The sequence below is a fragment of the Caballeronia sp. GAWG1-1 genome, assembly GCF_023631465.1.
Taxonomy (GTDB): Bacteria; Pseudomonadota; Gammaproteobacteria; order Burkholderiales; family Burkholderiaceae; genus Caballeronia.
Genome location: NZ_JALQDB010000034.1, coordinates 55,285 through 112,955, shown reverse-complemented (window position 1 = coordinate 112,955; position 57,671 = coordinate 55,285). Strand labels below are relative to the sequence as shown.

Genomic DNA, 57,671 nt, shown 5'->3' with positions numbered 1-57,671 from the left:
GCGCATGCAAGGCTTCGAGTACATGTTCGACCAGCTCGACTGCAACCCCGAAGACGTGCTGCACGTGTCGTCGAGCCTGCGCTACGACCTGATGACCGCGCACGACATGGGCGTGAAGCACAAGGCGTTCGTCAAGCGCGGCCACGAGCCGAGCACGCCGTACTACGAGTACTACGAAGTCGACACCATCGGCGATCTCGCCACCGAGCTCGGCCTGTAATCGTCATCCACCGGACCCGCCGATGAAACTCGACTCCTACTGGCTCGATACCGCACCCGCCTTCACGGCGGCGCAGGAAGGCCCGGCCGATGGCCGGGTCGATGTGGCGGTGATCGGCGGCGGCTTCACCGGTCTGTCGGCGGCGCTGGCGCTTGCCAAACGCGGCGCGAGCGTCGCCGTGTTCGATGCGGGGAAAATGGGCGGCGGCGCTTCCGGGCGCAACGGCGGCCAGTGCAACACCGGCGTGGCGCAGGACTATGCGGCGTTGCGCTCGCAACTGGGCGTCGAGCGTGCGCAGGGCTGTTATCGCGCGTATGCGGCCGCCGTCGATACCGTCGAGCGTTTGATTCGCGAGGAAGGTATCGATTGCGATTATGTTTCGACGGGTAAGCTGAAGCTCGCGTCGAAGCCGCATCATCTCGCGCACATCGAACGTACCGCCGAACTCATTCGCCGCGAAGTCGATCCCGATATCGACGTGCTGACTCGCGAACAGGTTCGCGGCGAAGTGCAGTCGGACAGTTTTCATGGCGGCTTGCTGCAACGTCATGGTGGCCAGATGCATATGGGCAAGTTCGCGGCGGGTCTTGCGAACGCCGCCGTGCGGCAAGGCGCGAAGCTTTTCGAACATGCGGAAGTGCGCGGCATCACGAAGGAAGACGGCGGATTTCGAGTCGATACGGCGCGCGGCGCGGTGAGCGCGAAGCAAGTGTTGATCGCGACCGGTCCTTCCAAGCACGGTCCGTTTTCATGGTACAGACGCAGGCTCGCGCCGGTGGGCTCGTTCATCATCGTGACCGCGCCGCTGCCGGCAGAAGAGCTCGCGCGCATCTTGCCCAAGCGCCGCTCCTACACCACGAGCCGCCTCATGCATAACTATTTTCGCGTGACGCCGGATGCGCGTTTGCTGTTCGGCGGACGCGCGCGCTTCACGGCATCCGAAAGACCTTCGGATGCGAAGAGCGGCCGCATCCTGCAGGACAACCTCGCGCAGATGTTCCCGAGTCTCGCGAGCGTGGGCATCGACTATTGCTGGGGCGGTCTCGTCGATATCACCGCGGACCGTCTGCCGCGCGCCGGGCAGCACGATGGCATCTACTTTTCGATGGGCTACAGCGGCCACGGCACGCAGATGTCCACGCACATGGGCCAGGTCATGGCCGACGTGATGAACGGCAAGGCCGACGCCAATCCGTGGCGCGATTTCGACTGGCCCGCCATTCCGGGTCACACGGGCAAGCCGTGGTTCCTGCCGTTGGTCGGTGCGTACTACTCGATCAAAGACGTTTTCTATTGAAGCATCGAAGCATCGAAGCAAATACAGCCAGCCGGAAACAACCGAGCCGGCGATTCATTCAGCCCCAATCTCACGCGGAGAAGTTCATGAGCATCGATCAATCGCCTGATGCAGTCGACCATGCCGGTATCCGGCTCGACGAACTGACGAAAAAAGGCGCGTCGCGCCGTAGCGTGCTGCGCGCGCTGACCGCGGGCGGCTTGCTGTCCGTCACCGGCACGGGCCTGCTCTCCGTGAGCGGCGCCGCGTTCGCGCAGGAAAAGCCGAAGCAGGGCGGACGGATTCGCGTGGCGACGCAATCGTCTTCGTCCGCCGATACGCTCGACCCCGCCAAGGGCGCGCTCGGCACCGACTACGTGCGCGGCTTCATGATCTACAACGGCCTGACCGAACTGGATTCGCATCTCGGCGCGCAGATGTCGCTGGCTGAATCGCTCGAAACGAAAGACGCGACCGTGTGGGTCGTGAAGCTCAGAAGCGGCGTGCAGTTTCACGACGGCAAGTCGCTCGCGCCGCAGGACGTGATCTATTCGCTGATGCGTCACAAGGATGCAGCGGTCGGCTCGAAGGCCAAGACCATTGCCGACCAGTTCAAGGACGTGAAGGCCACCGGCCCGAACGAAGTGACCATCACGCTCGCCGGCGCGAACGCCGACCTGCCCGTGATTCTCGCGGATTCGCACTTCCTCATCATCAAGGACGGCACCACCGACTTCAAGACGGCGATCGGCACGGGTCCGTTCAAGGTCAAGGAATTCACGCCGGGCGTGCGTACGGTCGGCGTGCGCAACGAGAAGTACTGGAAGCCGGGCCTGCCGCATCTGGACGAAGTGGAGCTGATCGGTATCGCCGATGAATCCGCGCGCGTCAACGCGCTTCTGTCCGGCGACGTGCAACTGATCAACGCGGTGAGCGCGCGCTCGACGGACCGCATCAAGGGCACGCAAGGGTTCAACGTGCTGGAAACGAAGACGGGTCAATACACCGACCTGATCGTGCGCGACGACGGCGGCATCACGGGCACGAGCGATTTCCGGCGCGGCATGATGCACTTGATGGATCGCGACCAGATTCGCCAGACCGTGTTTCGCGGCTATGGCGCGATCGGCAACGACCAGCCGATCGATCCGACCAACAAGTACTACATGGCCGGTCTGCCGCAACGCAAGTTCGATCCGGACAAGGCCAAGTTCTACTTCCAGAAGGCGAAGCTCGGCAGCGCGCCGGTGCAACTGTACGCATCGCCGGCGGCTGAGGGTTCGGTCGAAATGGCCGTGCTCTTGCAACAGGTCGCGCCGCAAGCGGGCCTGAATCTGCAAGTGGTGCGCGTGCCCGCCGACGGCTATTGGTCGAATCACTGGATGAAGCATCCGCTCGGCTACGGCAACATCAACGCACGCCCGAGCGCGGATGTGCTCTTCACGCAGTTCTTCAAGTCCGATGCACCGTGGAACGAAGCCAACTGGAAAAACCCGCAGTTCGACCAGATGCTGGTGGCCGCGCGCGGCGAGCCGGACGACGCCAAGCGCAAGAAGATCTACGGCGACATGCAGCAGCTCGTGCACGAGGACGGCGGCATTGGCATTCCGATGTTCCAGAGTTCCCTCGATGCCCACACCGCGAAGCTCAAGGGCCTCGGCTCGATTCCGCTCGCCGGTCTCGGCGGCTTCATGTTCGCGGAAAAGGTCTGGCTCACGGCGTAAAGCACGCTGCGTTTCAAGCGACATCGCGCGCCCTCAACGGACGGCGCGCGAACCTCAAACCGGAGGCGATATCCGATGAAAGTTCATGCGCAACGACTCGTCGCCACGCGCATCGGCCTCGCGTTGCTGACCTTGCTGATCGTCTCGGCGGTGGTGTTCGGCATCACGGGTCTCTTGCCCGGCGATGCCGCACAGCAGGCGCTCGGCCAGGCGGCCACGCCCGAGCAGGTCACGGCGCTGCGTCACGAGTACGGGCTCGATCAGCCCGCGCTGCAACGCTACGTGCAATGGCTCGTGCACGTGGTCTCGGGCAACTTCGGCACGTCGCTGTCGAACAATCTCCCGGTGAGTCAGCTGATCGCCTCGCGTCTGCCGAATTCGCTCGTGCTGGCCGGTTTGACCGCGCTGGTTTCGGTGCCGGTGGCGCTTTTCATCGGCATCGTGTCGGCCATGTTTCGCGGCTCGCTGCTCGACCGCGCGCTCAACGTGCTGACGCTTTCGACCGTGGCCGTGCCCGAGTTTCTCGTCGCGACCATCGCCGTCCTGATCTTCGCGGTGAAGCTGCGCTGGCTGCCAGCGCTCTCGTATCTCTCGGATGTGTCGTCGTTCGGCGCGCTCTTGCGGGTCTACGCGATGCCGGTGATGACGCTCTGCTGCGTGATCGTCGCGCAAATGGCACGCATGACGCGCGCGGCGGTGCTGGATCAGCTCAACGCGTCTTACGTGGAGATGGCGCGTCTAAAGGGCGCATCGCCGATGCGCGTGGTGTTGCGGCACGTCTTACCCAACACCATCGGGCCGATTGCGAACGCGGTGGCGCTGAGTCTCTCGTATCTCTTCGGCGGCGTGGTGATCGTCGAATCGATTTTCAACTATCCCGGTCTTGCAAGCCTCATGGTCGATGCCGTCACCAACCGCGACATGCCGCTCGTGCAGGGCTGCGTCATGGTGTTCTGCGCGGCGTATCTCGCGCTCGTGCTGATTGCCGACCTGGCCCAGATCGTATCCAACCCACGGCTGCGTCAACGATGAATCGTCCCTCGACACCTCACGTGCCACACGCCTCGCAGGTCATGTACGAGCCGGAGCCTGGACTACCAGACGTGGCCGAAGCGCCGGTCGTCGTGCAGAAGCGCGGCCCGCTGCGGCGTCTCGCCGGACGCTTCTCGCTGCTCGGCTTGATCGGTCTTTTCATCGTCGTGTTCTGGCTCGCGGTCGCGTTCCTGGCTCCGCTCGTCGCGCCGTACAAAGGCGGCGCGATGACTTCCATCGACATCTTCGGCAGCTATAGCGCGGCGCACTGGCTCGGCACCGATTATCTCGGCCGCGACATGCTGTCCCGCGTGCTGTACGGCACGCAGTACACGGTGGGCCTCGCGCTTGCGGCGACGCTGCTCGCGAGTTTCATCGGCACGTTCTTCGGTCTGATCGCGGCTGTGTCCGGCCGCTGGGTCGATGAAATCCTGAGCCGCTTCTTCGATGCGCTCATCTCCATTCCGAGCAAGGTGCTCGCGCTGGTGGTGATCGCCGCGTTCGGCTCGTCGATTCCCATGCTGACGATGGTCGCCGCGCTCGCCTACATTCCCGGCGCGTTCCGCATTTCGCGCTCGCTCGCGGTCAACATCATGACGCTCGAATACGTGCAGGTGGCAAGAGCGCGCGGCGAGAAGCTGTTCTATATCGCTCGCGTCGAAGTGCTGCCGAACATGATTCACCCGATGCTCGCCGACTTCGGCCTGCGCTTCGTGTTCATCGTGTTGCTGCTGTCGGGCCTGAGCTTTCTCGGCCTCGGTGTCCAGCCGCCGAACGCGGACTGGGGTTCGCTCGTGCGCGAGAACATCGGCGGTCTGGCGGAAGGCGCGCCGGCCGTGCTCATGCCGGCGGTCGCCATCGCCACGCTGACGGTCGGCGTGAATCTGCTCATCGACAGCCTGCGCCGCCACGGTGCGCGCGGCAACGGAGGCGCGCAATGACCACCAACATGATCGAAGTGAAAGGCCTGCGCGTGGTCGCGGGCGCGGCGCCGGACCCGGTCGTCGAGATCGTGAAAGGCGTGGACTTCGTCGTGAAGAAGGGCGAAGTGCTCGCGCTGATCGGCGAGTCGGGCTCGGGCAAGACGACGATTGCGCTGGCGCTGCTCGGGCATGCGCGCACCGGCTGCGCGATTGCGGGCGGTTCCGTCAAGATCGGCGACACCGAAGTGCTCGAGCTGAGTGAAAAGGGCCGTCGCGCGCTGCGTTCGCGCACGGTGGCTTATGTGGCGCAAAGCGCGTCGGCGGGATTCAATCCGGCACGCACGATCATGGATCAGGTGACCGAGCCCGCGTTGCTGCACAAACTCATGTCCGCCGCGGCGGCGCGCGAGAAGGCGGTCGCGTTGTTCCGCGCGCTCGCGTTGCCGAATCCGGAAAGCATTGGCGACCGGTATCCGCATCAGGTCTCGGGCGGGCAGTTGCAGCGGTTGATGGCCGCGATGGCGCTGATCACCGATCCCGCCGTGGTCGTGTTCGACGAACCGACCACCGCGCTCGATGTGACCACGCAGATCGAAGTCCTCGCCGCATTCAAGCGCGTGGTGCGCGAACTCGGCACGACGGCGGTGTACGTATCGCACGACCTCGCCGTGGTGGCGCAGATGGCGGACCGCATCGTCGTGCTGAACGGCGGACGCGTGCGCGAGAACGGCGCGACCGCGCAAGTGCTCGACGCTCCCGCCGACGATTACACGCGCCAGTTGCTCGGCGCGGTGCGCCGCCCCGATGCGCTGCTCGCCGAACTCTCGCCGCTCACCAGTCAGGGCGAAAAGCCGTTGCTGGAAATTCGCCGCCTGAGCGCGGGTTATGGCCGTGTCGATGCGAACGGCGTGCCCGCCGTGCGCGTGCTCGACGACGTGAGCCTGAAGATCGCGCGTGGCAGCACGCTCGGTGTGATCGGCGAATCGGGATCGGGCAAGACGACGCTTGCACGCGTGGTCGCGGGTCTGGTGGACCGGGCGCGCGGCGACGTGCTGCTCGACGGCAAGCCGCTGCCGGCCAAGCTCTCCGAACGTACGCTCGAACAATACCGGCGCGTGCAGATCGTGTTCCAGAACGCCGATACCGCGCTCAACCCGAGCCGTACCATCGCCGATATTCTCGCGCGGCCGATGAACTTCTATCACGGCCTGCGCGGTGCGGCGGCACGGAAGCGCATGCTGGAACTGCTCGATCTGGTGAAACTGCCCGCAGCGATTGCGAAGCGCCAGCCGGGCGGTTTGTCGGGCGGACAGAAGCAGCGCGTGAATCTGGCGCGCGCGCTCGCCGCCGACCCCGCGCTCATTCTCTGCGACGAAGTCACGTCCGCGCTCGATACGGTGGTCGGCGCGGCCATTCTCGATTTGCTCGCGGAATTGCGCCGCGAACTCGGCGTCTCGCTCATGTTCATCAGCCACGACATCTCGACGGTGCGGGCCATCTGCGACGAAGTCATCGTGCTGTATGCGGGCCAGTGTGTCGAAGCGGGCCAGCGCGAGTCGCTTTCGCATCCGCCGTATCACCCGTACACGGGTCTGCTCGTCGATTCGGTGCCTGCGCTGCAACCGGGCTGGCTCGACGAGCGGCGCGCATCGACGCTGACTGCCTTGCCCGTGCTCGGCTCGGATAGCGGCGTGGATGCGTTGTGCAGCTTCCGTGCGCGTTGCACGGTGCGCATCGACGGCAAGTGCAACGTGACACCGCCATCGGTCAAGACCTTGCCTTCGGGCGCCGCCATTCTGTGCCACCGCTCGGCCGACGACCTCACGCGCATGCAGACACAAGACAACGCGGTGGCTGCATGAACGCACGTTTCGTGAGAGTGGCGGAGACGGGGCGCAAAACGGTGACCATCGTTATCGACGGCAGCATCGCACAGGCCAAGGAAGGCGACACGCTGATGGTCGCGCTGCTGACGGCGCAAGACACCTTGCGCGATTCCGAGTTCGGCGATGGCCGCCGCGCCGGTTTCTGCCTGATGGGCGCGTGCCAGGATTGCTGGGTTTGGACCGCGAGCGGCGAACGCCTGCGCGCCTGCACGACGCCGGTTGAAGAAGGCATGTCGATCGTCACACGCATCGGTCAGACGAAGGAGGGTGTATGGCCGCGCGCGAGCGTTTGAAGGTCGTGGTCATCGGCGGCGGACCGGCGGGCGTGCGCGCAGCCGAAGCGCTCGTGCGCGCGGGCTTGCGTCCGACCGTGGTCGATGAAGGACGGCGCGACGGCGGGCAGATTTATCGGCGGCAGCCCGAGGGGTTTTCGCGCTCGTATGAAACGCTTTATGGCAGCGAAGCCGCCCGCGCTCAGTCGCTGCATCGCACGTTCGACGGCTTGCGCGCGCAGATCGACTATCTGCCCGAGACGCTCGTGTGGAACATCGAACCGAACGTGGTGCATATCGTCAGCGGCACGCGCTATCGCAAGCTCGACTTCGACGCGCTCATCGTGTGCAGCGGCGCCACCGACCGCCTCATGCCGGTGCCGGGCTGGCATCACGCAGGCACGTATAGCCTCGGCGGCGCGCAGGTCGCGCTGAAGTCGCAAGGCTGTGCAATCGGCGCGCGCACGGTGCTGATGGGCACGGGACCGCTGCTCTATCTCGTCGCCGCGCAATATGTCAAAGCAGGCGCGACGGTCGGTGCGGTGCTGGACACCTCGACGCTTGCACAACGCATTCGCGCGTTGCCGCAACTGCTCGCCATGCCATCGACGCTCGTCAAGGGCATCGGCTTGATGCGCGTATTGCGTCGCGCGGGCGTGGCGGTGCATCGCGGCATCACGCCGGTTGGCATCGGCGGGACGGCCGAACATGGCGTCACCGGCGTGCGCGTTGAAACGGCGAACGGCGCGCAACTCGATATTGCCTGCGATGCCGTCGCGCTCGGCTATCACCTCCGTCCCGAAACGCAGCTCGCCGATCTCGCGGGCTGCGAGTTCGTCTTCGATCAGGCCGCCCGGCAATGGCTTGCTCGCATCGACGGCGATGGCCGCAGCAGCGTGCCCGGCGTCTATCTCGCGGGTGACGGCGCACGCGTGCGAGGCGCGGACGCCGCCGAGCGCTCCGGACAACTCGCGGCGCTCGCCGCCTTGCACGATGCGGGGTTCGCGCCCGACAACGCGCGCGTCACGCAATTACGCGCCGAACTCGCGCGCTTCACGCGATTCGCCGCCGGCCTGCGGGCCGCTTTCCCGTGGCCCGCGCGCTTCGCTGCCGCGCTTCCGGACGAGGCGATCGTCTGCCGCTGTGAAGCCATCACAGCGGGCGAATTGCGTCGCGTGGTACGCGAAATGGGCGCGCGGGAAGCGAATCGCGCGAAGGCGTTTTCCCGCGTCGGCATGGGCCGCTGTCAGGGCCGATATTGCGCGCACGCGGGCGCGGAAGTCATCGCCGCCGAGGCGCGCGTGCCGCTCGAAGCGGTCGGACGTCTGCGCGGACAAGCGCCTGTCAAGCCGCTGCCGATGGCCGTGACGCCGCAGGACGAAGTGCATCGAGGAATCGAAAAGGAGTTGAGCGAATGAACGAGCGCGCCGATGTGATCGTGATCGGCGGCGGTATCGTCGGCACGACGACCGCATTCTTTTTGCGCCGCCGTAAGCGTTCCGTGATCGTGCTCGAACGCGGTCTCACCGGGCAGCAGGCAAGCGGCGTGAACTTCGGCGGCGTGCGTCGCCAGGGCCGCGCGCTTTCGCAACTGGCCATGTCCAATCGCGCCTTGCAGACCTGGAAACGCTCGCGGGAACTGCTCGGCGAAGATGTCGAATTCCTGCCTTCGGGCCATACGCGCGTCTGCTATCACGCGCACGACGCCGCGTATTTTCAGCGCTATGCCGATGAAGCGCGCGCCCACGGCCTCGATCTCGAAGTGCTCGAAGGCCGGGCGATGTTCGAGCGCTTCCCCTTCCTCGGCCGCGAAGTCCTTGCCGCATCCGTTTCGCCGCTCGATGGCCACGCCAATCCGCGACTCGCCGCGCCTGCGTTCGGGCGCGCGGCGGCGCGGCTCGGAGCGCGCATCGTCGAGAACACGGAAGTGGTGCGTATCGAGAAAGAAGCGGGCGGCTTTCGCGTGGAAAGCGCGGCGGGCGACATCTATCGCGCCGAACAAGTGCTGGTATGCGCGGGCGCGTGGGCCAATACTTTGTCGACGCAACTCGGCGAGCCTGTGCCGCTCGTCGCGCGCGGCCCGCAAATGGCCGTGACCGAACCCGTGCCGTATGTCTTCCAGCATTCGATGGGCGTCTACACGACGGTCAAGGCCGAGAGCGTGTACTTCCGCCAGATTCCGCGCGGCAATCTCGTGCTCGGCGGCGGCCCGCCCGGTCCCGCCGATATCGCCACGCGCCGCGCGGGTGTGCTGCCGGAAAACACCGTCGCGCAGATGGCGCAGTTTCGCCGCATGGTGCCGGCGCTCGGACCCTTGCATGTGATACGCGTCTGGAGCGGCGTCGAAAGCTATCTGCCGGATTCGGAACCGGTGATCGGCCCGAGCACGAAAGCCGATGGCCTCTTCTATGCGTTCGGTTTCAGCGGCTCGGGGTTTCAGATCGGGCCGGGCGTGGGCGAAACGCTCGCGGAACTGCTCGATACCGGCGCCACACCCATTCCTCTCGATTCGTTCTCCATTCAACGATTCCAGCGCGGCGCATCGGCACACGCGGAATCGGCCACGTCAGAGACTTCTTCATGAACCACGAGAGCCACGCGAACATCAAGCCCGCCGTGCTCGGCAACGCGCTCGCCTATATCGAAGCGAATTTCGACAAGACCGTGAGTCTTGCGCAGCTCGCCGATGTCTCGGCGTTGTCGGTGTCGCGCTTTGCGACCGTGTTTCGCGAGCAGATCGGGCTTTCGCCCTACAAGTATCTGTGCCGCGTGCGGGTGCGGCGTGCGCAGAGTCTGTTGCTCGCGGGCATGCCGGGATCGGTGGTGGCGACGGAAGTCGGCTTTTTCGATCAAAGCCATCTCGCGCGGCATTTCAAGCGCTTGTGCGGCATGACGCCGAGTACGTTCATCGAGCACGCACGCGACCATGCGGACACGCGTTCAGCCAAGCTCGATGCCGGTTGCCTTAAGGGCGTCGCGAAGACCGAGCCGCGGATACTTGCTCTCGACAACGCGCATGTCGCCTAGCGTCTCCGCGATGAGCCAGTCGCGCACGTCGGCGACGATAGGCCGCAACGGCCGGTTCGGCGGCGTGACGAGGCAGCAGCGCCGGCTCGTCACGATGAGTTCCTGTTCCGCCGGCACGAGCGCGCCTTGCGCGAGCCAGTGAGACGCCACGTTGAGCCAGCCGAGCGCCATGCCTTGCCCGAGCAACGCGGCCTGCACGACGATGGCGTAGTCGTTGAAACTGAGCATGCCGGCGACATGCCGCTCTTGGTCGGCGAACGCATGAAAGCGCTCATGCCAGCCGCGTTCGCCGTCGTCCATGACGATCACCGTATCGCCATGCGCGCGGCCCGCTTCGGTACACGCGGTTTCGTGGTATCGCTCGTTCGATACCGGCAGCAGCGCTTCGGGCATGACCAGCACGGCGTTCTCGTCGATCTCTTCATCGTGAAGGAAGCGCATGCCGAGATCGACATCGACGAGCGGCCCGCCAATGCGCCCCGAGATCAGTTGAAAGCGCAGGTCCACCGAAGGAAACGCCTGATTGAGCCGGCTCATGCGCGGCATCAGCCAGTGCGTGGTGAAGGCGGTGGAAACCGACAGCGTGACCGACTCCACGCCGGTGGCGCGTGCCTCGATTTCGCGGATGGCGCTTTCTATGCCATTGAAGCCTTCCGATATCTTGCGATACAGAATGCGCCCGCTTTCCGTCAGTTCGATGCCGCCGCGCACGCGCTCGAAAAGCCGCACGCCGATATGGTCTTCCATGCGCGCGAGCATGCGGCTGACCGCCGGCTGACTCACGTAAAGTTCTTGCGCGGCACGCGTGAAATTACCGCAGCGCGCGGCCGCTTCGAAGACGAAGAGCGCGTTGGCGCTGGGCAGTTTCTTGCGAAGGTTTGGCATGACCTGATGTTATGCCCGATCCAACAATTTTGGAATTGCCGTCAAAAACATCGCGCCGTATATTTTTCTTAATCCTCAAGCCCGAAGACACGAGACGACACTCATGGATGCACGAGCGAAAACCGGCGTATCGATCAGGTCGGCAACCAAGCGCTACGGCGCGCTGGCCGCACTCGACGATGTTTCTCTCGACATCGCGCCGGGCGAATTCGTCTCGTTGCTCGGCCCGTCGGGTTCGGGCAAGACCACGCTGCTAGGCATTCTCGGCGGCTTCGTGCAGCCAACGTCCGGAAGCGTCTGGGTCGGCGAGCGCGACATTACATTTGCGCCGCCGCACAAGCGCGATATCGGCATCGTGTTCCAGAACTACGCGCTCTTTCCGCATATGACGGTGGGCGAGAACGTCGCGTTCTCGCTGCGTGCGCGACGCGAGCCGAAATCCACCTGGCCGAAGAAGGTCGCCGATGCCCTGGCGATGGTCGAACTCGCGGGCTACGAGAATCGCGGCATCGACCAGTTGTCGGGCGGGCAGAAGCAACGCGTGGCGCTCGCCCGCGCGATGGTCTTCGAGCCGCAACTGATCCTGATGGACGAGCCGCTCTCCGCGCTCGACAAGCAATTGCGCGAGACCATGCAGATCGAGCTGCGGCGGCTGCATCGGCGGCTTGGCGCGACCATTGTCAACGTGACGCACGATCAGCGCGAGGCGCTCACCATGAGCGACCGCGTGGCCGTGCTCAAAGACGGCAAGCTCGTGCAGATCGACACGCCCGAGCGTCTCTACGACCGTCCTTGCGATGCGTTCGTCGCGAGCTTCATCGGCGAGGCGACCTTGCTCGACGTGAGCCGCGCGGGCGACGACGCCGTGCGTCTCGGCAACACGGTCTTGCGCACGGCGCACCCGTTGCCGCGTGGTGAGAAGCTCTTGCTCGCGGTGCAGACGGAGAAGCTTTTCATCGCGCATGGCGACGCGCAAGCAAACGCCAACCGCTTTTCCTGTCGCGTGACCGAAGTGCTTTATCAGGGCGAAAGTCTGCGCGTGTTCGCGGTGCTCGCAGACGGCACGGCCATCAGCCTGAGACAGCCCGGCAGCTTCGAGGCGCGCCGCCGCATTCCCCAGCCGGGCGCCGAGATGATCGTGGCGCTCGATCCCGCGGACACCATCGTCGTGCCCGCATGAACGGTTTTTCATCGCCTGTGCACGGGCGATTCGACTGGCACATGTTGCCAACTCATACGCAACCCGCAAAAGGATGATGCAATGAATCTCACCGATTTCAAGGTCCTGACGTTCGATGTCGTCGGCACGCTGATCAACTTCGAAAAAGGCGTGCTCGATTCCGTGCGGCGTCTGGGCGGCCCGAAGGCAAAGGACCTGACCGATGACCAGATCTTCACGCCGTACATGGATGGCCGCGCGAAGTATCCGGGGCGTTCGAGCCATGAGATGGCCAACGTCTATCTGCATCTGGCGAAGGAACTCGGTTTGCCCGACGACGCGCAATCGGCTGCCGCGTTCCAGCGCGACGTGCTCGAATGGCCCGCCTTCGAAGATTCCGTTGCCGCATTGAAGCGCCTGCGCAAGCACTTCCGGCTCGTCGCGATGACCAACGCGGACCGCGTCGCGCTGTCGGCGTATGCGCATACGCTCGGCAATCCGTTCGACGATACCGTCTGCTGCGACGAAACCGGTGTCGCCAAGCCCGACCCGCAATTCTTCGCTTACAACCGTGGACGTCAGGCTGCGTTCGGCTACAAGTTCGACGAGATTCTGCATACGGCGCAGAGCCAGTATCACGACATCGGCGTCGCGACGAAGCTCGGTTATGCGACGTGCTGGATTGAACGCCGTCAAGGTCAGAAAGGCTTCGGCGCCACGCCCGTGCCGGAGAACGTGACGACGCCGACGTTCAAGTTCGCGACCCTCGGCGCGCTCGCCGATGCGGTCGAGGCCGAACTGCGCGCCGCCGCCTGATCATGCGCGCCCCGACGACGCCGCGTCCCGCGCCCGACTCGCTCTGGCGGGCGATGGCCGGCCCTGCTGCCGCCACGGCGCCCTTGGCTCGCGACCTCGATGTGGAAGTCGCGATCATCGGTGCGGGCTATTCGGGGCTGACGGCCGCCCATGCCTTGCAAAAGCGCGGCGTGGAGTGCGCCGTGCTCGATGCGAATCCGGTCGGATGGGGCGCAAGCGGTCGCAACGGCGGCGTGGTGTCGTCGAAATTCAGGCTGTCGTTTCCGTCGATTGCGAGCGCGCATGGCGTCGCTATGGCCAAGCGCATGCATCGGCTCGCGCACGAGGGCGTGCGCGCGGTGGAAGCGCTCATCGACGAATTCGGTTTGCAGGCCGCGCAATTCGAGCACACGGGCAGTCTGCGTTGCGCTCATACCGAGCGCGCTTTCGCCTCGATACGGGCGGAAGCCGAGTGGGTTCGCACGACACTCGGCGACACGACCATGAGCGTGCAGTCGCGCGCCGAAGTGGAACACGAGACGGGTTCGCGTGGTTTCGTGGGCGGCGTGTTGAGCGCGGACGCGGGCACCATCTTGCCGCTGGAATACGTGCGCGGGCTTGCCGACGGTCTGACTGCGCGCGGCGTGCCGATCTTCGAATCGACACCGGTGATCGACATGACGCGCGCGGACGATCGTCGCGTGATTCTGCGCGCGCCTGGCGGCACGGTGCGCGCGAAACAGGTGATCGTCGCGACCAACGCTTATTCGAATCTTTCCGATGCCACCGCCGCCTATCATCGCGAACTCGTGCCGTTTCGCAGCGCGATGATCGCGACCGCGAAACTCCCCGCCGACCTCGACGCGCAGTTGATGATCAATCGCCGCAGCTACGCCGAAACGCGCCGCATGATGAAGTGGTTTCGCAAGGTGGATGGCCGCATGCTCTTCGGCGGACGCGATGCCTTCGGCAAGGAAGGCGAGCCAACCGGCTTCGATGCGTTGCAACGCGCGATGATCGCGCTGTTCCCGCAACTCAACGGCGTGCCGGTCGAGTACCGCTGGTCGGGTTATGTCGGCATGACCTTCAACGCGCTGCCGCATGTCGGCCGTAGCGACGACGCCACCACGTTCTGCCTCGGCTACAACGGCGCGGGGATTTCCATGGCGAGCCTCGTCGGTCAACATGCAGCGGCGCTCGCCCTCGGCGACAAGCCCGATCTCGCGCTGCTCGCGCAAGACGGCCTGCGGCCGGTGCCTTTTCATGCGCTGCGCGCGCCGGGCGTGAGGCTCGTCGCCGCGTGGTATCAGTTTCTCGACGCCGTGGGTGCATGATGACGATAGCCAAACGGATACTAGAGGATGCAACCCCGATGCATGCCGCCGCAACCGACCCCTCGGTGCGCCATCAAAGACGCGAAGACCGCGCCATGCTGCTGCTCATGGCTCCCGCGTTGTTCGTGGTGATCGTGCTGCTGGTGGTGCCGCTCGCGTGGCTGTCGTGGCAGTCCATTTATCACGAAGGCGCGTTCACGCTCGTGAACTATCGGCGCGTTTTCACGGGCGCTTATCTCGACACCTTTCTGCTGACGTTCAAGCTGTCCATCATCGTGACGGGCGTGACGCTTTTGCTGGGATATCCGGTCGCTTATTTCGCGGCATCGGTTTCGCCGCGATGGAGCGCGCTGATACTCGGCATGGTCATTCTGCCGTTCTGGACCAGCGTGCTCGTGCGCACTTACGCATGGCTCGTGCTGTTGCAGCGCACGGGCCTCATCAACAAGGCGCTGCTCGGCATGGGGCTGATCGAGCGGCCCTTGCAGCTTTCGTATAACCAGTTCGGCACGATCATCGCGATGGTGCATATCCTCTTGCCTTTCATGGTGCTGCCGCTCTATTCGGCGATGCAGAAGATTCCGCCGAACCTGTCGCAAGCGGGCGCGAGTCTCGGCGGTTCGCCCTTGCATGTGTTCATGCGCGTGTTCCTGCCGCTCTCGATGGGCGGCGTGGTCGCGGGCGTGACACTCGTCTTCGTGTTGTGCCTGGGCTTCTACATCACGCCGGAACTCATGGGCGGCGGCAAGTCGATGATGGTCTCCATGATCGTCAGCCGTAATGTGGAGATCTACAACAGTTGGGGCGCGGCGAGTTCGGTGAGCGTGGTGCTGTTGCTGTGTGTCTTTGCAATCTTCTGGCTCGCGAGCCGCGTGATTCCGCTCGAAAAAACGCTGAGGGCGAAATGAAGAGACTGTCGCTCGGCCGGATCATACTCGGCGCATCGGTGCTGCTGATCCTCGTGTTCCTGATGGTGCCGGTGGTGATCGTCGTGCCGCTGTCGTTTTCGGATGCGCGCTTTCTGACCTTTCCGCCGCCCGCGTATTCGTTGCGCTGGTATCACGCGTTCTTCGACAACCCCGCGTGGATCGACGCAGCCAAGACGACGTTCGCCGCATCGACATGCGCGGCATTGATAGCGACGCCGCTCGGTATTGCGGCGGCTTATGGCATTCAGTACGGCTCGCACTGGTCGATGCGCTATCTGCGCACGCTCCTCATGTTGCCGATGATGGTACCGATCATCATCGTCGCGGTGGGCGTGTTCTTCGTGTTCACGCAAGCGGGATACGTGAATACGCTGGGCGGGCTCATCATCGCGGACACCATGCTGGGTCTGCCTTATGTGCTCATCTCGGTCGGCGCGGATCTGCGCAGCTTCGACCGCACGCAGGAAATGGTCGCGCGCAGTCTCGGCATGAACCGCTTTCGCAGTTTCATGGCGGTGACGCTGCCGCAGATTCGCGCGAGCGTGATCTCGGGCGCGGTGTTCGTCTTCATTCAGGCGCTCGATGAAACCGTCGTCGCGCTGTTCATTTCGGGCGGCAGCACCCAGACGCTCACGCGCCGCATGTTCGTCACCTTGCGCGACGAGATCGATCCGACCATCGCGGCCATCAGCACCATGCTCACGGCGATTACGTTGTGCCTCGTGATGATCGTCGTCGTGAGCCGGCGCTCGGCGGTGGCGCGCACTTAACGCTTATAGAAACGGATCAACGCATGTCACACTCATTGAAGTTCTACATCGATGGCGCGTGGGTCGAACCGGCCGGCACGCGACGTCTGCCCGTGATCGATCCCTGCACGGAAGAAGCGTTTGCAGAGATCGCACTCGGCGATGCGCGCGATGTCGATCGCGCGGTTGCAGCCGCGCGGCGTGCATTCGAAACGTACTCGCGGACACCGGTGTCAGAGCGCGTTGCGTTGCTCGAACGCATACTCGAAGCGTACCTTGCGCGTTACGACGAGATGGCCGAAGTCATCACGCGTGAAATCGGCGCGCCTTCCAAGTTATCGCATGCGTGGCAGGCGTCGCTCGGCAAGCGGCATATCGAAGAGACCTTGCGCACGGTCGCGCGCTTTCAGTGGCAACGCAGGAAGGGCACGACGCTCATTAACCACGAACCGGTCGGCGTCGCTGCGCTCATCACGCCGTGGAACTGGCCGATCAACCAGATCGTCTGCAAGGTCGCGCCCGCGCTCGCTGCGGGTTGCACGGTGGTGCTCAAGCCAAGCGAAGTATCGCCGCTGAATGCGCTCTTGTTTGCCGAGATTCTCGATGCGGCAGGCGTGCCGCCGGGCGTGTTCAATCTCATCAATGGCGACGGTCCGACCGTGGGCGCGGCGCTGTCTTCGCATCCAGATGTGGACATGGTGTCGTTCACTGGCTCGACGCGCGCGGGAGTCGAGATTGCGAAGCTGGCCGCGCCGACCGTGAAGCGCGTGCATCAGGAACTGGGCGGCAAGTCGGCGAACATCCTGCTTGACGATGTCGATCTGGAAGCGGCCGTGACGGCGGGCGTGAACTCGTGCTTCGGCAATAGCGGTCAGTCGTGCAATGCGCCCACGCGCATGCTCGTGCCTGCATCGCGTCATGCAGAGGCCGTGGAGATCGCGCGGCGTGCGGCTTCGAAGCAGCGCGTCGGCCCCGCCGATGCGGACGGCACGACGATGGGCCCGGTCGTCAGCGACGTGCAGTTCACGCGCGTGCAGCGGTTGATTGGCATCGGCATCGAAGAAGGCGCGGAGTTGGTGGCGGGCGGTTTGGGGCGTCCGGACGGGTTGGAACGTGGTTACTACGTGAAGCCGACGGTGTTCGCTGGTGTCGATCCGTCGATGACGATTGCGCGCGAGGAAATCTTCGGACCGGTGCTTGCGATCATGCCGTATCGCGATGACGAAGAAGCAATTGCGATTGCCAACGATACGCCGTTCGGGCTTGCGGCTTACGTGCAGTCCGGGGATAAGGAGCGGGCGCGGAAGGTGGCGCTACGCATGCGCGCGGGTAGCGTTTATGTGAACTATCCGGCGTGGGATGCGGGGTCGCCATTTGGCGGATATAAGCAGTCGGGGAATGGGCGCGAGTATGGGGAGTGGGGATTGGAGGCGTTTTTGGAGGTCAAGGGGATTGTGGGGTTTGGGGAGTAGTCAAGCGCACGCGCCTCGATTCGTAGCGCGCGTGACGCGACCGCCAATCTCACGCCCTACGATATCCGCTTCGACCCATACCCATCCACCACTCCGACCTCGCTCGCAAAGCGAATGGCGTTCGACTCCGCCCGCAGCATATCCGCGACGCGCTCGGCCATCATGATCGTCGGCACATTCGTATTGGCACAGGGTATCGAAGGCATCAGCGAGGCGTCGCATACATAAAGACCATCGACGCCATACACCGCGCCGCGCGCGTCAGTCACGGCGAGCGGATCGTTTTCAGCGCCCATGCGGCATGTGCCCGACGGATGCCACGTTCCGCCAACCGATCGTGTCACGAACCGCGTGAGCGCTTCGTCATCGTTCATCAAGTCGGCGATACTCACGCCCTGCGTCACCACGCGTCGGATCAGCCATCCACGCAACGGTCCCGCAACATCCAGCAGCGCACTCAACGCGCCGCGCTGCAACGCGTTCCACATTCCCGGCACGGCGACCGCTGCGACGCGCGGCGAATAGCTCGACGGAAACACGATGTCGCGATGCGCATCCATCGACGCCGCGTTAAGTGTTTGCGCGCCGAAGCGCAAGGCAAGCTTGAGCCGTTCGAGGTCGCGCGTATCGGAAAGCATGGCGAAATCGACCTTCGGTTCATCGAGTGGATTCGCCGATGCCAACGTCACCCGCCCGCGCGAATACGACTTGTTGACCCAAAAGAAGATCGTGCCGAGCCGATAACCCACCGAATGCCAGCCGGAACGCGAAAGAATCGCGCCGTGCATGTCGCCGGGCACGGTGTCATCGAGATGCGATGAGAAGCGCACGATCGCCTGCTCGTGATGCTCATCGGGATAAGGCGTGCGCGCCGAACGCGGCAAAAACGCGGACACCGCAATCGACGGATGCTCCATCAGATTGCCGCCCACGCCCGGCCGGTCCGCGCATACTTCGATGCCGAGCGCAGCCAACGCTTGCGCCGGCCCGATGCCGCTGCGCATGAGCAACGCGGGACTGTGTATCGCGCCCGCCGAGACGATCACGCGCCGCGCGTGCACATCTTCGTGCGTGCCATCCGGCCGCAGGATGCGCGCACCGATCGCGCGTTTGCCATCGAACAAAATGCGATCGACGACGAGACCCGTGCGGATCGATAGATTCACGCGCTTGCGAGTGGCATCGTCGAGATAACAGATGGACGTCGGAATACGTTCGCCCGCCGCGCTTACCGAGAGCGAGCCGATAAACGCGCCGTCTTGCCAGGGCCCGTTCTGATCGTCATGTAATGGATGGCCGCTCTTGCTAAGCGTATCCAGCACGGCGCGCACGAACGGCGAGATGCGCGCCCACTTCGGTCGCTGAATGCGCAGCGGTCCGTCCGAGCCGTGATAGGGGCCGGCGAAGTCGCAATCGGTTTCGAGCTTGCGGAAGTAGGGCAGGCAGTTCTGCCAGTTCCAGCCATCGGCCCCGAGCGTGTTCCACTCGTCGTAATCGGCGGGCGCGCCGCGATTGGCCATCAGCGCGTTGATCGCGGAACCGCCGCCGAGAATGCGCGCTTGCTCATAACGTCGAACGGGCGCGAGCGCGCTCATGCGGGCCTTCAACTGCCGCCAGATGTTGTTCGTATCGAGATAAGCGCGCCCCGGATAGCGGCTGCGAACCGCGTCCGGCATGGTGCTCGCGGAGATGTCGCGGCCCGCCTCGACGAGGCATATGTGCCTGCCTGCGTCCTCCGACAGGCGCGCGGCCAGCACGCAGCCCGCCGAGCCGCCGCCGAGAATCAGATAATCGATCATGCCGGAACGCGCGCGCTGCACGTTCACTGCATGAACTTGAGCCACCGCGCCTTGGCCTGAATGCCCGGGTCCGATGCCCACCATTCTTCCTGCATCAGCGCTTGTTTCGCGGCATTTGCCGGTGAACTCGGCAGCTCGGACGCGCGCTTCTCGCTGATCTTGCCGGTCTTGAACGCGGCCGGATTGCCCGGACCGTAATCGATATACGTCGGCAGGTTCGCCTGCAATTCCGGCGAAAGCGCGGTATTGAGGAAGCGCACCGCATCGTTGAGGTTCGGCGCGTTCTTCAGGATGCACAACTGCGTGTTCTGCAGGATGCCGTCGTTGAAAGTGAAGTCCACGTCCGGATCGTCCTTGCGCACGGCGCTCGCGCGGCCATTCCAGATCATCGTCATGTCGACTTCTCCGTCGTGCAGCAACTGCGCCGACTGGCCGCCCGAGGTCCACCATACCGTGATGTTCGGCTTGATCTCTTCGAGCTTCCTGAACGCGCGATCGACATCGAGCGGATAGAGCTTGTCGCGCGCCACGCCGTCCGCGAGCAAAGCGGCTTCGAGCACGGTCTGCGGGTCGTTGCGCAAGGCGCGCGTGCCGGGGAAACCTTTCACGTCCCAGAAGTCCTTCCAGCTTTGCGGCACCTTCTTGAGCGTTTTCTTGTTGTAGCCGATGACGGTCGAATAAAACTCGTACGCCGCCGAATAGGGCGTGCGGTATTGCTCGGGCATCGCGGCCGCGTTGGGGATCTTCGAGAAGTCGAGCTTTTCGAGCAAGCCTTCGCGCCCGCCGCGCAGACAGTTCGACGTCGGGGTATCGATCACGTCCCAGATCGGCTTGCCGGTAGCGGCTTGCGCTTTGACTTGCGGCCATGCATCCGGAATGCTGTCCTGCTTGATCGTGATGCCGAGTTCTTTTGCAGCGGGATCGAGAATCGCCTTGGTCTGCGCTTCCTGATAAGCGCCGCCTTGCGACACGAAAGTGATGCTGCCCGCGGCAAAAGCCGGTGCCGCGCCGCCCAGGGCCATGCCAAGCGCGAAAGTCATGGCAAGCGGGCGAAGCGTGAGACGGGAACAACTGAACCTTGCAATATTGATCACGGCGTTTCCTCGACAAGGTTGAAGCGAAGGACGTCTTGCAGGTCGCGCCGTCACTGCGGATGAGCATGTCATCGCGCAAGAACGACGCGGGTCTGAGCAAAAATATATTGGGTCAAATTCGCTGGAGCAACGCCGCAATTGTTGGAGGCTCCATGACCCTAGGTTATGCCCTGCAATTCAAGAAACGCTTCACTGGAAAATCACGTAGACCTTGCGCATGGTCTCCTCGACTTCCCATGTTCCTTCGGTGTTCGCCGCGAAAAACAGCGTGTCGCCGCCCGTGAAGTGCACGGTGTCTTCGCCATCGGGCGTGAAGCGTCCGCTTCCGGCAAGAAAGTGCATGACTTCCGCTTCCTTGACCGAGCGACGATACGTGCCCGGCGTGCATTCGAACACGCCGGTGTCGATGTTCTCGCTGCCCGGAATCACGCGCTGTACGCCCGAAACCCTGATTTGCGGTGTGCCCGGAAGGCCTGCCGTGCCCCAGTCTTCCAGGCCTTGTAGCCCGATGCTCTGCTTGATCTGTTGAACTTTCATATGGTCGTGTCTTGTCGATCGAATGTTATTGCGATGCAGCGATACGCTGTTCTATCTTCCCAAGCCTCACCACCGTCACGCCCGCGCGCAATTGGCGCAGCGAAGGCATGACGAGCATGCAATCGGCATAGGGCGTGCGGACCGCTTCGCCTTCGGACCAGCCGATCACGCTACCGGCTTCCGGAAAGACTTCGAGTCCGGTGTAGGCATCGGCGAAACGGAAGTCGAGGCTCTTTGCCACGACAGGTTCCGTCACGCGCACGATCAGCATCTCCGGCGGTGACGGCTTGATCCATCCAATGGGAAGATCGGCCTCATCGAGCACGTCGGCAAGGCGGAGAAAGCGCGCCGTGACGTCGCGCGCCACGTCCACCGCGCTTGCTTCCCAGTGCTGTCCGCATTCGATCAGTAGCGCGTTCTTCTCGCTGGCCGGATCGCCAAAGCCTTTGTAATCGCGCATGCGGCGGCCTTCCGGATGGCCTTCGTCGCAGATCACGGTCGCGGGCGTGCCGAGTTGCGCCGACAGCGCAATGCCTTTATCGAGCGGTCCCGCGACGATCAGCGGCGCGCTCTTCTCGTGCATCGAATGCAGGTCGAGCAGCAGATCCACCGTGTCGATGACCGGACGCATCGCGCGGGCGCGGCGCAGTTCGCTCGAATCGCGCGAGGTGTCGTCGAGCGTCTGCGCGGTCCACACGCGGTTGAAGTCCTGATCGACGAAGCGCGAGGCATCCGGCTTCGCGGCATCGAAGCGTCGATAGGCATCGACATTCGCAAACGCGAGCGTGAGCTTGCCGCGCCGCGGGCGCACTTTCGCGCGCAGGAGTTCATCGACTGCAATCGCGCCGCACACTTCGTTGCCGTGCGTGAGCGCGTTGATCATCACGTGAGGACCGGCCACGCCCGAATCGAAGGTATGCACATAAGGGATGCCGGTGTTGCCGGCCTCATGCGCGCCGATGTCCGGAAACGTGACCTGAATGGGATAAGCCGTCGCGTTCATTCGAGACCGCCCTGACAGAGATATTTGATCGACAGATAGTCGTCGAGGCCGTACTTCGAGCCTTCGCGGCCGTAGCCCGATTCCTTCACGCCGCCGAAAGGCGCGGCTTCGCTCGCGAGCGCGCCTTCGTTGATGCCGACGATGCCCGCTTCGAGCGCACGCGCCACGCGGTCGATGCGCTTCACGTCCTGGCTGTAGAAGTACGATGCGAGGCCGAAGGGCGTGTCGTTGGCGGCGCGAATGCCTTCGGCTTCGTCGTCGAAACGAAAGAGCGGCACGACAGGACCGAAGGTTTCCTCGCAGCTCAGTTGCATGTCGGGCGTGGCATCGGCGAGCACGGTCGGCGCGTAGTAGTTCGCCCCGAGTTCCGTGAGCCGCTTGCCGCCCGCGAGCACGCGTGCGCCGCGCGCGACGGCGTCCTCGACATGGCGGGCGATCTTGTCGACCGCGCGCGAGTTGATCATCGGGCCGATCTGCGCTTTCGGGTCGGTCGCGGGCGCAACCTTCAATGCAGCGACGCGGTTACTGAGCAAGTCCGCGAAGCGCTCGTACACGCCGGACTGCACGAACACGCGATTCGGGCACACGCAGGTCTGTCCGCCGTTACGGAATTTCGAGGCCATCAGGCCGGTCACCGCCGCGTCGAGATCGGCGTCATCGAACACGATGAAAGGCGCATTGCCGCCGAGTTCGAGCGAGAGCTTTTTCAGCGTATCCGCCGACTCGCGCGCGAGATACTTGCCGACAGGAGTCGAACCCGTGAAGGTGATTTTGCGTACGCGGCTGTCCTGAAGCCAGTCGGCGACCGCGGGCACCGCGCTCTCCCGCGACGAACTGATGAGATTCAACGCGCCCGCCGGCACGCCCGCCTCGTGCGCGAGCATGACGAGCGCAAGCGCGGTCAGCGGCGTGTCTTCGGCTGGCTTGCCGACGACCGTGCAGCCCGCCGCGAGCGCGGGCGCGATCTTGCGCGCGATCATCGCGAGCGGAAAGTTCCACGGCGTGATGGCCGCGACGATTCCCACCGGCTCCTTCACCGCGCTCATGCGCTTGCCGCGCTGCTGTTGCGGAATGATGTCGCCGTAAATGCGCGTGGCTTCGTCGGCGAACCACGCCACATAAGACGCGCCGTACAGCACTTCGCCGCGACCTTCGGCAAGCGGCTTGCCTTGTTCGAGCGAGATGAGCTCGCCGAGCGCGTCGGCATTCTCGACGATCAGCGTGTGCCAGCGGTGCAGCACCGCCGCGCGATCCTTCGGCAGCGTGTCACGCCAAGCGGGAAACGCGCGCGCGGCGGCATCGGTGGCGGCGCGGGCATCGGCGGCGCCGCTGTCGGCTACTTCGACGATGACTTCGCCCGTCGCCGGGTTCGTCACGGCAAAGCGCTTGCCGTCGGCGGCCGCCACCCATTTGCCATCGATGAAATTATCGGCGCGGATCAGATCGCTCAATGTATGGCTCATGGCGGCTCCTTTAAAGCAGACGTTGCGCGACGGCTTGCCCGACTTGCGTCGTGTTTGCCTTGCCGCCCAGGTCGCCGGTGTGCGGGCCTTCCTTGAGCGTTGCCTCGATGGCGGCGAGGATCGCGTCGTGGGCCTCGCGCTCCTTGCCCGTGCCGTTGCCGAGGAAGTCGAGCATCATTGCGGCCGACCAGATCATGGCGATCGGGTTCGCAACGCCCTTGCCCGCGATATCGGGCGCCGAACCATGCACCGGCTCGAACAGCGACGGGAAGTTGCGCTCTGGATTCATGTTGGCCGAAGGCGCGATGCCGATGGTTCCGGTGCACGCCGGCCCGAGGTCCGAAAGAATGTCGCCGAAGAGATTGGTGGCAACGACCACATCGAAGCGATCCGGGCTCAAGACGAAGCGCGCGCACAGAATGTCGATATGCTGCTTGTCCCACTTGACGTCCGGATACTGCTCCGCGATCTCCGCGGCACGCGCATCCCACCACGGCATGCTGATCGAGATACCGTTGCTCTTGGTCGCCACCGTGATGGTCTTTTCGCGGCGTTGCGCGAGATCGAACGCGAACTTCAGCACGCGCTCCGCGCCCTTGCGCGTGAAGATGGAGGTCTGCGAGACGAACTCGCGTTCCGTGCCCTCGAACATCACGCCGCCGACCGACGAATACTCGCCTTCGGTGTTTTCACGCACGATCATGAAGTCGATATCGCCCGCCTTGCGATTCGCGAGCGGCGAGGGCACGCCTTCGAAAAGACGCGCGGGACGCAGGTTGATGTACTGGTCGAACTCGCGGCGAAACTTGAGCAGCGAACCCCACAGCGAAATATGATCGGGCACGGTCTGCGGCCAGCCCACCGCGCCGAACAGAATGGCGTCCGTGTCCTGCAATTGCGCCTTCCAGTCGTCGGGCATCATCTGGCCGTGCGCCGCGTAGTAATCACAGCTCGCCCATTCGATATGTTTGTATTCGAGCGCAATGTCAAAGCGCTTGCTCACGGCATCGAGCACGCGAATGGCTTCGGGCATCACTTCCTTGCCGATGCCATCGCCGGGAATAACCGCAATACGATATTTGCTGGACATGAGGATCTCCGCTTTCGTTTAGTCAGGAACCACGCGCGCGAGGGTCGTGCGCCGACCCGCCCGCGGCGCGAGCGTTCGAAGCTTCAATACAGGAAACAAGGATAACAACGCGCGTGAATGCGCGTTGCGGTGGTCAGTGCTGGCTTGGCGAGAAGAGCGTTTCGAGCGGGTAATGCGTTTTCGCGAACGCCGTCTTGATGATGACGTAGCTGAAGTACTTCTCGATGCCGATATCCCGCTCCAGCAGCCCTTCGACGATGTTTTGATAATGGCTCACGCTGCGCGTGACGAACTTCAGCAGATAGTCGTAGCCGCCGCTCGCCAGATGACATTCGACGATCTCGTCCACGTCTTTCACCGCATTCACGAACTTGATGAAGTCTTCGCGCCGGTGATCCGCCAGCGTGACTTCGGTGAAGACCACCTGAATGTCGCCGAGCTTCTCCAATTGAATCTGCGCGCCGTAGCCCACGATATAGCCCGCCTTTTCCAGACGCTTCACGCGAATCAGGCAAGGGCTTGGCGATAAGCCGACTGCATCGGCGAGTTCGACATTGGTGATGCGTCCGCGCTTTTGCAATTGCGAGAGGATGCGCAGGTCGATTCGGTCCAGCTTGCAGTCGGTGCTCATCGTGGGAGGCGGGGCGGGACATGTCGGAGAAGTCGGTCGATGGTATCACGCAGCCACGCGACGATTAAATCCCGTTGCACCGCCTGCCGCGCCGCCCAGCGCCGCGCGCACTTCCGCTTGTGCGAGGACGTCGTCGAGTGTCTTCGTGAGACGCTCGAACATCATGTCGAAATTGGCTTCCGTGTAGCACAACGCCGGTGCAAAGCCGAGGATGTTGTCGCCGAACGCGCGGAACACGAGGCCGTTGGCGTACGCGGCAGCGGCGATGCGGTCCGGCAGTTTGAGCGAGGCGTCGAAGCCGCGCTTGGTCTCTTTGTCGGCGACGAGTTCGAGCGCGCCGAGCAGACCGCGATGCCGCGAATGTCCGACGAGCGGATGCGCAAGCAGCGAATCGAGCCCTTCGGCAAAGCGCGGCGCCCGCGCCTGGCCGTTTGCGAGCAGTCCGCCTTCGTGATAAAGCCGCATGACTTCGAGACCGATCGCCGCGCTCACCGGATGCGCCGAATAAGTGTGACCGTGACCCACGGCCACGCCATTGTTCGTACCCGACGCGATGCCTTGATAGACGGCATCGGACATGAGGACGGCGCCCATCGGCGCGTAACCTGCCGTCAGGCCCTTGGCGACCGTCATCAAGTCCGGTTCCACGCCTTCGCCTTCGCACGCGAAGAGCGGGCCGGTGCGCCCGAAGCCGGTGATGACTTCATCGGCGACGAAGAGGATGTCCAGTTGGCGGCATGCTTCGCGCATGGCCTTGAGCCAGCCGACAGGCGGCACGATCACGCCGCCCGAGCCTTGAATGGGCTCGCAGAAGAATGCGGCGACGTTCTCCGCGCCGAGCGCTTCCACCTCGGCCCGCAGCGCCGCCACCGACGCGGTGATGAGCGCGTTGTCGTCCGCGTAGTCGTTGCGATACGCGTACGGCGAGGGAATGTGATGCTGCGTCGCGAGCGGCAGATCGAAGTTGCGATGGAACGCGGGCAGCGCGGTCAGCCCCGCACCAACCGACGACGATCCGTGATAGCCGCGTTCCAGCGCGATGAAGTGCTTCTTCGCCGGACGGCCGGTCGCGTTGTAGTAGTGCGTGATGAAGCGCAGCGCGGAATCGACCGCATCCGAGCCGCCGAGCGTGAAGTACACATGCGTAAGCGATGCCGGCGCGAGATCGACCAGCTTTTCGGCCAGTTCGATAGCCGGTTCGGAGCCGAAGTGGAAGTAGCCGGTCGCGTAAGGCAGACGCGCCATCTGTTTCGAGGCCGCCTCGACGATGCTCGCATGACCATAGCCCGTGTTCACGCACCAGAGGCCGGAGAACGCGTCGAGCAGTTCCTTGCCTTCGATATCGCGCAAGAAGACGCCGTCCGCCGAATCGAGCACGGTGACGCCGCGCGCTTCATGGGCGCGGTAGCTTGCGACTGGGTGAATCAGATGTTTGCGGTCGGATTCGACCAGGGCTTGCTTGGATTGATTCGACATGAGCGGGCTCTTCTCGGAAGTAAGCTGGACCGTTCCATACTATCGGGGGAGCGCCGTCGGGCGCATCGCCAAATAAATGGCGGAAAAGCAAATATGCGGCGTTTTGCGGGGCGTGCGCAGCATTTTGTGCTGAGGCGCCTCAGTAGCCCCGGCTGCGGTCTATCTGACCGATCATCGGCTGGCCTTCGCGATGCCGGCGCAAATTGTCGAGCACAACGTCCACCGCTGTTTCCGGCCGCGTCGCGCTCGCGATATGCGGCGTCAGACGCACGCGCGGATGCGTCCAAAACGGATGCGTGTCGGGCAAAGGCTCGGGATCGGTGACATCGAGAATGGCGGCGTGCAGATGGCCGCTATCGAGCGCATCGAGCAAATCGTCCTGATTCACTTGCGGACCGCGCCCGACGTTGATGAACGACGCGCCTGGCGGCAGCGCGGCGAACACGCGCTTATTCAGCAGGCCGCGCGTGGAATCGGTGAGCGGCAAGAGGCACACGAGCACATCGGTGCGGGCGAGGAAGGCATCGAGCGACTCGACACCCGCATGACATTCGATGCCTTCCAGTTCATGCGCCGAGCGGCTCCAGCCCGCGCACGCAAAGCCGAAACGGTGCAACTGTTTCAGCACGGCCGTGCCGAGCATGCCGAGGCCCAGCACGCCGACACGCCGCGTGGATGCCGCGCGCACCGGCATTGCACGCCATACGCGTTCGCGTTGCTGCGCCGCGTAGTCGAAGAGATCGCGATGCACGGTGAGCACCGCCTGCGTCACGTATTCGACCATGCCCTCGACGATGCCCGGCTCGACCATCCGCACCACGGCGATGCTGGACGGCACGGCGGACAGATCGAACTGGTCGATGCCCGCGCCCACCGAGAAGATCACTTCGAGATTCGGCAGCGCGCGCGTGAGGTCAGCGGGCGGTTGCCATGCGGCCAGATAGCGGATGGACGCGGCATCGCCGATATCCGGCCACAGGCGAAACGGTGTCTCGGGCGCCTTGCTGGCGAAAAGCTGCGCCCACTGTCTGCCGCGCTCGGGGTCGGCCTTATAGAGAAGAGCCATCGTATTCAACCTACTGCCTGATTGACGATGCCGAACTGGCCCACCGACGCGTCCGGCCGCGGCGCACCATTGCGCGCCATCTTGACGACCGCATCGACCTGCCTGAGACCGAGTTCTTCGAGCCACGGCGTGAGGCCGCTGTCGCCCGGCGTATCCATGCGGGTAAAGGCGCCTACGTTGGCGGCAAGCCAATGTGCAACCAGCGCCTGCGCGCGCTGCAACCGTTCCTGACCTTCGCCCGTGGCGATGACCGGACCGATGGCGTGGCCGCGCCCGAATGGCCGCATCAGCGCGAAGCCGACGATCTCGCCGGCGGATTCCAGCGCGACGCCTTGCGCCACGCCGAGCAGTTGCTGCAGAATCGCGCCGCGATCCACACCGGCCGCGCGCGATGCCAGTTCGGCGAGACGCGGCGTATCGGCGGATTCGAGCGGACGCAGGCTTTCACCGGCCTGCAGCAAAATGGCGGGTGCGCGAAAATCGGCCGATTGATGTTGATGCAAGGTGCCGATTGGCTCGAAACCGAGCTTGTCGTAGAGCGGCTGTCCGGCGGGCGTCGCGTGCAGGAGGGTGACGCGGGAGCCGAGCGCATCGAGCAGCAGTTCCATCAGCTTTCGCCCGATGCCGTGCCCTTGCCGGTCGGGCGCGACGATGACCATGCCGAGCGAGCCGGCATCCTCGCCGAACTTCCAGTAGAGGGCTGTGCCGACCACGCGCTCGCCTTCCTGCGCGATGAAGCCGGCGCCAGCGTCGAGAACGAAGCGCCAGTCGTCGGCGCGGTGCGGCCATTTCACTTCGACCGACAGCGCATGCGCGGCGTCGATGTCGCGGGCTTCGAAGGGTCGGTACAGAATGGTTGAGCGTATTTCGGCAACGGACACGGCGCACTCCAGGGACGGGGACGCATGCTACTTTGACAGCCGCGAACGACCCGGGCTAGGACGATCCTGCTGCGCCGCGAGCGCGGCTTCGCGCGATGGCAGGCGCCGCGCCGTGCACGGAAAATGACGGATCTCGCGGCGAACGTAGTAACGTTACGCCAGTCGATGTTTTATCAGGCAAATACAGTGTTGAGGGGCACATGTCAGAGTCAAGCACCATTACGGATCAACAGGTCGCATCGATCGCGCAACGGTTGAGCGGAGAAGGCCGCGAGTTGTCGCCATTGACCGTCTGGAACGAAATCCGCAGCGGCTCCATCATCGAGGTGGCAAACGCGTTGCAGCGCTGGAAAGCGGCACAGGAGCCGCAAGCCGCGCCCACACCCGTCGACGACGAAGCGAGCTTGCCGCAAGGCGTCGCCGAGACGCTTCTGAACGCGGCGCATCAGCTTTGGGCGGGCGCGCATCAGCAGGCCGGGCAACGCTTCCAACCGCAATTGCGCACGCTGGATCAACGGCTTACGGCCACGCTCGCGGAACGCGACGAAGCGCTCGCCGGTTTCCAGCAGGCCGACGAGGAAGCCGGCCGCGAACGCCAGCAGCGCAACAATCTGGCGCAGGCGTTACAGGCTTCGGAACAGACGGTCGAACATCTGCGCAGTGCGCTTGCCGATGTGAGCGCCCGCGCCGAGACCGCCGAACGGCGCGTCGAGGAACTGACGCAGCGGGAATCGATGGAGCAGGGCAGGCTTGCAGCGGCGATCGCCTCCTTCGAGGAAGCGCAGCGTTCGCAGGAAGCTTTGGCCGCGTCGATCTCGGATAAGGATGACGAGCTCGCCCGAATTGCACGGGAGCGGGACGAAGCGCGCCATGCGCATGAGGCGCTCATGGCATCCGTCGCGGCGAAGGACGACGAGATTGCGCGAATCGTCCGCGAACGGGACGACGCGTTGAACGCGGCGACAGTCGGCAAGCACGAGGAGATCGCGCGCATCGTCCAGGAGCACAACGATGCCTTGCACGCGGCCGTCTCGCAAAAGGACGAGGAGATCGCGCGCTTCGTGAGCGAGCGCGACGACGTGCGGCAGGCGCATGAAGCCCTGAGCGCACATGTCGCGAGCAAGGACGACGAGATTGCCAGCCTCGTTCGACAACGCGACGAGGCGCGTCAAAGAGCCGAGGCGCTGCAGCATGAAAGCCAGGCGAAATCCGATGAAGCGCAACGCTACGCGCATGAAGCGGGCGTTACCGCCGAACGCGTGGCGGCGGTCGAGCAGCAAGCGAACGAGCGTTTTGCGCGTATCGCGGAACTCGAAGTCGAACTCGACGCGGCACGCGGTGCGCTAAACGAGTTGCAACAGGCTCACGCGGCCAAGCACGATGAAGCCACGGCGCAGTCCGGCGAGCTTCAGCGTGTCGCACGAGAACTCGAAGCGGCGCGTTCGCAGATCAGCGCGTTGAACGAGCAAAAGGACGCGGCAAGCGCCGACGCCGCCCAGCGCGCGCAAGATGCCGCCGCTGCCCGCGAGCGCGCGGAGAATGCCGAACAGCAGGCGGCATTGCTGCAGGAGCGTTTGGCCGAACAGGAACAACGCGAAGCCGATGCAAGAAGCACTCACGCCTCGCAGCGCATGGAACTCGAGGCACGCGGCGTCGCGGTGGAAGGCGAGATCGCCGCTTTGCAACGGCAGATCACGACACAGGCCAAGGATCATACGAAGGCCTACGACAAGCTGCGCACGCAGGCCGAAGAATGGGTCAGTTATGCCAAGGACCTGAAGCAGCGGCTCGACGGCGCAAACGAGAAACTGCTCTTCATCGATGCACGCAGCACCGGCGAAGTCGCGCTCATGCGCCGGCTTGCGCTGGAACTCGAACGGCTCAAGCCGGACCATGAACTCGTGTTGCGTGAAGCGCAGCAAAGGGTGATCGGCGACAAGATGGTCCAGCAGCTTGCGCAGAAGGGTTATCGTTATGACCCGGCTACTTCGGCGATTTCGAAGATCGAAGAGTAGGCGTTAATCAAGCGGGACTCGGTGAGAACGTCAAGCGGGCCATCGTCGATGGCCCGCTTCGTCTAAGTGCGGTAGCCCACCATCGTCGGCGGGGAAATCAGCGAACATGCGCATGCATCAAGCATCGTTCGCCTGATTCATTTCTCTTCCACGACGAAAAGCCGCTTCATGACATTCGACCATGGGGTGTTCACGGTCTCGCTTGACTTCGAATTGCTCTGGGGCGTGCGCGAGACGCGCACCATCGAGAGCTATGGCGCGAACCTGCGCGGCGTGCGCGAGGCCATTCCGCGCATGCTCGATGTCTTTGCCGCAAACGGCATTCACGCGACATGGGCCACGGTAGGCTTTCTTTTTCATCGCAATGCGGATGAACTTCGCGCGGCTTTACCGCCGCCTTCCCTGCGGCCGAATTACGTGCGCGCAGGCATTTCCCCTTATGAATATATCGATGCAGGCCAGGCGCTCGATCCGCTTTATCACTTCGCGCCCGAACTCGTCGAACGCATTGCGGAGCAGCCTGGTCAGGCTATCGGCACGCACACCTATTCGCATTACTACTGTCTAGAACAAGGTCAGGGCTTGCGCGAATTCGAAGCGGATATCGAATGCGCCACGGAGGTTGCCAGGCGCGCAGGCTTGCGGTTGAAGAGCATCGTATTTCCGCGCAACCAGTGCAATGAAGACTACCTTGCGGCGCTCGCGCGGCATGGCATCGTGTGTTATCGCGGAACACAAGGCGGTCACGCTTATGCGGCCTCCGACAAGGCAGGGCAAGGCTATCTGCGCCGCGCAACGCGTTTGCTCGATGCTTATATGAACGTGTCCGGACACAATACCCATGCGCTCGAATCATGCTTCGAAAGCGCGCCTTTCAATTTTCCGGCAAGCAGTTTTCTGAGGCCTTATTCAAGCAAATGGGCAATGCTCGATGGCTTGCGCCTTGGACGAATAAAAAATGCCATGACCGATGCGGCGCTCAACAAGCGCCTTTATCACCTCTGGTGGCATCCGCATAACTTCGGCCGCAATACCGCGCAGAACATCGCGTTTCTTGAGCGCATTGCCGAGCACTATGTTCTGCTGCGCGAACGCCACGGCTTCGCTTCGCTCAACATGGAGGAGCTTAGCGAGCTGGCGGCCACGCGATTGGTCGATCAAACAAGCTTGCCTGCCGCCGAGCCTGCGTGATCAACGGCGGGTTTCGGAGGCGGTCGGAGCAATCGACGAATGCGCGGTGAGAAAACGCGGCGTCCTGAAACGCACGATGCTTGCATAGAACCATACGTAGACCGCGATGAACATCGCGCCGGTGACGAAAAGCGCAAGCGGCCGGTCCCAGAACACCGTTGCGGGCGCGACGCCCACCGCGCACAACACCCACAGATAAGGCGATGTGCGGCCATTGCGGCGCGCGCGCTGACGCACATCGCTATAGTCCGATCCTTTGAGTGCAATGCGCTTGTAGATGAGCGTGTGAAGGTGCACGCCATCTGGTTCGCTCACAGGTCGGCCGCGCACGAACTTGCGGCGATAGATCGAGAACACGGTTTCGAAGAGCGGATAGATGGCGACGACCGCCGCATACCACGCCGACACGGAAGGATGCCGCGCGATCAGCAGCACGAGCAATTCGGCCATGACGAAGCCGATAAAGTATGCACCGCCATCGCCCAGGAAAATGTGGGCGCCTGGATAATTCCATACGACGAAGCCAAGGATGGTGCCGATCATGGTCAACGCGACGCTCATGACCAGCCAGTCGCCGACTTGATGCGCGACGAAACCTATCGAAGCGAAGATCAGGATGGACGAGACCGATGCGAGGCCATTCATGCCGTCAATGAGATTGATTGCGTTCGTGAGCCCCGACACGGTCAGCACGGTGAGGCCGACCGCAAGCGGCATGAGTTGAAGCCCGTGATCGACCACCGGCAGATCCACGCGAACCAATACCGCATGCAACGCATAGACGCCACCGATCGACCCTGCCATGGCCGCGAGCAGACGCGCACGCGGGCTTACATGCTTGGTCAGGTCTTCGAGACAGCCGGCCAGGAACGGTAAAGCGGCGCACGCCAACAACAGCATCGACTCGCCTCGTGGATTCGCACCGAATAGGCCGCCCATCATGAACGTGATTGCCGTTCCGCCGACGATGGCCGCACCGCCCACGCGTGGCACGGGGACCGCATGATTCTTCTGCACTCCATTGAGGTCGGTGTCGAGTAAATGCGATCCCGCATGACTCGCATAACGCACGATCCAAAGAGTCAGACAAAACGAAGTCAGGCAACCGAGAGCGAGGTTTAGCATTGTCTTATGCTCGTCTTAAACGCGGACGGTCGTTAATTTCAGTGAGGACGAACTATCGTTCGGCGAGACCGAAGCATGCAGATAGTCCAGGAAGTAAGCGGCGCAACATCGACGAAACTGAAAAACGAACAGCAACGGAATGAGATGACAAGGCGGTACATCGCGCTTACGGCTAACGGCTATTTCATCAAGCCATTTGCTTTTTGCCGTATTTACTGATTAATTAGGGAAACCCCCATCATTAAATGCCTTTCGGAGTCCAAATATCATCTCGCGGAGTGCAGCGAAGTGAGCATCTTTTTTTGAAGATGAAATGTGGGCTAGACCGCGTATCGATTCAAATTTGCTAGCGCTTCGAAGACGACTTTTGTGCTCTAAGCATTGTTGAACATTATCGAGTCAAGCCTGTGGCAAAGCGTTAGCGAAATGCTGACACTGATCGTTGATACGAGCGAAGCAGCTTGGCTTTCAATTGGACTAGCAACGAATGAAATAGCGGTGGGCGTGACCCGCGTGCAAGGTCGTCGAAGATCTCTCGTCCGATGAAAACCTTTGGATTCGAGCGCTTCATTGGCCACTGCTGGACGCGCGTCAGGCGTGACAATAGACCTAAAGGTCTTCAGAGTCGAAGAAGTAAGTCGCGATGCGGGTCCATCCCGTGAATGCTTTGTTCAACGCGTTAAATCATTACGATATGCTCGATAGAAGAACTGCATTAAAGGTTTTTGCATCGTGCGCATTGGTGCAAACCCTTGCGCCGCATCGCGCGCATGCGCAAACAAATGATTCGACTGAGCTTATACGGGCAAGCATGTTCGGTGTGATAGGCGACGGTAAAAGCAATGACCGCGCGCGTCTTCAGGCCGCGATAGACAGTACCGTCGGCAAGACCTTGTTGATAGAAGGTCGGTGTCGAATGGATACGCAAGGTCTGGATCTGCACAGCAGTACGCATCTGCGTTTTGCGGATGGCGCATCGATCAAGCTGTTGCCTCACGACACGCCTTCTTATCAGATGATCCGTATCTGGGATGCGGATAACGTGCTGCTGGAAAATGCGACGCTGGATGGCAGCAAGGAGCTCAACGCAGCGCCGCCCGAAACACACGACGGTGGCTACGGTATGGGCATTTCCATCGCGGGGAGCACGAATGTCACGATAAACTCGGCCACGACGATCGGCTGTTGGGGCGATGGCCTTTATATCGCCAATAGTTATGAACGGGCGACGCGACGATCCCGCAATATCGTCGTCCGCGATCATCATGCGCGTGCGTGCCGGCGTCAGGGTGTGTCGCTCATCAGTGGAATGAACGTGCTGATCGAACGTGGTGTGTGGGAAGACATCGGTGGAACAGCGCCTTCGGCAGGCATCGATATCGAACCGAACTCCAATCGCGACGTGCTCGAAGACATTCGCATTGTCGATCCGCTTACGCGCCGATGCAGTATCGGCATTCTCGTTTATCTCGCGGAATTGCCCGGCCCCAAGCCTAAGACCGTAAGCATAGAAATAAGCGGCCAGCGCGATGAATCTTCTTCCGACAATGCCTTTAGCGTGTCCGGTCTCGACACTAAAGGATGGACGGTGAAAGGTAGCGTGACGAATGTCTCGCCGGTATGGGTGAATTCGCGGCTAGCCTCAGTCGAAAGCGTCGACTACGATAAGCGCGGGCCGGCTATCGTCGTGTCCGGGTTACGCCTCATCCGTTAAGCCACATGCTGTGCGACAACGTACAGACGGGTCGCATGTACTCACGACACCCTCAGCGGGTTGTCGCCAATATCATCAGAATCGCGCTAGCAAGGGAATTCCTAGATGAGAGCAAGAGCAATGGAAGCGCGAAGCGTTTCTCCTTCCCGTCCTCGCGCGCGTGCTCATTCCTATCTGGCGACGCCGAATGGCTTGCTGTTCATCATTCTCGCGCTCGTCGTCCTGTATGTGATGGCGACGGGCGTACGCAATGTGCCGACGTTGCTCGATCAGGACAATTACCTCGAATACTTTCGCAAAACCACGTGGGACTGGTTCCTCAATACTTACGAGGAACGCAAATCAACGGTTAGTTTCGTCATCAGCACGATCACCGAGGAATTCGGTTGGCGCGCTTGGGTCGTCGCTTTGAACGCATTGGGCTTTACACCCGATGCCGGTGTGCGACTTACGGTGGTGCTGCTCAACGCGCTGATCTTCATTGCGCTTCTGGAAGTACGCCGGCCATTGCTGGGTCTCGTGCTCTGGTGTGTCGTGCCGATGGCGCTCGCCACTGTCGGACTATTTCAGATTCGCCAGGGGATGGCGTTCTCTATCGCCATGCTCGTGTCCTTGCGCTATCAAAGACCCGTAACGGGATGGCTGCTCGCAAGTTTTATTCACACCACGTTCGCGGTGCCCGCGCTCCTGCTTATCGCAATGCGTCCATGGGGCAATCGCAGATGGCTCGCGTTGGGAAGCGCTTCGGCGGTGGCGGTCGTGCTGGTTTCGTCGGCGGGCTTTCTCTTCAAGAACTTTGGCGGCCGTCGTATTGACGAATATGCGGGCTACCAGAACGATTTCACCATCAAACTGGTGATTCTCCTCGTGGTTTATATGACGGCGGCACTTGTCATGCTTTATACGGAATGGAAAACGAAGCAGGCGGGCAAGGCTCAGGCATGGCGCGACATCTGTTTCATGGACGTCGCGCTCGTGCTTTATCTGGTGCTTGCCTTCCTGCTGTTTCCCTTCGGCAAAGGGCGCGTATGGTATTGCGTGCCCTTGCTGCTGCCGTTTCTCGTCGGGCAGACGCGCTTCAAGAATCGCTTCGTATGCTGGTGGATCGTGGGAATATTGCTGGTGCTGACTGCGGAAATCATCAAGAGCTATTACGAGGGCGTGTACGCGTATTTCCTCGGCTTATGACCGCGCATGGCAAGCAATGGCGCGGTCATTCGCCTGCATGATTCACGTTTTATCGAGCGTTGCCTTGCGCAAGCGTCGCGCGCCAGTGCGGATTGCCATCTTCTCGCCTCTTAGTACGGTGCGCAGGGCGCCGTAATCCGCGCGCATGCGTTCAATTTCATAGCGCGTTACAAGGCGTCCCCCGAAGCCCGATAGAAAGTCGAGAATGGTAGCGGTGGAAATGCCGTCGAAATCGAAAATGAGTTTGCGTTCTCGCGCCACGCGCGCGCCTTCCCAAATCAGAAGACTTATTGCGCCGCCGTGTGCATCCGCCGCGCGCGATGACAGCAGGTAGTACACGGCACGCGTATCCCACACGAGTGCGGTCTCGGCGACGAGTTGGCCGTTCTCGTCGAATGCACCAAGCATCACACCTGCATTGCGCTCGATGACTTCGCCGAGCACGCGGCGCATGATCTGCGAGCCGTACACGTTATTGCGTTTGCGCACGGCGAGGTTGGCGTCGTAGAAATCCGTGAAGGCGTCGGGGCTGTTTATTTCGCGCACGGTAAGCCGTTCGGTGGCGCGACGCAGCCAATTGCGTGTATTGCGCCGCAGCGCCGACCATGCCTCGGCTTCGCTTCGATCAGCCGGCAACTCGAGCGTATAGCCTATGGAGACATCGAAGCCATGCAGCGAAAATGCAATAGCTTCGGCTTGCGACATACGCGTGTCCATCAATTGATGAAAATGCGCACACGCCGGAATCTTCGAGACGAGCTGATTCGTGATGTCCATTCGATAACACCATTCGCGCTCGCCACTACCTAAACGTTGCGGTTTGATGACAGGGCCAAGCGTGCGCGTCAAAGGCGGCAGCACGGATATGCGCCAGATGCCTTTACGCTCGAACATATAAGGCATTTCCCCAATGACGACATCGCCCTGCTTTACTTCAGCAATGCCCCATTTACCGTCGGTCGCCGCTTCAAGCCACCAGGGCTCATGAAAGATGGAGCGCTCCACGATGCCTTCTGCTTTAGTGGTGCTCGAATCGTTCTTGACGTTTTCCCTGATTTTCTTTTTAACCGGTTTTGAGCTTGGCTCGATAGGTGAAGAGCTTACTGAATAGCATTCGTTATCCATTGTCCCTCACAACTCGGTTCATGAAAGCCGTTCGCTTTGTGTGTATGCCGCTTTGATCATCCCGTTCGCCGCCAAAGATGGACGATTGCACCGGGCCGCCTCGCAGATGAAGCGCCGTGTTGCAGGCCGCTTGTCGCGGACCGGTGACAGCATGAGGATGTGCGTTCTATCGAGACGAAGTCGCGCCGTCTCCTGCGCGACCCTGTATAGGAACTTACTGGAGCGTAAAGACCAATCGCATGCACCACTGTACGCCATCGCACGTTGGGCAGTTTGCTATTCGATGCAAGATCTTGACTCGAAGGAGAGCCAAGCTTGTGCTTAAGTGCGCGCTATGAGGGCACGCTTGTGCGGTTGCAGATCCATGATCAAGCGGACCTCGAATAACGATGCCGGAGCTGCCCGATGGATACGGCCAAATATGTGATCGATCTGATTAAAAGTCCTGACGAATTCGAAGCGCTGCATAACGAATGGGATGAACTGTGGACGCTCGCCGACGGGCGGCATCATGAATCGTTTGCGGTCTGCTCATTGGTTTGGCGTCATGTCGCCAAACCTGCGGGACGGTCACTTTGCATCATTACTGCGCGGCGCGAGGAACGTATCGTCGCCATTTGGCCGCTCGTGCGTTCGCGCAATCGTCTCTGGAACGTGCTTCGGCCACTTAGCTCTGAATCGGCAGACTATACGACCGTGCTGACCGATCCCGCGTATGCATCGCCGGATTTGTCGCAATCGATCTGGCAGGCAGCGCGTGACCTAGGGAAGGGCGATATTGTTTTGCTTCCGTATGTCGATTGCAAAAGCGAGTTGTATCGGCTCGCTGCGGAGCATCCGGGGATCATGCTCGCCAAGGAACATCCCTACGCCGTGGCTAAACTTTCGGAAGTGAATTGTTGGGATGAATTCGTCATTGGCTTGGGCAAGCTTTCGGGCAAGCGACCGGGCCAGTTGCGTGAACGACTCGAGCGCGAAGGCAAGTTCGAGGTGTGTATTCTCGGCCCGCACGACCGTGAAGAGAACGCGCGCATGGTCGACTGGATGCTGGCGAGAAAGCGCGAGTGGGGCGAACGCGTCGACAAGAAGGGCAGTTGGCTGTGGGAGGAAACCTTCCGCAATTATCTAATCGAGCTGCTGAATCATTGTCATCCCCTCGCATGTGCAAAGCTCATGGTCCTGAAACTCGATGGCGAGATTCTCGCCGTGAACATGATCGGTCTCGGCGCAAAGAGCATGATCGGTCTGATTGCGAGTTTCGATAAGCGCTTTGGGAAATTCGCACCCGGCGCGGTTTCAACCGAGGCATGGGTTCGGTGGGCAATCGAGCAGCGTCTGGATTTCGACCTCGGCATCGGCGCAGAAACGTTCAAGCCGTACTGGAGCCGGGGCAATACCGCAATGGTTTGCAGTCTGCAACTTGCGCAAACGAACTGGGGACGCGTGGCATTCGCCATTTCTGGCGCACAACGAATGCTTAAGAAAGCGAGCGTTAATGTCTGGCGTTCGAACGTTCGGCCAGAAAAATCCTTGGGCAAAGAACAGGCGTAGAAAGGCCTAGAAGCGAATCTGTTCACAATTCAGCGCGGCTTGAGAATGACCGATCAAGCTTGTTTAATTCCGTGCGCTCAGCGTTGCGGGAAACAAGCTAAACACGAAAATCAGAGATTTTGCTGAAAGATCTCCAATCAGCTGATTAGAAGAATTCAGGGAAAATTTCCTTCATTAATCTGATAAATAGCCGTTGTTCCACTGCGACAGAATTCGTTTTTCGCAATAAATTCGAGAATTGCTTATTCATCTGATTATATGCGCAATAGAAAAGCGCATTTCCCGCCTGACGTGCGATCGCGCGTTGCGTGAGCCAGAAAATTCGGCCCTGTCCCCGTTATACAGTTACAGATAGTTACGATTCGTCTCTATTCGTCATACAACGATCTGTATCATACGATCCGTAGTCGGTATTTAATGCCTTATTAGAAGCGAAATTAACTTCGTTAAAGGTAATTAATACCGTTCCGACGAGTGCGCGAGTTTGCTGGTCCTTCCGAGGCCATCCGAGTCGTGAAAATCCAATCCGAAAGCTGACACGGCGAATCTGTTCGTCAGACGCCCATTGATAACTTCGAGCTCATGTCCTTGACCAAAAAAACTCCTGTTACTCCAATGCAATTTGCTGATCAGATCGATCAAATCTTCACGCGTCGCAAGTTTCTCACTGCGGTGATGGCCAGCACCGGATCGCTCGCACTTTCCGCATGCGGTGGCGGCGGTGAAGGAGATGTCGCTGATTCCGTCTCCAAGCGCCGCCGCCGTGCGTCCGGCACCAGTTCCGCCTCAAGCACCCAAGCTGCTTCGACACCGGCGGTCGCTTCGTCGACGCAGGCCGCGACCACATCCGGCACGGTCACCGACACGTCCTTCGGCGTGAAGGGCGATGGCACTACCAACGACCGCGTCGCGCTTCAGAAAGCGATCGACGGTTCAGTCGGCAAGATTCTGCTGATCACCGGCAAGAGCCGTATCGATGCGGCCGGCCTCGACCTGCGCACGAACTCACACCTGCGTTTCGCAAGCGGCGCGTCGATCAAGCTGCTCGCGCACAACGTCGCCAGCTATCAGATCCTGCGCGTCTGGGATGCCCAGAACGTGCAGATTGAAAACGCCTCGCTCGACGGCAGCAAGGAACTCAACTCCGCGACCAACGATCCGAACGACGGCGGCCAGGGTATGGGCATCTCCATCGCGGGTTCGACCAACGTGACGATCACCTCGCCGACCACGATCAACTGCTGGGGCGACGGCATCTACATCGGCAACTCGTATCGCAGCCTGACGACGCCGAGCAACACGGTCAACATTACGAAGCACCACGCGACCGGTTGCCGCCGTCAGGGCGCAACGATCACGAGTGGCGCGAATATCACGTTCGATACGCCGACCTGGGAAAACATCGGCGGCACGTTGCCTTCGGCGGGCCTCGACATCGAACCCAACAACAACAACGCCGTGCTGCAGAACATCAAGATCATCAGCCCAACGACGAACAGCTGCCGCTATGGCATTCTGATTTATCTGGGCGCCTTGCCAGGTTCGGTGAACAAGGTAGTCTCGATCGATATCTCGAACCATCGCGACAACAACGCCAATCACGTCGCGTATGAAGTCGGTGGCCTCGCGCTAAACGGCCATTCGGTCACGGGTCATATCACGAGTGCGTCGCCGGTCTATATGCATTCAGCGCTCGGCTTTAGCAAGACCGATTGGGACAACGCCGGTCCGACGGTCGAAGTCACCAACATGGTCTACACGCGTTGAGCGTTTAGCGAGGCAACATGTCGAAAAGAGGGCGCGCGTTCAGCGCGCGCCCGGTGTCGGTGCTTGGCGCACCGATTTTTCTTTGCGCGGCGCTTTACCATGCCAGGCTTTTTAGACGGAGATGCCGAAAACGATTGGCATGGATGGTGCTCTAAGAAAGTATCGGGCGTCACGAAACGCCATCTCCGAAAACGCAGGAAAAGTCTGGAGATTCAATGGATCTCGCCATCATCATTGGCACGATCGCCTTCTTCGCTGTCGTCGCGCTTGCGTTGCTCGCGCTTGCCGACGTACTGCTGCCCTCGCGCCGCCGCCGGCGCGAGGAGCGAGGGCGCACGAGCATCTGGTCACGTTCGCATAAGGCGGGCGAGCTGAAGACTAAAGGCGCGGGCCATTCCGGGCCGGGTTCGGGACATCCGAAATGACGAAGCGTGTGCAAAATCTTCCGGTGCGCGGTTATTGACCGGAACCAATGTGTCGTTCATTCGCCGACACCTGTGCGACTGGCGCCGACGCTTCATCCACTGAGCCTCTTCGTTCGCTGATTCGCAAGTAGATGTCTTCATAGCGACGCCAGCTGGCTTCGATCGAAAAAACCCTGTCGATTCGCTCTCTTGCCGCCACGCCGAGCGCCGCGCGCCGCGTCCGCGGCAGCATCAACATGTCGACGAGCGCCTGCGCCAGTGCATCGGCATTTCGAGGCGGCACGACGGTTCCCGTTTCCCCGATGAGCCACGCGGTATCGCCGACGTCGGTCGCCACGCATGGCGTCTCGCATGCCATGGCTTCGCCGATGACGGTCGGCAATCCCTCGCTGCGTGACGAAAGACAGAAGACATCGAGCCCCGCCAATAGCGCTTCAGGATGCTTAAGCGGTCCAAGCAAGCGGCACGCATGTGCCACGCCTTCACTGCGAATGAGTTCGACGAGCTCGCGGTTGTCATCGTCGAGTCCATTGCCTGCCATCACGAAGCGGCACTGCGGCAACGCTTGCCGCACACGCCGCACTGCCGCGATGAAGTTGGGATAGTCCTTGACGGCGTGATACCGGCCCATGATGCCGACGACCGGCGCATCCGCAGCGAAGCCGTGGTTTTCGCGTAATGCCATGTGAGACGCTGGCGCGGGCTTGAAGACATCGAGTTCGAAGCCGTTTGGAACCGCGATCATCTTCTTCGCGCAGTAACCGCCTTCGACATGCGCGCGCCGTGCAGCTTCGCCGCAGCAGATGATCGCATCAGGCACGTGGTTTGACAGCAGCGCGCATGCTCGCGTCACCCAGCGCGTCATGCGGCTGCTACCGCTCGAACGAAGGTCCGTGTGATGAATGCCCCAGGCGAGCGGCAGCCGTTTCTTGCGCCATGCTCTCACGGCCGTGACCGCGAGTCCGCCCATCAGATCGCCGTGATAAAGCCAGGTCTGAACGACATCGGGTTCGAGTTCGTCGATCCAGCGCACGAGCTGCACTAACTTGCGCGGCTCCGGCAGACTCTTGCTCATGCCGAGTATGCGCACTTCGGCGCCCGCCTCACGAATGCGCGCCGCCAGCGTGTCTTCGGACGACAGCGAGATGACCACATGCTCGACGCCTTCGCCGCGCGATGCGCGAATCAGTCGATATAGCATCATCTCCGCGCCGTCCGCGGGCAATGCGGTGATGACATGAACGATCTTCAAGGCGTGATCTCGACGGATGCGGTCGCACTCGCCGTCGATGTCGCGGGCGCGAGCGCGCGATACACCGCAAGGGTCCTGTCGATGACGATCGCTTCATCGAATTCGCGCAGCGCCTTCTCGCGTGCGGCGAGTCCGAGCTTGCGCGCGAGCGGACGATCGTCGTCGAGCAGGCGGATGGCGTCGGCCAGCGCCGTTGCATTACGCACCGGCACCACGAGCCCGTCTTCGCCGTTGCGGCTCACCACTTCGCGGCAGCCGGGTGCATCGGTCGTGATGAGCGGCAATGCGCACGCGGCCGCTTCGATAAGGGACTTTGGCAAGCCTTCGCGATAACTCGGCAGCGCCATGACATCCGTTTCTGCAAACAGACCCGGCATGTCGCTGACATGACCGCGCCATTCGACGAGGCCTTCCTTCACCCAGCCTTCTATCGTCGACTGTTCGATCGAAGCGGGATTGCCCGCGTCCGGCGTCCCCGCAAGAATGAAGCGGATGGTGCGTCCCTCGCGCTTGAGCACGCGCGCGGCCTCGATGAATTCGGCAATGCCCTTGTCCCACAGCATGCGTGCCGCAAGCAGCACGCGCAGCGGCGCGTGCGAAAGAGGCGCATCGGCGGGAGGCGCCGTGAAGCGCGCGCAATTCACGCCGGAGCCTTTGATGAGGTGGATGGCTTGTTCATTGGCAAGACGGGCGCTCTTGAACATCGCTACATCATCCGGATTTTGCAGGATCAGCGCACAGTTCTCGCCGTCAAGAGCCAGACGCAGGACCTGGCGCACCACGGGCCGTAAAAAGCGCGCTTTCATGTCGCGGCTCGTGAAAACGTAACCCAGCCCCGCCACCGAATTCACGCGAGCGGGCACGCCTGCTAGCCTCGCGGCAAGCGACCCATAGACCGCGCTCTTGATCGTGAAGCCATGCACGAGCGAAGCGTGTTCCGCGCGAAAGAAACGCGCGAGCCAGAGCACGAGATTGAGTTCGCGCAATGGATTGAGACTGCGCCGGACCATTGGCACCGCATGCCAGCGAAAGCCGAGTTCGATCAGGCGCGGTCCATATTCGCCGGGCGGCGAAAGCAATATGACTTCATGCCCAAGATCGCGAAGTCGATTGGCAAGCGAAAGACGAAAGTTGTAGAGATACCAGTCGGTATTCGCAAAGAGAATGACCTTGTTCATCGCCTGCCTCTCAGGATCTAGTTCAACGTGCCGGGGCTCGATGCTTCTGCATGACGCAGGCCAGTATCCGTACCGGTCGATGTTTTCGTTTCGCTGATACCCACGCGCGCGAAGAGTTCGTCCCACGCACGCAGGATGGTGCTGACGGCATAGCGCGCGCGTACCGATTGCGCGCCCTTGACGGAGAGCGCTTTGCGCAAACCTTCGTCGGCAAGCATGCGGCGCAATGCGTGCGCGAGCGCAATGGGATCGCCAGGTGGCACGAGCAAGGCGTCTTCGCCATCGCGCGTGATATCGCGTGGACCGCTCGGGCAGTCGACTGCCACTGCCGGCACGCCGAGCGCCATGCTCTCGGCCAGCGCAAGTCCAAAGCCTTCGAAGCGCGAGGACATGACGAAGGCCTGCGAGCGCAACACTTCGGTCCACGGCTTGTCGGTGACGCCAGGCATGAAGATGCGTCCGCTCATGCCGCGCTGCTGGATTCGCGACTGCAACGCCATGCGTTCCGCTCCTTCGCCCCAGATCCACACATCCCAGAGTGGAAATTCATGGGCGATGGCCGCGAACGAATCGATCAATAAGCCGTAGTTTTTTTGCGGATGCAGCCGTCCGAGCGAAACGAGCCGCATGCGTTCATCGGGGCTTGCCGTTGGCGCGGGCTGGTGGAACAGTTCGTCGGGCAGCGGGTTCGGCATGACCGCCGTGTGCTTGATGCCGGGCACCATCGCGTTGAACGGCGCAACGACGTTGTCGGTCAGTACCGTGACGGCGCGCGCATGCGGATAAGCGAGGCGCGTGGCGAACTTCCAGAACGGCGTGCGGCCATCGACGGAAGGATCGTTGTGTTCGCATGCAATGACCGGAACGCGCAGACCCGCGCAAGCGAGAATGCTCGCCACGTTCACGTTGGTGAGGAAGCTGATCACCACGTCCGGATCGGTCTCGCGTATCAGCTTGCGCAACGCCCGGTGCCGTTGCATGTAGCCAAAAACCTTATTGCGCGTGGGCGTGATCCTATCCGCAAGCTGGATTAAGCGCACCTTGTCGGACAGCGCATAGAAGCACGCGCGCTTGCGGCTATACGTGGCGACGAGCGTGACCTTGTCGCCGCGCTCGCTCCATGCATTCACGAGTGTGGCGGCCACGCGCTCGGCGCCGCCGCTGCCCATCGAGCTCACCAACAGCATGATGTTCATGCAGCCAATCCTCCGGTCGGTCGCAGCGGCGGGATGCGTCGCGTGAAGAGCATCGAGAGGCAAAAGACGGATGCCTGCATCACGCCGGTCGCGACGACCACGCCCGGCATGCCGATCCAGCGCGTGAGCAATGTGTTGGCTGCGACTTTGACGATAAACCCCAGTGCGGTAATGATGGCCATCTCCTTGTAACGTCCCTCGACCGACAACAGGTTCATCATCACGAGCGAGGCGAAGTAGAACGGCAACTGCACGAGCGAAAAGCGCATGAGTTCCGCGACCAGTTCCGTGTTCTGCGCGGTAAACGCGCCACGCTGAAAGAGCACACCGACCATCCACGGCGCAAGCGGGTATGCAATCGCCGCGCAGACGGTTCCCGCGCCGAGCATCAGAAGCGACCATTGGAACGCGGTATGACGCGCGCGCTTGTGATCGTCGCGGCCGAGAATGTCGGACAGCACCGGCAAGGTGCCCTGCGCAATGGCAAGCGCGCCCATGCTGATGATCAGACCGAACACGCGGTTCGCATAGCCGAGGGTCGCGACCGCGCCATCGCCCAGATGGGCGACGAAGTATTGATCGATCGCGGGTGTGCAGCACACCACCAGTTGACCGAGCATGAAGACGCGTACCGCGTGATAGACGGGCGGCCATTTGCGCGAGCGGAACGTGAAACTCAAGCGCGCATAGTTGTTATCGACCTTGCCGCCGAGCGGCCTCAGCACCAGAACCAGCGCGACATATCCGAGCAACGTGCCGTACATGAGCGGCTGCATTGCGCTATTGCCGGTAAAGAACAGCACGAGCAGAAGCGTCATCACGGCAGGCAGGCCGTCGAGCAAGGTCGCGATATGACGCTCGCTCGATTGCAGACGCGTCGAGTAGGCCGTGACCATCATGATGAGGACGCCGATGGGCGCCATCACCATCATCATGTGATGCGCCATGTCCTGCGTCTCGACGGCGAGATTGCCCGCCATGAGCCGCAGAACGTATGGCCAGATCAGATACGGGATCGCGGTGAAACCGAGTCCCACCACGGCCGACCATGTAACGAGTTCGCTCAGAAATTGCGCTTCTTCGCTCGCGGATTGCTTGCGCAGATCGACGAATGCAGGCACCAGAACGATGGCGAAGATGGCGGAGCACGCCGACGGCAGCCACGAAACCAGCATGAGGGTGATCTGATAGGCATCGACCACGTTGCTGATGCCGTAGCGATATGCGATCACCATCTCCTTGAACGCGCCCGCGGAGCGCCCGATCAGCACGAACGCCGCCACTCTCGACATACCCCGCGCAGCGCGAAGATGGTCGGGATGAAGCTGCAGCAAGCGGTCTCTCAACGCGGCGAATTGTGATATCAACGCGGCGGCCTCACTTTCCGCTGGCCATGGCCGAGAGCGCGTCGACGCGGTTCGGCTCGTGGCCAGCACGTTCTGCCAGAAAGCGGATGTACCACGGCATCGCGCGCGCGAGTCCTTCCGCAAACGGCACCTTGCCGTCATAACCGAGCAGACGTTCGGCCTTGCCGACATCGGCTTGCGAATGACGGACATCGCCCGCTCGAAAAGGTCCAAACTGCGCATCGCGCTCATAAGCGATGCCGTGCGCGGCGAGCAGACGCTTGAGTTCCGCGAAGAGTTGTCCGAGCGTCGTGCGATCGCCCACGGCGACGTTGTAGACCTGACCGCGGGCCGCGGCATCCGCCTTGGCCGCGAGCAGGTTCATCTGCACGACGTTATCGACGAAACAGAAATCGCGGCTCGTTTCACCGTCGCCGTTGATGGTCACGATCTCGTCGTTGATGAGCGCGGCCGTCCACTTCGGAATCACGGCGGCATAAGCGCCATCCGGGTCTTGACGCTTGCCGAAGACGTTGAAGTAGCGCAGGCCCGTCGCATTGAAGCCGTAAGCGCGCGCGAACACCGACGCATAGAGCTCGTTCGCATACTTCGTGACCGCGTAAGGCGAGAGCGGCTGGCCGATGCGATCTTCCACCTTCGGCAAGCCGGGATGATCGCCATATGTCGAACTCGATGCCGCATACGTGAAGCTCTGCACTTGCGCATCGCGCGCGGCGCATAGCACGTTCAGGAAGCCGCTCAAATTCGTTTCGTGCGTGGCGATGGGGTCGGCCACCGAGCGCGGCACCGAACCGAGCGCCGCTTCGTGCAGCACGTGATCCACGCCTTGCATGGCCGCCTGGCAATCGAGCAGATTGCGGATGTCGCCTTCGATGAAGCGAAAGCGCCGCCACTGCCTTTCATCGACGCTCTCGCGCACTTCTTCGAGATTGCGTTCGTGCCCGGTCGCGAAGTTATCGAGTCCGACCACGCGCTGATCGAGCGCGAGCAACGCTTCGAGCAAGTTGGAGCCGATGAAGCCGGCCACGCCCGTGATGAGCCATGTCTCCGGACGTGCGCGCAATTGTTCGCGCACGCTTTCGTATCGATCGTTCATTGTCATTTTATGCCTGCACTACAGGCGCAAGTCGCTTGCGTCGGCGGGAAGAACGTATTTCAGATCGTAGACGACGTGTTGCTCCTTGCCGTACGCATGCAGCGCGGCCGCGCCCATTTCCGTGAATTGCCGGTGCGATACCGCCACGACGATTGCGTCGTACACGCCCTTGGCAGGCTCTTCCACGGGCTGGATGCCGTATTCGTGGAACGCGTCTTCGCGCGAGATCCACGGGTCGTAGACATCGACATTCGTGCCGTATTGCGTGAGTTCAGTGACGATGTCCACCACACGCGAGTTGCGCATGTCCGGACAGTTCTCCTTGAACGCGAGCCCCATGACGAGCACGCGCGCGCCGGGAATATAGATGCGCGCACGCGTCATCGCCTTGACGAGTTGCGAGACCGCATACGTGCCCATGCTGTCGTTCAGGCGCCGTCCGGCGAGAATGATTTCCGGGTTGTAGCCGATCGACTGCGCCATGTGCGTCAGGTAGTACGGGTCCACGCCGATGCAGTGACCGCCCACGAGTCCGGGCCTGAAGTTCAGGAAGTTCCATTTCGTGCCGGCGGCGAGCAGCACGGCTTCGGTGTCGATACCCATCTTGTTGAAGATGATCGACAACTCGTTGACGAGCGCGATGTTCACGTCGCGCTGTGTGTTCTCGATTGCCTTTGCCGCTTCTGCCACGCGAATGCTCGCGGCCTTGTGCGTGCCGGCGGTGATGATCTGTCTGTAGAGTTCATCCACGGCTTCGGCCACTTCGGGGGTGGACCCGGAAGTCACTTTCTTGATGTCCGGCAAGCGATGCAGCTTGTCGCCCGGGTTGATCCGCTCGGGGCTGTAGCCCGCGAAGAAATCGACATTGAAGCGCAAGCCCGACACGCGTTCGAGCTCGGGCACGCACTCCTCCTCGGTCACGCCCGGATATACGGTCGATTCATAGATCACCACGTCGCCCGGTTTGAGCGCGCCGCCTATCGTTTCGCTTGCGCGCAGCAGCATGCCGAGGTCGGGGCGCTTGTGCCGGTCGATCGGCGTCGGCACCGTGGCGATGAACACGGTGCAATCCTTGAGCGCTTCGGGATCGTCGGTGAATGCAAGCGATTGCGCCGCATGCAGCTCGTCGTCGCCGACCTCCAGCGTGGCGTCGTGTCCTTCGCGCAACGAGTCGATGCGATGACGGTTCACGTCGAAGCCGACTACCGCGTGATGCTTGCTGAACTCCACCGCGAGGGGCAGGCCGACATAGCCCAGCCCGATGACGGCGATCTTCTGGTCCGTGAGCGAACGCATTGAGGTGTCTCCAGTCTCGAAGCAACGCAAGGTTGTGATTGGGTTACCGCATATCCGTTAAAGCCGGATGTCCTCTCGCTTCAGTCGGGCGCCGACTCGTAGTTATGCGCGACATAAGCGCTGCTGCCGTAGCGCCCCGCGAGCGCGGTATTGGCGGTATGCAATGCGACGCTGTTGAGCAGCACGCCCGTCACGCGTGCGCCGGTTTGATTGAGGCGCTTGATCGATTCCTTGATTTCACCGACGCGCGTCTGCCCGTAAGACGAAACCAGAAAGATGCTGCCTGCGGCCGGCGCAATGGCGCCCGCATCGGATACGGCGAGCACGGCCGGCGCGTCGACCAGCACGATGTCGTAGGCCTTCGATGCCTCGTCGATCACTTCGCGATACTTCGCTCGCAGAAGCAGCTCGGCCGGCGTCGACGGATAAGGACCGCCTTGCAGCACATCGAGGTTCGGAAACACCTGGCGATTCACGGTGGCCTCGAGCGTGCGGTTGCCCGCCAGCATGTCGGCGAGACCCGGTCCCGGATCGAGCCCGAACTGCTTGTGCAGATAACCCTTGCGCAAGTCGGCGTCGATCAGGAGCACGCGCGTGCCGCCCGAAGCCAGCACGGTGGCAAGATTCGCCGAAAGGAACGACTTGCCCACGCCCGGCAGCGGCCCGGCGATCATCACGACGTTGTTGCGCGCGCCGACCAGCGTGAATTGCAACGCGGAGCGCAGGATGCGCAGCGCCTCCACGGTCGGATCCTTCGGGAACTGCGCGGCGAGCACGGCCTGACGCGGCGCGGAACCACCGATGGCGGTCGTCAGCGCAGCTTGCCGCGCGCTCTTCGGAATGGTTGCGAATACGGAAAGGCCCGTCTCGATCTCGATCTCCTGCGTGTCCGTGACGCCACGGAAGACGCGATCCAGAAGCATCGCGAGCCCGATGCCGAAGAAGAGACCGAGCACGAGCGCGATGGCGAGCGCCAGTAGCTTGACTGGCTTGACCGGTTGTTCGGGCACGTCGGCGATATCGATCAGTTGCACCGATGCCGCCTTGCCCGCCTTGATGAGCATCATCTCTTCGATGTTGTTGCGCAGCGCCGTATAGAGATCGGTATTCACGCGCACGTTACGCAAGAGGCGCAGTGCGCCTTGCTCGGCCATCGGCATCGAGCGGGTGCGGTCGTTGAGTTTTTCGAGGAATTGCTGAGTCGCGGCGATCTGCCGGTCCACCGCGACCACACGCGGATGCGAAGGCGAGAAGGTCGTGGCGAGATCGTCGCGGGTATGGCGCAAGGCCAGCAGTTGCCCGTTGGCGTCGGCTGTCTGCTTGAGCAGCAGACGGTTGGCTTCGTCCGAATCGAGCAGCGAGTTGGCGTCGCGGTACGTGTTGTACGCGTTCTCCGCTTCTTCCATCTGTTGCTTGAGCACGGGCAACTGGCGCTGCAGATAAGTGAGCGAGTTCTCCGCGATCACCGCCTTGCGGTCGCCGTTGAGACGCACATACTGCCGCCCGATCTCGTTGATGGTCGCGGCCACTTGCACGGGATCGGCGCTTTCCAGCGTCGCCTTCAGCACGCTCGACTTGTTGCCTTGTTCGCTGATCTTGAGCTGGTTCTGAATCGCGTCGATGGTCAATTGACGCGAGTAATGATTGACGTTGAAGCCGGCGCCAGGATTGCCCTTGAGCGAAGAGACGAAAAGCCTGACCGGCCCCTTGGCGGTTTGCGCTTCCAGAATCTCGCCCACCTTGCCCGTCACGGGCGCGCCGAGCGCCGGGTGGCCGAGCGTGTATTCGCCATCGCTGCCGGCCGTGAGCAGGAAGTTCTGGCCTTCGAGCGAGCGCGGCACGTCGAAGTCCGTGACGCTGATGGATTCGTCGCCCCAGGTGTAATGGCCGAAGCCGAAGAGGCCCGGCTCGGATAGCGAGCCGTCGTGATGAACCAGACGGCTGCCGATGAAGGGCAGGCGCAACGGCCGCGCGCTGATATAGAGCTTGAGTGCGTCGACGGCGCGCGAGACGACGAGCTTCGAACCCAGCACCTGAATTTCGCCTTCAGCGGAAGAGCGGTCATCGAGTGTCGGCAACATATTGCTCAAAGGGTCGCCAGCGCGTGAATTGGAAACGTCCTTGTTGTCATCCACCTTGATGAGAATGGCGGATTGGAAAATCGGTGGACTTAGATAGGCATACGCGGCGCCAATCAATAGCGCGAGACAAACCACCGTGCTAATAAGAATGCGGTGGTTAATAATCGTATCAATCAGCGCTGCGAAAGGAATTTCGTCATCGGATTCAACGCCGGCTTCTTCAGACGATTTATCACTCGCAATCATGTGAGCAGATCCCGAATCTTATGGTTAATTCAAACGAGGCTTGAAGACGACATGCTGATAAAGGCCTGCCGAGCCGTCTCGCGAAGGTGCCGCCGATCGATATGGACCGTGAGAGAGGCGAGGATTGTGCGTGTCGCAACCGTATCAGCGGGTAGGTTGCCGGTATGCGCGGAAGCCCACATATCCAATCGTGGTGCATGCCAGCCTTCAAAAATTCATGAGGATTTCTGAAGGCGATTATCTGGCTTGGTGTTTCCCGGTGAATGGCTTGTGACAAGCCGGAGAAAATCAGTATTGGGATTTACGCGTACAAGCCTGATTGCGTGATTATCTTCAGGCGAATTTATAAGGCTTTGATAAGCGTAATGACTTGTACAGATTTAATACGCTATACAAACCCGCGCTAATTTGTTTTGATTAGGGAAAACCAGTGTCGGGAATAGCGGACTGAAAGTCGATGCGCTCGGGCATCGACCTGGTTCCAGTCGATGCCCAAGGAGCACGATTACTTACCCCCGCCCCCCACCGCCACTTCTTCCTCGCGTTCCCATCCGCCGCCAAGCGCAAGAAACAGCGTGACCTGATCCTGCGCGACCTGCGCTTCGGCCGCCGCCACTTGCGCGGCGACGCTCGTCAAGGTGCGCGTGGCGTCGAGATCCGAGAGAAAGGATTCGCGTCCCGCCGAATACAGCCGATGCGTTTCATCGGCCGATTCGACCGCCGACTTGTACGCGGTGCGCAGCGCGTCGGCGCGCGTGGTGTCGGACGCGTAGTTCGCGAGCGCGCTTTGCGTTTCGCGCAGCGCGTTGAGCACGACGCCGTCGAAATGCGCGAGCGCGCCGCCGGATGCCGCCTCGGCCTGGCGCACGCGCGCACGCTGACCGTTGATCGGAAAGTTCCAGTTGATGAGCGGACCGAAAGCCCAGCGGTTGGTCGAGGCGCCGAGCAAATCTTCGGCAACGCCCACCGACCCGACCGATGCCCCGAAACTCACCGAAGGATAAAGCGCCGCCGTCGCCACGCCGATACGCGCCGTCGATGCCGCCAGTTGCCGCTCCGCCTGCCGCACGTCGGGTCGGCGTCTGAGCAGCGCCGCGCCGTCGCCGACCGGAATCGGCTGCCGCACATGCGGCGCCTTCTTGCAGGCGAGCGTGGCACGCGGCAATTGCGCGGCAGGACGCGCGAGCAGCATGGCGAGCCGATACTGCGCCACGCGGCGACGCGCCACATAACGCGGGATGTCGGCGGCGAGCGTGTCGGACTGCGTCTGTCCGCGCGTGACTTCGGACTGATTGCCACGGCCTGCATCGCGCAGACGCTGCGAAAGCGTCACACGCTGCTTCTGCAAGGACAGCGATCGTTGCGCGATGCCGAGCTCTTCGGCGGCCGCGCACGAATCGACATACGCGCGCACGACATCGGCGACCACGGTGATGCGCGCGAGATCGAGGGCGGCTTCGATGGCTTCGTCATCGGCATTGGCGGCTTCGACACCGCGCTTGAGCTTGCCGAAGAGATCGAATTCATAGGAGACGCTCAGGTCGAGCACGCCTTCATTGACGACCGGAAGCTTTTCGGTCAGCAGATACTGCTCCGCCGATTCCTGCGCGCGCTGAAACCCCACCGACGACTTGGACGAGAAGCCGCCTTGCTGATTGGCGAATTCCACTTCGGCGCGCGAACGCACGAGATTCGCCGCCGCCACGCGCAGATCGGAATTCGAAAGCAGCGCCTCGTTGACGAGCTCGTCGAGCGCGGGATCGTCGTAGAGACGCCACCACTTCGCGGGCACCGTGCCTTGCGTGACGGGCGCTCGATCGGCTCCATCGATGGCGGCATTCGCGTAGTCCCGGTTGACGACCGCGCCGTCGGGCAGCTTGTAATTCGGCCCGACGGACATGCAGCCGGCAAGCGCGAGCGTGGAAGCAAGAAGCGTGAGGCCGCAGCGCTTGAGCAGCTTGGGACGCTTGGGTCGCTTAGGCATCGAGATGACGCGGTGTTTCATTGCGAAGCACCCGAAGCACCCGAAGCACCCGAAGCCGCATGCGCCGCCACCGGCGATGCAGGCGCGGTGGCCTGAGCGGGCACGGTGTTCGAAGCGGGCCGCGCGCCGACCGTCGGGCCGATGCCGCGTACCGAAACCGTCGCCGTGCGTCCCGCGATCATGCGGAAATCGGCGGGAATCTCATCGAGCGTCACGCGCACGGGGATGCGCTGCGCGAGCCGCACCCAGCTAAACGCAGGGTTCACGTTCGGCAGAAGACTCGAGCTTTGCTGACGATCGCGATCCTCGATTGCCGCCACGATGCTCTGCACATGACCGCGCAGAAGATTCGGCTCGCCCATCACCTTGATATCCACCGGTTGGCCGATGTCGATGCCATGCAGCTTGGTCTCTTCGAAGTAACCATCGACGCGGAAGGAGTTCATATCGACCACGGACAGCACGGCGCGGCCCGAGGCGACGTATTCGCCGACTTTCGGCGCGCGGTCGTTGAGATAACCGTCGACCGGGCTCAGCACTTCGGTGCGCTGCAGATTGAGCCGCGCGGTATCGATGGCGACGTCGGCATCCGCGAGCGCGGCAGCGGCCTGTTCGACGCGCGAATGCGTTTCTTCCACGACCTCGCGCGCAACGAGATTGCCGAGCGAGCGATTGCGCACGTCCTCGCGCTTCGCCTGATCGAGCGTGGCGCGGCGTTGTTGCGCGGCGGCTTGCGCGTTGCGCAGTGCGAGCGTGTAGCGCGCCTGATCGATCACGAAGAGCACGTCGCCGCGTTTGACTTGCTGGTTGTCGACGACCTTGACATCGGTGATGAGACCGGCCACGTCCGGCGCGACCTGAATGACGTCGGCGCGAACGTGGCCATCGCGCGTCCAGGGCGCGAACATGTAGTAATCGACCAGCTTCCACAGGACCGCGCCTGCAATTGCGACGACGATGAGCGTGAGCAGAATCTGCCCGACGGAGAACCAGGTTTTTTTCACGGGATGAGCCGATGCGAAACGACGACGACAAGCCCCAGCACCAAGACGTAGATGCCGAGATCGAAAACGGAGCGATGCCACACGAAACGATAGAAGCCCACGCGTGCGAGCACCGTGCGAATCACGAGGTTCACCAGATAAGCGATGAACATGAGCACGAGCACGGCGGGCACGAAGACGCCGAGAATATCGATTTCGCCGATCATGCGAGTCGATCCGAAGAGAGCGTTCGAGACGGCATCACGCGGGTTCCTGACGTTCGTTGGCGGGTTTATCGACAGCGGGCGGATGCAGCGAAAGCCGGATGCCGACGAGCGCATGCAGCGTATCGCGCAACGAACGCTCGCCGCGCGACGCGACGGGCGCGGCTTCTTCCGCGACGCTGTTGGCCGCCACGACTTGCCGCGCGGCGGCGTCGATGGTCTGAATGAGCGTGCCCGGCACCGGCTGACGCGCGCGCCGTTCGAGGCAATGCTGGAAATACTGGCGAACGCCGGCGAGCACATCGTCGATGGACGATTGCACTTCCACCGACATCTTGCGGCGCGCGCGGCGCAGATCGAGCGCGTTGAGCGCCACGCGAAAATCGCGGAAACTTTCGATGGACGGATGCCGGTGCGCATCCGTTGCGGCGAGACGCGGCAGCACCTGCATCAGCCGGTCGAGCATGCGCGAGTAGAAGTTGCGCTGGTCGTGAAAGGCTTCGGGCAAGGTGCTCCTGACGATATCGCGCCACGCCGAGCGCGTGAGCCGCGCGACGGCCAGTTCCGCGCCGAAGGGCCGCGTCACGCGCGTCCAGACGAAGGCGAACAGAAGCCCCGCGACGCCCGCCAGATTGCTGTTGAGAAACACGAAGAAGTCCGCTTCGTAGGCGCTTTGGATGCTGATGAAGGTCGCCGTGTTGACGGCCACGAGCATGGTGACGAGATTGAAGCGCGGCCGCGGAATCAGCGTGCCGATGATCAGGAACGGTATCGCGAAGATCAACACGAGCATGGCGAAGTCGTGCACGTGCGGCAGCACCGCGAACACATAGAGACCGGCCAGCACCACGCTCATGCAGGTGGCGAGAAAAAATGCGAACACTTGGGGCGCGGGTTCGTCGAGCGCGGCGAAGAAGCAGCAGGCGACAGCGGCGAGCGTCACGGCGCCGGCTCCGTCGTTCCAGCCTGATTCGATCCACAAGCCGCACGCGACGATGATCGCGCTGACCGCCACGCCCGTCGAGAACAGCATCATGCCGCGATCGAAGAAGCGCGCGGTGCCGCCAAGACGCCAGTGACGAAAGCGCGGTTGCCATTCGTGAGTGTCGTTCAGGATGGCGAGGCGCAAACTGCGGATGTCCTGCCATACGTCGATGACTTGCGTGAGCCGCCAGAGCGCGCTGGAGAGCAATGCGCCGTTCTCGCTCGCAAGTCCTTCGGCGGATGGCCGCATGGCTTCGGCGCGGGCACGCAGCGCATCCGGCGTGCGCGCGAAGGCTTCGACGGCGGTCGGCTCGGCGGAATCGGGCATGGGCGCGGCGACCCACGCAGCCACGTCTTGCAGCAGCGCCTGCAACTCCGGCGTGCCCGCGCCACGTTTATCGATCAGTTCGATGAGCGGGTCGGCCATCGACGAGATCAGCGGCAAGAAAATCTGCATGCGTCCTTGCAAGGCGCGCGCGCGGCTCACGATATCCGGCCGCGTATGGTCGTAAGTCAACTGGCTCAACAGCACTTCGAGGCCGTTCACCGTAGCGGCGAGCCGTTGCCGCGCCGCCGAGATGGCCGCCCCCGCGAGCCGCCCGGAGAGCGATTCGCTCGCGTAGAACGCGGCGTCGCGAAACCACGCGTCGGTGCGCTCGACGAGCGTCGGCGCGAGCCGGCTCGGAAACACCACGGAGCCGACGATGCTCGCCACCACGATGCCGAGCAGAATCTCTTCGGTGCGCGAGATCGCGAGATCGAACACGGTGGCCGGGTTCAACACGGAAGGCAGCGCGATCAGCGGCAGCGTATAGCCCGCGAGCAGGAACACGTAGCTGCGCGCGGTGCGGTCGAACATGGAGAGAAAGAGCAGGGAGCCCGTCCATAGCGCGACGATCACGCTGAACAGAAACGGCGACTCGACGAACGGCGGCACGATCAGCACCGCGCCCGCCGCGCCGATAGCCGTGCCGAGCGCGCGATACAAAGCTTTCGAGCGCGTCGCGCCGACGAACGGGTTCGAGACGATATAGACCGTGGCCATTGCCCAGTACGGGCGCGGCAGTTCGAGCGCGAGGCCGATATAAAGCGCGATCATCGCGGCGGCGAAGGTCTTACCGGAGAAGAGCCACTCGCGCGCGGACGGGAAGTTCATGGCGTGCGCGCTCCGCTCTTGCCGTCATCGCGTGCGGGCACGGTGTCGAGCGTGGCGCTGAACGCGTTGAGCACGCGCAGCGTCGTTTCGAGGTCCTCGCGGCTCACGCCCTTGAGCAGCCGCGCGCGCAGCGACATCAGGCGCTCTTCCATGCGCGCGGTGACGGCGCGGCCTTCGTCGGTGAGTGTGATGGTCTTGGCGCGCTTGTCTTCGGGGTCTTCGTCGCGCCGCACGAGTCCGGCCGCGCATAGCTGGTCGAGCAGACGCACGAGCGACGGTCCCTCGATACCGACATGCTCCGCGAGCGTCACTTGCCGCACGCTCTCACCGAGCCGGTTGGCCGTGAGCAGCGGCACCGCGCACGCTTCAGAGACGCCATAGGACGCGAGCACGCCATGACTCGTACGCCGCCAGCGCCGCGCGGCAAGTACGAGTGTGCTGCTGACGGAGCGGCGCAGAAGGTCGAGATGGCTCATGGGGCGCGATTATATCGGCAGTTTTATTCGTTAGCGTCCTATCGATCAAAAATATCGCGGCAAGCTCGTGTTATCTTTTTTGTCTCTTCATCGCGCGGGAAACGTCATGCCGATCGCCTATCTCCGGGGCCTGACTTCGCCCAGCCGCACGCAGTCGGCCAACCGCCGCCTCGGCTGCGCGCTAGCCTTCGTGGCGGGCGCGGCCAATGCGGGCGGCTTTCTCGCCGTGGGCCAATACACCTCGCACATGTCGGGGCTGGTGTCGTCGATCGCGGATAATTTCGTGCTCGGGCAAGCGGCGCTCGTGTTCTCGGCGATGAGCGCGGTGCTCGCGTTCGTCGCGGGAGCCGCGACTTCCGCGTTGCTCATCAACTGGGGACGCCAGCGCGCGGCGCATAGCGTGTTCGCGGTTCCGCTCGTCCTCGAAGCCTGCCTGTTGCTGGTGTTCGGCGTGCTCGGCGCGAATCTGGAGGCGCATCGTTTCTGGGACGTGCCGATGACCGTCATGCTGCTGTGCTTCGTGATGGGCCTGCAGAACGCGATGATCACCAAGATATCGAAAGCCGAGATTCGCACGACGCATGTGACGGGGCTCGTCACGGATATCGGCATAGAGCTGGGCAAGAGTCTGTATTGGAACCGGCGCGTCGGGCGCGACGACGAGCGCTATGTGTGCGCCAATCATGCGCGGCTCGCGCTCTTGAGTTCGCTTTTCGCGATGTTCATCGCGGGCGGCTTCGCAGGCGCGGTAGGCTTCGCGCATCTCGGGTTCATCGCGACCGTACCGCTTGCGGCCTTGCTGCTGCTCTTTGCGGCGGTGCCGGTGATGGACGATTTATCCGCTGGCCTGAGACGGGCGCGGAAGTAGTCACACTAAAACGGAGACGTTGCATGATCAGGATCGGGACGTTGAGCCTTTTGGCAACGGCCATTTTTTCCATCGGCGCGAGCCAAGCGGCGAATGCGGCTGCGGCAAGCGACAAGGCCATCAGGCAGACGGTCGATCGCACCATCGAGCCCTTGATGGCGCGCAATGGCATTGCGGGCATGGCGGTGGGGATCGTACTCGATGGCAAGACGCATATCTATAACTATGGCGTGGCGTCGAAGGAAGGCGCGAGGCCCGTCACGCGCGATACCTTGTTCGAACTGGGATCGGTGAGCAAGACGTTCACGGCGACGCTCGCTTCCTATGCCGAAGTGACCGGCCATCTTTCTCTCGACGATCACGTGAGCCGCTTCGTGCCGTCGCTGCGCGGCAGCCGTTTCGGCGACGACGTGACGCTCGTCGAACTCGGCACGCACACGCCGGGCGGCTTGCCGCTGCA

Annotated in this window: 50 protein-coding genes (2 of these 50 only partly in view); 25 read left to right on the top strand and 25 right to left on the bottom strand. The window is 62.4% G+C overall.

The window, feature by feature from the left end; translation table 11 throughout:
* The 10 genes from NCT03_RS23785 to NCT03_RS23740 all read left to right on the top strand — a co-directional run.
* On the top strand, positions 1-220 hold the 3' portion of the coding sequence (locus NCT03_RS23785) for a haloacid dehalogenase type II (RefSeq protein ID WP_250468443.1). The gene continues 449 nt to the left of window position 1, outside the view; 220 of the gene's 669 nt are visible here — the last part of the coding sequence; its start codon lies off the left edge, out of view; its stop codon occupies positions 218-220.
* A gap of 22 nt (positions 221-242) precedes the next feature.
* Complete coding sequence (locus NCT03_RS23780; protein WP_244830114.1) at positions 243-1,517, top strand: NAD(P)/FAD-dependent oxidoreductase; 1,275 nt, start codon at positions 243-245, stop codon at positions 1,515-1,517.
* Positions 1,518-1,603: 86 nt separating this feature from the next.
* Complete coding sequence (locus NCT03_RS23775; RefSeq protein ID WP_244830115.1) at positions 1,604-3,220, top strand: ABC transporter substrate-binding protein; 1,617 nt, start codon at positions 1,604-1,606, stop codon at positions 3,218-3,220.
* 75 nt (positions 3,221-3,295) lie between these two features.
* Positions 3,296-4,252: an ABC transporter permease gene (locus NCT03_RS23770; protein ID WP_244830116.1), complete on the top strand. Its 957-nt coding sequence runs from the start codon at positions 3,296-3,298 to the stop codon at positions 4,250-4,252.
* Positions 4,249-5,193, top strand: coding sequence for an ABC transporter permease (locus tag NCT03_RS23765; protein ID WP_250494141.1), 945 nt, complete (start codon positions 4,249-4,251; stop codon positions 5,191-5,193). The genes NCT03_RS23770 and NCT03_RS23765 overlap by 4 nt, the downstream gene beginning before the upstream one ends.
* Complete coding sequence (locus tag NCT03_RS23760; RefSeq protein WP_244830118.1) at positions 5,190-7,037, top strand: ABC transporter ATP-binding protein; 1,848 nt, start codon at positions 5,190-5,192, stop codon at positions 7,035-7,037. The genes NCT03_RS23765 and NCT03_RS23760 overlap by 4 nt, the downstream gene beginning before the upstream one ends.
* Complete coding sequence (locus NCT03_RS23755; protein WP_244830119.1) at positions 7,034-7,354, top strand: (2Fe-2S)-binding protein; 321 nt, start codon at positions 7,034-7,036, stop codon at positions 7,352-7,354. Before NCT03_RS23760 ends, NCT03_RS23755 begins: the two co-directional genes overlap by 4 nt.
* The gene (locus NCT03_RS23750) at positions 7,333-8,751 is read left to right on the top strand and encodes an NAD(P)/FAD-dependent oxidoreductase (RefSeq protein ID WP_250494140.1); all 1,419 of its coding nucleotides are present in this window, start codon (positions 7,333-7,335) and stop codon (positions 8,749-8,751) included. The genes NCT03_RS23755 and NCT03_RS23750 overlap by 22 nt, the downstream gene beginning before the upstream one ends.
* Positions 8,748-9,917 (top strand): NAD(P)/FAD-dependent oxidoreductase, encoded by a 1,170-nt coding sequence (locus tag NCT03_RS23745; protein WP_250494139.1) that lies wholly within the window; start codon positions 8,748-8,750, stop codon positions 9,915-9,917. Before NCT03_RS23750 ends, NCT03_RS23745 begins: the two co-directional genes overlap by 4 nt.
* Positions 9,914-10,360: a helix-turn-helix domain-containing protein gene (locus tag NCT03_RS23740; RefSeq protein WP_250494138.1), complete on the top strand. Its 447-nt coding sequence runs from the start codon at positions 9,914-9,916 to the stop codon at positions 10,358-10,360. The genes NCT03_RS23745 and NCT03_RS23740 overlap by 4 nt, the downstream gene beginning before the upstream one ends.
* Here NCT03_RS23740 and NCT03_RS23735 read toward each other — a convergent pair.
* Entirely contained in the window at positions 10,274-11,245 is a 972-nt protein-coding gene (locus NCT03_RS23735; RefSeq protein ID WP_250494137.1) for a LysR family transcriptional regulator, read from the bottom strand. The genes NCT03_RS23740 and NCT03_RS23735 overlap by 87 nt on opposite strands.
* A 103-nt stretch (positions 11,246-11,348) precedes the next feature.
* On the opposite strand from NCT03_RS23735, the gene NCT03_RS23730 reads away from it, so the two are divergent.
* From NCT03_RS23730 to NCT03_RS23705, 6 genes are all read left to right on the top strand, one after another.
* The gene (locus tag NCT03_RS23730; RefSeq protein WP_250468435.1) at positions 11,349-12,425 is read left to right on the top strand and encodes an ABC transporter ATP-binding protein; all 1,077 of its coding nucleotides are present in this window, start codon (positions 11,349-11,351) and stop codon (positions 12,423-12,425) included.
* An 81-nt stretch (positions 12,426-12,506) separates the two neighbouring features.
* Positions 12,507-13,220: an HAD-IA family hydrolase gene (locus tag NCT03_RS23725; protein ID WP_250468434.1), complete on the top strand. Its 714-nt coding sequence runs from the start codon at positions 12,507-12,509 to the stop codon at positions 13,218-13,220.
* A gap of 2 nt (positions 13,221-13,222) precedes the next feature.
* Positions 13,223-14,533, top strand: coding sequence for an NAD(P)/FAD-dependent oxidoreductase (locus tag NCT03_RS23720; protein ID WP_250494136.1), 1,311 nt, complete (start codon positions 13,223-13,225; stop codon positions 14,531-14,533).
* A gap of 38 nt (positions 14,534-14,571) precedes the next feature.
* Positions 14,572-15,441, top strand: a complete 870-nt coding sequence (locus tag NCT03_RS23715; RefSeq protein ID WP_502800410.1) for an ABC transporter permease — start codon at positions 14,572-14,574, stop codon at positions 15,439-15,441.
* On the top strand, positions 15,438-16,232 hold the full coding sequence (locus NCT03_RS23710) for an ABC transporter permease (RefSeq protein WP_250494134.1): 795 nt from the start codon (positions 15,438-15,440) through the stop codon (positions 16,230-16,232). The genes NCT03_RS23715 and NCT03_RS23710 overlap by 4 nt, the downstream gene beginning before the upstream one ends.
* A 23-nt stretch (positions 16,233-16,255) precedes the next feature.
* Entirely contained in the window at positions 16,256-17,683 is a 1,428-nt protein-coding gene (locus tag NCT03_RS23705) for an aldehyde dehydrogenase family protein (RefSeq protein ID WP_250494133.1), read from the top strand.
* Positions 17,684-17,739: 56 nt separating this feature from the next.
* On the opposite strand, the gene NCT03_RS23700 is transcribed toward NCT03_RS23705, so the two are convergent.
* The 10 genes from NCT03_RS23700 to NCT03_RS23655 form a co-directional block, all read right to left on the bottom strand.
* Positions 17,740-19,482, bottom strand: a complete 1,743-nt coding sequence (locus NCT03_RS23700) for a GMC family oxidoreductase (RefSeq protein ID WP_250494256.1) — start codon at positions 19,480-19,482, stop codon at positions 17,740-17,742.
* A gap of 23 nt (positions 19,483-19,505) precedes the next feature.
* Entirely contained in the window at positions 19,506-20,522 is a 1,017-nt protein-coding gene (locus NCT03_RS23695; protein WP_244830130.1) for an ABC transporter substrate-binding protein, read from the bottom strand.
* 243 nt (positions 20,523-20,765) lie between these two features.
* Positions 20,766-21,113, bottom strand: a complete 348-nt coding sequence (locus NCT03_RS23690) for a cupin domain-containing protein (RefSeq protein ID WP_244830131.1) — start codon at positions 21,111-21,113, stop codon at positions 20,766-20,768.
* A 25-nt stretch (positions 21,114-21,138) separates the two neighbouring features.
* On the bottom strand, positions 21,139-22,116 hold the full coding sequence (locus NCT03_RS23685; protein WP_244830132.1) for a M14 family metallopeptidase: 978 nt from the start codon (positions 22,114-22,116) through the stop codon (positions 21,139-21,141).
* Entirely contained in the window at positions 22,113-23,579 is a 1,467-nt protein-coding gene (locus NCT03_RS23680; protein ID WP_250468428.1) for an NAD-dependent succinate-semialdehyde dehydrogenase, read from the bottom strand. Before NCT03_RS23680 ends, NCT03_RS23685 begins: the two co-directional genes overlap by 4 nt.
* Positions 23,580-23,589: 10 nt before the next feature.
* On the bottom strand, positions 23,590-24,669 hold the full coding sequence (locus NCT03_RS23675; protein ID WP_250494132.1) for a tartrate dehydrogenase: 1,080 nt from the start codon (positions 24,667-24,669) through the stop codon (positions 23,590-23,592).
* A gap of 133 nt (positions 24,670-24,802) precedes the next feature.
* Complete coding sequence (locus tag NCT03_RS23670; RefSeq protein ID WP_244830135.1) at positions 24,803-25,300, bottom strand: Lrp/AsnC family transcriptional regulator; 498 nt, start codon at positions 25,298-25,300, stop codon at positions 24,803-24,805.
* A gap of 45 nt (positions 25,301-25,345) precedes the next feature.
* Entirely contained in the window at positions 25,346-26,776 is a 1,431-nt protein-coding gene (locus tag NCT03_RS23665; protein ID WP_250494131.1) for an aspartate aminotransferase family protein, read from the bottom strand.
* Positions 26,777-26,915: 139 nt separating this feature from the next.
* A complete protein-coding gene (locus NCT03_RS23660; RefSeq protein ID WP_250494130.1) occupies positions 26,916-27,842 on the bottom strand; it encodes a 2-hydroxyacid dehydrogenase in 927 nt (308 codons plus the stop codon).
* Between the two features lie 5 nt (positions 27,843-27,847).
* Positions 27,848-28,723, bottom strand: coding sequence for a GNAT family N-acetyltransferase (locus NCT03_RS23655; protein WP_250494129.1), 876 nt, complete (start codon positions 28,721-28,723; stop codon positions 27,848-27,850).
* A gap of 200 nt (positions 28,724-28,923) precedes the next feature.
* On the opposite strand from NCT03_RS23655, the gene NCT03_RS23650 reads away from it, so the two are divergent.
* Complete coding sequence (locus NCT03_RS23650; protein WP_250494128.1) at positions 28,924-30,738, top strand: DNA-binding protein; 1,815 nt, start codon at positions 28,924-28,926, stop codon at positions 30,736-30,738.
* Between the two features lie 168 nt (positions 30,739-30,906).
* On the top strand, positions 30,907-31,929 hold the full coding sequence (locus NCT03_RS23645; RefSeq protein ID WP_250468423.1) for a polysaccharide deacetylase family protein: 1,023 nt from the start codon (positions 30,907-30,909) through the stop codon (positions 31,927-31,929).
* Here the strand turns inward: NCT03_RS23645 and NCT03_RS23640 are convergent, their stop codons facing one another.
* Positions 31,930-33,054: an MraY family glycosyltransferase gene (locus NCT03_RS23640; RefSeq protein ID WP_250494127.1), complete on the bottom strand. Its 1,125-nt coding sequence runs from the start codon at positions 33,052-33,054 to the stop codon at positions 31,930-31,932. It abuts the gene before it with no gap.
* A gap of 916 nt (positions 33,055-33,970) precedes the next feature.
* On the opposite strand from NCT03_RS23640, the gene NCT03_RS23635 reads away from it, so the two are divergent.
* Positions 33,971-34,768: a right-handed parallel beta-helix repeat-containing protein gene (locus NCT03_RS23635; protein WP_250494126.1), complete on the top strand. Its 798-nt coding sequence runs from the start codon at positions 33,971-33,973 to the stop codon at positions 34,766-34,768.
* Between the two features lie 105 nt (positions 34,769-34,873).
* Positions 34,874-35,956, top strand: coding sequence for an EpsG family protein (locus NCT03_RS23630; protein ID WP_250494125.1), 1,083 nt, complete (start codon positions 34,874-34,876; stop codon positions 35,954-35,956).
* A 42-nt stretch (positions 35,957-35,998) separates the two neighbouring features.
* On the opposite strand, the gene NCT03_RS23625 is transcribed toward NCT03_RS23630, so the two are convergent.
* Complete coding sequence (locus NCT03_RS23625; protein WP_250468419.1) at positions 35,999-36,961, bottom strand: GNAT family N-acetyltransferase; 963 nt, start codon at positions 36,959-36,961, stop codon at positions 35,999-36,001.
* A 525-nt stretch (positions 36,962-37,486) separates the two neighbouring features.
* Between NCT03_RS23625 and NCT03_RS23620 the strand changes: the two genes are divergently transcribed.
* From NCT03_RS23620 to NCT03_RS23610, 3 genes are all read left to right on the top strand, one after another.
* A complete protein-coding gene (locus NCT03_RS23620) occupies positions 37,487-38,632 on the top strand; it encodes a GNAT family N-acetyltransferase (protein ID WP_250494124.1) in 1,146 nt (381 codons plus the stop codon).
* A 615-nt stretch (positions 38,633-39,247) separates the two neighbouring features.
* Positions 39,248-40,399, top strand: a complete 1,152-nt coding sequence (locus NCT03_RS23615) for a glycoside hydrolase family protein (RefSeq protein ID WP_250494123.1) — start codon at positions 39,248-39,250, stop codon at positions 40,397-40,399.
* A 215-nt stretch (positions 40,400-40,614) separates the two neighbouring features.
* Positions 40,615-40,824, top strand: coding sequence for a hypothetical protein (locus NCT03_RS23610; protein ID WP_250494122.1), 210 nt, complete (start codon positions 40,615-40,617; stop codon positions 40,822-40,824).
* Between the two features lie 31 nt (positions 40,825-40,855).
* Here NCT03_RS23610 and NCT03_RS23605 read toward each other — a convergent pair whose 3' ends face one another.
* The 12 genes from NCT03_RS23605 to NCT03_RS23550 all read right to left on the bottom strand — a co-directional run bounded on the left by NCT03_RS23605 (position 40,856) and on the right by NCT03_RS23550 (position 56,343).
* A complete protein-coding gene (locus tag NCT03_RS23605; protein ID WP_250494121.1) occupies positions 40,856-42,076 on the bottom strand; it encodes a glycosyltransferase in 1,221 nt (406 codons plus the stop codon).
* Complete coding sequence (locus NCT03_RS23600; protein ID WP_250494120.1) at positions 42,073-43,254, bottom strand: glycosyltransferase family 4 protein; 1,182 nt, start codon at positions 43,252-43,254, stop codon at positions 42,073-42,075. The genes NCT03_RS23605 and NCT03_RS23600 overlap by 4 nt, the downstream gene beginning before the upstream one ends.
* 17 nt (positions 43,255-43,271) lie before the next feature.
* Positions 43,272-44,450, bottom strand: a complete 1,179-nt coding sequence (locus NCT03_RS23595) for a glycosyltransferase family 4 protein (protein WP_250494119.1) — start codon at positions 44,448-44,450, stop codon at positions 43,272-43,274.
* Positions 44,447-45,742, bottom strand: a complete 1,296-nt coding sequence (murJ, locus tag NCT03_RS23590; RefSeq protein ID WP_250494118.1) for a murein biosynthesis integral membrane protein MurJ — start codon at positions 45,740-45,742, stop codon at positions 44,447-44,449. Before murJ ends, NCT03_RS23595 begins: the two co-directional genes overlap by 4 nt.
* A gap of 85 nt (positions 45,743-45,827) precedes the next feature.
* A complete protein-coding gene (locus NCT03_RS23585; RefSeq protein WP_250494117.1) occupies positions 45,828-46,913 on the bottom strand; it encodes an SDR family oxidoreductase in 1,086 nt (361 codons plus the stop codon).
* A gap of 18 nt (positions 46,914-46,931) precedes the next feature.
* Entirely contained in the window at positions 46,932-48,209 is a 1,278-nt protein-coding gene (tviB, locus tag NCT03_RS23580) for a Vi polysaccharide biosynthesis UDP-N-acetylglucosamine C-6 dehydrogenase TviB (RefSeq protein WP_244830153.1), read from the bottom strand.
* 80 nt (positions 48,210-48,289) lie between these two features.
* Entirely contained in the window at positions 48,290-50,536 is a 2,247-nt protein-coding gene (locus tag NCT03_RS23575) for a polysaccharide biosynthesis tyrosine autokinase (protein WP_250468410.1), read from the bottom strand.
* 505 nt (positions 50,537-51,041) lie between these two features.
* On the bottom strand, positions 51,042-52,520 hold the full coding sequence (locus tag NCT03_RS23570) for an efflux transporter outer membrane subunit (protein ID WP_284503439.1): 1,479 nt from the start codon (positions 52,518-52,520) through the stop codon (positions 51,042-51,044).
* Between the two features lie 17 nt (positions 52,521-52,537).
* Positions 52,538-53,524, bottom strand: coding sequence for an efflux RND transporter periplasmic adaptor subunit (locus NCT03_RS23565; protein WP_250494116.1), 987 nt, complete (start codon positions 53,522-53,524; stop codon positions 52,538-52,540).
* Positions 53,521-53,730, bottom strand: a complete 210-nt coding sequence (locus NCT03_RS23560; RefSeq protein ID WP_244830156.1) for a DUF1656 domain-containing protein — start codon at positions 53,728-53,730, stop codon at positions 53,521-53,523. The genes NCT03_RS23565 and NCT03_RS23560 overlap by 4 nt, the downstream gene beginning before the upstream one ends.
* A gap of 34 nt (positions 53,731-53,764) precedes the next feature.
* Positions 53,765-55,867, bottom strand: coding sequence for an FUSC family protein (locus NCT03_RS23555; protein ID WP_250494113.1), 2,103 nt, complete (start codon positions 55,865-55,867; stop codon positions 53,765-53,767).
* Positions 55,864-56,343: a MarR family winged helix-turn-helix transcriptional regulator gene (locus tag NCT03_RS23550; RefSeq protein WP_244830158.1), complete on the bottom strand. Its 480-nt coding sequence runs from the start codon at positions 56,341-56,343 to the stop codon at positions 55,864-55,866. The genes NCT03_RS23555 and NCT03_RS23550 overlap by 4 nt, the downstream gene beginning before the upstream one ends.
* 106 nt (positions 56,344-56,449) lie before the next feature.
* Here NCT03_RS23550 and NCT03_RS23545 point away from each other — a divergent pair, with 106 nt between their 5' ends.
* Both NCT03_RS23545 and ampC read left to right on the top strand, forming a co-directional pair.
* Positions 56,450-57,211, top strand: a complete 762-nt coding sequence (locus NCT03_RS23545) for a YoaK family protein (RefSeq protein WP_250468407.1) — start codon at positions 56,450-56,452, stop codon at positions 57,209-57,211.
* Positions 57,212-57,234: 23 nt separating this feature from the next.
* On the top strand, positions 57,235-57,671 hold the 5' end (the start) of the coding sequence (gene ampC / locus NCT03_RS23540; protein ID WP_284503438.1) for a class C beta-lactamase. It continues 739 nt past the right edge of the window; only the first 437 of its 1,176 coding nucleotides appear in the window; its start codon is at positions 57,235-57,237; its stop codon lies beyond the right edge, outside the window.

Excerpts from the sequence above, each read along its gene's own strand:
- NCT03_RS23555 (WP_250494113.1), bottom strand. The coding sequence starts at position 55,867 with ATGAACTTCCCGTCCGCGCGCGAGTGGCTCTTCTCCGGTAAGACCTTC.
- NCT03_RS23775 (WP_244830115.1), top strand. The coding sequence starts at position 1,604 with ATGAGCATCGATCAATCGCCTGATGCAGTCGACCATGCCGGTATCCGG.
- NCT03_RS23620 (WP_250494124.1), top strand. The coding sequence starts at position 37,487 with ATGGATACGGCCAAATATGTGATCGATCTGATTAAAAGTCCTGACGAA.
- NCT03_RS23645 (WP_250468423.1), top strand. The coding sequence starts at position 30,907 with ATGACATTCGACCATGGGGTGTTCACGGTCTCGCTTGACTTCGAATTG.
- NCT03_RS23690 (WP_244830131.1), bottom strand. The coding sequence starts at position 21,113 with ATGAAAGTTCAACAGATCAAGCAGAGCATCGGGCTACAAGGCCTGGAA.
- NCT03_RS23615 (WP_250494123.1), top strand. The coding sequence starts at position 39,248 with ATGCAATTTGCTGATCAGATCGATCAAATCTTCACGCGTCGCAAGTTT.
- NCT03_RS23630 (WP_250494125.1), top strand. The coding sequence starts at position 34,874 with ATGAGAGCAAGAGCAATGGAAGCGCGAAGCGTTTCTCCTTCCCGTCCT.
- NCT03_RS23745 (WP_250494139.1), top strand. The coding sequence starts at position 8,748 with ATGAACGAGCGCGCCGATGTGATCGTGATCGGCGGCGGTATCGTCGGC.
- NCT03_RS23730 (WP_250468435.1), top strand. The coding sequence starts at position 11,349 with ATGGATGCACGAGCGAAAACCGGCGTATCGATCAGGTCGGCAACCAAG.
- NCT03_RS23695 (WP_244830130.1), bottom strand. The coding sequence starts at position 20,522 with ATGACTTTCGCGCTTGGCATGGCCCTGGGCGGCGCGGCACCGGCTTTT.
- NCT03_RS23570 (WP_284503439.1), bottom strand. The coding sequence starts at position 52,520 with ATGCCTAAGCGACCCAAGCGTCCCAAGCTGCTCAAGCGCTGCGGCCTC.
- NCT03_RS23770 (WP_244830116.1), top strand. The coding sequence starts at position 3,296 with ATGAAAGTTCATGCGCAACGACTCGTCGCCACGCGCATCGGCCTCGCG.
- NCT03_RS23660 (WP_250494130.1), bottom strand. The coding sequence starts at position 27,842 with ATGGCTCTTCTCTATAAGGCCGACCCCGAGCGCGGCAGACAGTGGGCG.
- NCT03_RS23585 (WP_250494117.1), bottom strand. The coding sequence starts at position 46,913 with ATGAACGATCGATACGAAAGCGTGCGCGAACAATTGCGCGCACGTCCG.
- NCT03_RS23750 (WP_250494140.1), top strand. The coding sequence starts at position 7,333 with ATGGCCGCGCGCGAGCGTTTGAAGGTCGTGGTCATCGGCGGCGGACCG.
- NCT03_RS23635 (WP_250494126.1), top strand. The coding sequence starts at position 33,971 with ATGGATACGCAAGGTCTGGATCTGCACAGCAGTACGCATCTGCGTTTT.
- NCT03_RS23675 (WP_250494132.1), bottom strand. The coding sequence starts at position 24,669 with ATGTCCAGCAAATATCGTATTGCGGTTATTCCCGGCGATGGCATCGGC.
- NCT03_RS23560 (WP_244830156.1), bottom strand. The coding sequence starts at position 53,730 with ATGATCGGCGAAATCGATATTCTCGGCGTCTTCGTGCCCGCCGTGCTC.
- murJ (WP_250494118.1), bottom strand. The coding sequence starts at position 45,742 with ATGTCGAGAGTGGCGGCGTTCGTGCTGATCGGGCGCTCCGCGGGCGCG.
- NCT03_RS23640 (WP_250494127.1), bottom strand. The coding sequence starts at position 33,054 with ATGCTAAACCTCGCTCTCGGTTGCCTGACTTCGTTTTGTCTGACTCTT.
- NCT03_RS23740 (WP_250494138.1), top strand. The coding sequence starts at position 9,914 with ATGAACCACGAGAGCCACGCGAACATCAAGCCCGCCGTGCTCGGCAAC.
- NCT03_RS23610 (WP_250494122.1), top strand. The coding sequence starts at position 40,615 with ATGGATCTCGCCATCATCATTGGCACGATCGCCTTCTTCGCTGTCGTC.
- NCT03_RS23700 (WP_250494256.1), bottom strand. The coding sequence starts at position 19,482 with ATGATCGATTATCTGATTCTCGGCGGCGGCTCGGCGGGCTGCGTGCTG.
- NCT03_RS23550 (WP_244830158.1), bottom strand. The coding sequence starts at position 56,343 with ATGAGCCATCTCGACCTTCTGCGCCGCTCCGTCAGCAGCACACTCGTA.
- NCT03_RS23715 (WP_502800410.1), top strand. The coding sequence starts at position 14,572 with ATGCATGCCGCCGCAACCGACCCCTCGGTGCGCCATCAAAGACGCGAA.
- NCT03_RS23780 (WP_244830114.1), top strand. The coding sequence starts at position 243 with ATGAAACTCGACTCCTACTGGCTCGATACCGCACCCGCCTTCACGGCG.
- NCT03_RS23545 (WP_250468407.1), top strand. The coding sequence starts at position 56,450 with ATGCCGATCGCCTATCTCCGGGGCCTGACTTCGCCCAGCCGCACGCAG.
- NCT03_RS23665 (WP_250494131.1), bottom strand. The coding sequence starts at position 26,776 with ATGTCGAATCAATCCAAGCAAGCCCTGGTCGAATCCGACCGCAAACAT.
- NCT03_RS23650 (WP_250494128.1), top strand. The coding sequence starts at position 28,924 with ATGTCAGAGTCAAGCACCATTACGGATCAACAGGTCGCATCGATCGCG.
- tviB (WP_244830153.1), bottom strand. The coding sequence starts at position 48,209 with ATGCGTTCGCTCACGGACCAGAAGATCGCCGTCATCGGGCTGGGCTAT.
- NCT03_RS23670 (WP_244830135.1), bottom strand. The coding sequence starts at position 25,300 with ATGAGCACCGACTGCAAGCTGGACCGAATCGACCTGCGCATCCTCTCG.
- NCT03_RS23575 (WP_250468410.1), bottom strand. The coding sequence starts at position 50,536 with ATGATTGCGAGTGATAAATCGTCTGAAGAAGCCGGCGTTGAATCCGAT.
- NCT03_RS23720 (WP_250494136.1), top strand. The coding sequence starts at position 13,223 with ATGCGCGCCCCGACGACGCCGCGTCCCGCGCCCGACTCGCTCTGGCGG.
- NCT03_RS23765 (WP_250494141.1), top strand. The coding sequence starts at position 4,249 with ATGAATCGTCCCTCGACACCTCACGTGCCACACGCCTCGCAGGTCATG.
- NCT03_RS23600 (WP_250494120.1), bottom strand. The coding sequence starts at position 43,254 with ATGAACAAGGTCATTCTCTTTGCGAATACCGACTGGTATCTCTACAAC.
- NCT03_RS23595 (WP_250494119.1), bottom strand. The coding sequence starts at position 44,450 with ATGAACATCATGCTGTTGGTGAGCTCGATGGGCAGCGGCGGCGCCGAG.
- NCT03_RS23725 (WP_250468434.1), top strand. The coding sequence starts at position 12,507 with ATGAATCTCACCGATTTCAAGGTCCTGACGTTCGATGTCGTCGGCACG.
- NCT03_RS23735 (WP_250494137.1), bottom strand. The coding sequence starts at position 11,245 with ATGCCAAACCTTCGCAAGAAACTGCCCAGCGCCAACGCGCTCTTCGTC.
- NCT03_RS23755 (WP_244830119.1), top strand. The coding sequence starts at position 7,034 with ATGAACGCACGTTTCGTGAGAGTGGCGGAGACGGGGCGCAAAACGGTG.
- NCT03_RS23705 (WP_250494133.1), top strand. The coding sequence starts at position 16,256 with ATGTCACACTCATTGAAGTTCTACATCGATGGCGCGTGGGTCGAACCG.
- NCT03_RS23680 (WP_250468428.1), bottom strand. The coding sequence starts at position 23,579 with ATGAGCCATACATTGAGCGATCTGATCCGCGCCGATAATTTCATCGAT.
- NCT03_RS23685 (WP_244830132.1), bottom strand. The coding sequence starts at position 22,116 with ATGAACGCGACGGCTTATCCCATTCAGGTCACGTTTCCGGACATCGGC.
- NCT03_RS23710 (WP_250494134.1), top strand. The coding sequence starts at position 15,438 with ATGAAGAGACTGTCGCTCGGCCGGATCATACTCGGCGCATCGGTGCTG.
- NCT03_RS23760 (WP_244830118.1), top strand. The coding sequence starts at position 5,190 with ATGACCACCAACATGATCGAAGTGAAAGGCCTGCGCGTGGTCGCGGGC.